The organism is Thalassotalea profundi (genome assembly GCF_014653195.1).
GTDB classification, from domain to species: domain Bacteria; phylum Pseudomonadota; class Gammaproteobacteria; order Enterobacterales; family Alteromonadaceae; genus Thalassotalea_B; species Thalassotalea_B profundi.
Genome location: NZ_BNAH01000018.1, coordinates 1 through 57,671 on the forward strand (window position 1 = coordinate 1; position 57,671 = coordinate 57,671).

The 57,671-nt window shown below is 37.3% G+C and carries 38 protein-coding genes and 7 tRNA genes (1 of these 45 running past the window's edge); 16 read left to right on the forward strand and 29 right to left on the reverse strand.

Features of this window, described 5'->3' with window-relative positions:
- Position 1 precedes the first annotated feature (1 nt).
- The 11 genes from IE155_RS17030 to IE155_RS17080 all read right to left on the reverse strand — a co-directional run bounded on the left by IE155_RS17030 (position 2) and on the right by IE155_RS17080 (position 4,291).
- Positions 2–78: transfer RNA gene (locus IE155_RS17030), tRNA-Asp, on the reverse strand.
- A 93-nt stretch (positions 79–171) separates the two neighbouring features.
- Positions 172–248: transfer RNA gene (locus tag IE155_RS17035), tRNA-Asp, on the reverse strand.
- Between the two features lie 41 nt (positions 249–289).
- Positions 290–366 (reverse strand) — tRNA-Asp (locus IE155_RS17040).
- 41 nt (positions 367–407) lie between these two features.
- Positions 408–484, reverse strand: a tRNA-Asp gene (locus tag IE155_RS17045).
- 26 nt (positions 485–510) lie between these two features.
- Positions 511–587: transfer RNA gene (locus IE155_RS17050), tRNA-Asp, on the reverse strand.
- 26 nt (positions 588–613) lie between these two features.
- Positions 614–690, reverse strand: a tRNA-Asp gene (locus tag IE155_RS17055).
- Positions 691–716: 26 nt separating this feature from the next.
- Positions 717–793 (reverse strand) — tRNA-Asp (locus IE155_RS17060).
- Between the two features lie 163 nt (positions 794–956).
- Complete coding sequence (locus IE155_RS17065; RefSeq protein WP_189379464.1) at positions 957–2,288, reverse strand: TIGR03503 family protein; 1,332 nt, start codon at positions 2,286–2,288, stop codon at positions 957–959.
- Entirely contained in the window at positions 2,276–3,013 is a 738-nt protein-coding gene (dnaQ, locus tag IE155_RS17070; RefSeq protein ID WP_189379465.1) for a DNA polymerase III subunit epsilon, read from the reverse strand. The genes IE155_RS17065 and dnaQ overlap by 13 nt, the downstream gene beginning before the upstream one ends.
- Before the next feature lie 60 nt (positions 3,014–3,073).
- Complete coding sequence (locus IE155_RS17075; RefSeq protein WP_189379466.1) at positions 3,074–3,565, reverse strand: DUF2919 family protein; 492 nt, start codon at positions 3,563–3,565, stop codon at positions 3,074–3,076.
- A complete protein-coding gene (locus IE155_RS17080) occupies positions 3,566–4,291 on the reverse strand; it encodes a DUF599 domain-containing protein (RefSeq protein ID WP_189379467.1) in 726 nt (241 codons plus the stop codon).
- A gap of 486 nt (positions 4,292–4,777) precedes the next feature.
- Here IE155_RS17080 and IE155_RS17085 point away from each other — a divergent pair, with 486 nt between their 5' ends.
- The 3 genes from IE155_RS17085 to IE155_RS17095 are packed head-to-tail and all read left to right on the forward strand — an operon-like array spanning position 4,778 to position 8,173.
- On the forward strand, positions 4,778–7,042 hold the full coding sequence (locus IE155_RS17085; protein ID WP_189379468.1) for a carbohydrate binding family 9 domain-containing protein: 2,265 nt from the start codon (positions 4,778–4,780) through the stop codon (positions 7,040–7,042).
- A gap of 23 nt (positions 7,043–7,065) precedes the next feature.
- Complete coding sequence (locus tag IE155_RS17090; RefSeq protein ID WP_189379509.1) at positions 7,066–7,761, forward strand: aspartate/glutamate racemase family protein; 696 nt, start codon at positions 7,066–7,068, stop codon at positions 7,759–7,761.
- Between the two features lie 37 nt (positions 7,762–7,798).
- Complete coding sequence (locus IE155_RS17095) at positions 7,799–8,173, forward strand: VOC family protein (protein ID WP_189379469.1); 375 nt, start codon at positions 7,799–7,801, stop codon at positions 8,171–8,173.
- A 330-nt stretch (positions 8,174–8,503) separates the two neighbouring features.
- On the opposite strand, the gene IE155_RS17100 is transcribed toward IE155_RS17095, so the two are convergent.
- On the reverse strand, positions 8,504–9,676 hold the full coding sequence (locus IE155_RS17100) for an RDD family protein (RefSeq protein ID WP_189379470.1): 1,173 nt from the start codon (positions 9,674–9,676) through the stop codon (positions 8,504–8,506).
- A gap of 211 nt (positions 9,677–9,887) precedes the next feature.
- On the opposite strand from IE155_RS17100, the gene cysK reads away from it, so the two are divergent.
- Positions 9,888–10,856: a cysteine synthase A gene (gene cysK / locus IE155_RS17105; protein WP_189379471.1), complete on the forward strand. Its 969-nt coding sequence runs from the start codon at positions 9,888–9,890 to the stop codon at positions 10,854–10,856.
- 149 nt (positions 10,857–11,005) lie between these two features.
- Positions 11,006–11,440: a hypothetical protein gene (locus IE155_RS17110; protein WP_189379472.1), complete on the forward strand. Its 435-nt coding sequence runs from the start codon at positions 11,006–11,008 to the stop codon at positions 11,438–11,440.
- A 75-nt stretch (positions 11,441–11,515) separates the two neighbouring features.
- Here IE155_RS17110 and ggt read toward each other — a convergent pair whose 3' ends face one another.
- Together ggt and IE155_RS17120 are read right to left on the reverse strand one after the other, a co-directional pair.
- On the reverse strand, positions 11,516–13,273 hold the full coding sequence (gene ggt, locus IE155_RS17115) for a gamma-glutamyltransferase (protein ID WP_189379473.1): 1,758 nt from the start codon (positions 13,271–13,273) through the stop codon (positions 11,516–11,518).
- A 16-nt stretch (positions 13,274–13,289) separates the two neighbouring features.
- A complete protein-coding gene (locus IE155_RS17120) occupies positions 13,290–13,892 on the reverse strand; it encodes a tRNA-uridine aminocarboxypropyltransferase (protein WP_189379474.1) in 603 nt (200 codons plus the stop codon).
- 110 nt (positions 13,893–14,002) lie between these two features.
- On the opposite strand from IE155_RS17120, the gene rrtA reads away from it, so the two are divergent.
- A complete protein-coding gene (gene rrtA, locus IE155_RS17125) occupies positions 14,003–14,620 on the forward strand; it encodes a rhombosortase (protein WP_189379475.1) in 618 nt (205 codons plus the stop codon).
- 60 nt (positions 14,621–14,680) lie between these two features.
- Here rrtA and IE155_RS17130 read toward each other — a convergent pair whose 3' ends face one another.
- Positions 14,681–15,067, reverse strand: coding sequence for a DUF2306 domain-containing protein (locus IE155_RS17130; RefSeq protein WP_189379476.1), 387 nt, complete (start codon positions 15,065–15,067; stop codon positions 14,681–14,683).
- A 308-nt stretch (positions 15,068–15,375) separates the two neighbouring features.
- On the opposite strand from IE155_RS17130, the gene IE155_RS17135 reads away from it, so the two are divergent.
- Positions 15,376–17,019: an HAD family acid phosphatase gene (locus IE155_RS17135; protein ID WP_189379477.1), complete on the forward strand. Its 1,644-nt coding sequence runs from the start codon at positions 15,376–15,378 to the stop codon at positions 17,017–17,019.
- 163 nt (positions 17,020–17,182) lie between these two features.
- Here IE155_RS17135 and IE155_RS17140 read toward each other — a convergent pair whose 3' ends face one another.
- Together IE155_RS17140 and putA are read right to left on the reverse strand one after the other, a co-directional pair.
- Positions 17,183–19,720, reverse strand: a complete 2,538-nt coding sequence (locus IE155_RS17140) for a S9 family peptidase (RefSeq protein WP_189379478.1) — start codon at positions 19,718–19,720, stop codon at positions 17,183–17,185.
- Positions 19,721–19,901: 181 nt separating this feature from the next.
- Positions 19,902–23,726 carry a bifunctional proline dehydrogenase/L-glutamate gamma-semialdehyde dehydrogenase PutA gene (gene putA, locus IE155_RS17145; RefSeq protein WP_189379479.1) on the reverse strand — a complete coding sequence of 1,275 codons (3,825 nt, stop codon included), beginning with the start codon at positions 23,724–23,726 and terminating at the stop codon, positions 19,902–19,904.
- 553 nt (positions 23,727–24,279) lie between these two features.
- Here putA and IE155_RS17150 point away from each other — a divergent pair.
- The 7 genes from IE155_RS17150 to IE155_RS17180 all read left to right on the forward strand — a co-directional run bounded on the left by IE155_RS17150 (position 24,280) and on the right by IE155_RS17180 (position 33,529).
- Positions 24,280–26,484 (forward strand): YgiQ family radical SAM protein, encoded by a 2,205-nt coding sequence (locus tag IE155_RS17150; protein ID WP_229817433.1) that lies wholly within the window; start codon positions 24,280–24,282, stop codon positions 26,482–26,484.
- Positions 26,485–26,695: 211 nt separating this feature from the next.
- Positions 26,696–28,012: a DUF5666 domain-containing protein gene (locus IE155_RS17155; RefSeq protein WP_189379480.1), complete on the forward strand. Its 1,317-nt coding sequence runs from the start codon at positions 26,696–26,698 to the stop codon at positions 28,010–28,012.
- A gap of 70 nt (positions 28,013–28,082) precedes the next feature.
- On the forward strand, positions 28,083–28,616 hold the full coding sequence (locus IE155_RS17160; protein WP_189379481.1) for a hypothetical protein: 534 nt from the start codon (positions 28,083–28,085) through the stop codon (positions 28,614–28,616).
- A complete protein-coding gene (locus tag IE155_RS17165) occupies positions 28,616–29,308 on the forward strand; it encodes a response regulator transcription factor (protein WP_189379482.1) in 693 nt (230 codons plus the stop codon). Before IE155_RS17160 ends, IE155_RS17165 begins: the two co-directional genes overlap by 1 nt.
- Positions 29,298–30,647, forward strand: a complete 1,350-nt coding sequence (locus IE155_RS17170) for an ATP-binding protein (RefSeq protein ID WP_189379483.1) — start codon at positions 29,298–29,300, stop codon at positions 30,645–30,647. Before IE155_RS17165 ends, IE155_RS17170 begins: the two co-directional genes overlap by 11 nt.
- Positions 30,648–30,982: 335 nt before the next feature.
- Positions 30,983–32,578: an ABC-F family ATPase gene (locus tag IE155_RS17175; protein ID WP_189379484.1), complete on the forward strand. Its 1,596-nt coding sequence runs from the start codon at positions 30,983–30,985 to the stop codon at positions 32,576–32,578.
- Between the two features lie 90 nt (positions 32,579–32,668).
- Positions 32,669–33,529 (forward strand): 23S rRNA (adenine(2030)-N(6))-methyltransferase RlmJ, encoded by an 861-nt coding sequence (locus IE155_RS17180; protein ID WP_189379485.1) that lies wholly within the window; start codon positions 32,669–32,671, stop codon positions 33,527–33,529.
- Positions 33,530–33,569: 40 nt separating this feature from the next.
- Here the strand turns inward: IE155_RS17180 and IE155_RS17185 are convergent, their stop codons facing one another.
- Together IE155_RS17185 and IE155_RS17190 are read right to left on the reverse strand one after the other, a co-directional pair.
- The gene (locus IE155_RS17185) at positions 33,570–33,845 is read right to left on the reverse strand and encodes a hypothetical protein (RefSeq protein WP_189379486.1); all 276 of its coding nucleotides are present in this window, start codon (positions 33,843–33,845) and stop codon (positions 33,570–33,572) included.
- 267 nt (positions 33,846–34,112) lie between these two features.
- On the reverse strand, positions 34,113–35,462 hold the full coding sequence (locus IE155_RS17190) for a DEAD/DEAH box helicase (RefSeq protein ID WP_189379487.1): 1,350 nt from the start codon (positions 35,460–35,462) through the stop codon (positions 34,113–34,115).
- 190 nt (positions 35,463–35,652) lie between these two features.
- Between IE155_RS17190 and IE155_RS17195 the strand changes: the two genes are divergently transcribed.
- Positions 35,653–35,994 (forward strand): hypothetical protein, encoded by a 342-nt coding sequence (locus IE155_RS17195; protein ID WP_189379488.1) that lies wholly within the window; start codon positions 35,653–35,655, stop codon positions 35,992–35,994.
- A gap of 39 nt (positions 35,995–36,033) precedes the next feature.
- On the opposite strand, the gene IE155_RS18090 is transcribed toward IE155_RS17195, so the two are convergent.
- A complete protein-coding gene (locus IE155_RS18090; RefSeq protein WP_268245260.1) occupies positions 36,034–36,165 on the reverse strand; it encodes a hypothetical protein in 132 nt (43 codons plus the stop codon).
- 567 nt (positions 36,166–36,732) lie between these two features.
- Between IE155_RS18090 and IE155_RS17200 the strand changes: the two genes are divergently transcribed.
- Positions 36,733–39,153 carry a c-type cytochrome gene (locus IE155_RS17200; RefSeq protein WP_189379489.1) on the forward strand — a complete coding sequence of 807 codons (2,421 nt, stop codon included), beginning with the start codon at positions 36,733–36,735 and terminating at the stop codon, positions 39,151–39,153.
- Between the two features lie 262 nt (positions 39,154–39,415).
- Here IE155_RS17200 and IE155_RS17205 read toward each other — a convergent pair whose 3' ends face one another.
- From IE155_RS17205 to IE155_RS17245, 9 genes are all read right to left on the reverse strand, one after another.
- Positions 39,416–41,257, reverse strand: a complete 1,842-nt coding sequence (locus IE155_RS17205) for a DUF2357 domain-containing protein (RefSeq protein ID WP_189379491.1) — start codon at positions 41,255–41,257, stop codon at positions 39,416–39,418.
- Positions 41,257–43,677 (reverse strand): AAA family ATPase, encoded by a 2,421-nt coding sequence (locus tag IE155_RS17210; RefSeq protein ID WP_189379492.1) that lies wholly within the window; start codon positions 43,675–43,677, stop codon positions 41,257–41,259. Before IE155_RS17210 ends, IE155_RS17205 begins: the two co-directional genes overlap by 1 nt.
- The gene (locus tag IE155_RS17215; RefSeq protein ID WP_189379494.1) at positions 43,677–45,179 is read right to left on the reverse strand and encodes a hypothetical protein; all 1,503 of its coding nucleotides are present in this window, start codon (positions 45,177–45,179) and stop codon (positions 43,677–43,679) included. The genes IE155_RS17210 and IE155_RS17215 overlap by 1 nt, the downstream gene beginning before the upstream one ends.
- Positions 45,176–48,454 (reverse strand): DEAD/DEAH box helicase, encoded by a 3,279-nt coding sequence (locus IE155_RS17220; RefSeq protein ID WP_189379496.1) that lies wholly within the window; start codon positions 48,452–48,454, stop codon positions 45,176–45,178. Before IE155_RS17220 ends, IE155_RS17215 begins: the two co-directional genes overlap by 4 nt.
- Before the next feature lie 4 nt (positions 48,455–48,458).
- Entirely contained in the window at positions 48,459–49,940 is a 1,482-nt protein-coding gene (locus tag IE155_RS17225; RefSeq protein WP_189379498.1) for a serine/threonine protein kinase, read from the reverse strand.
- Positions 49,941–49,966: 26 nt separating this feature from the next.
- Positions 49,967–50,656: a PP2C family serine/threonine-protein phosphatase gene (locus IE155_RS17230; RefSeq protein WP_189379500.1), complete on the reverse strand. Its 690-nt coding sequence runs from the start codon at positions 50,654–50,656 to the stop codon at positions 49,967–49,969.
- Positions 50,650–51,342 carry a vWA domain-containing protein gene (locus tag IE155_RS17235; protein ID WP_189379501.1) on the reverse strand — a complete coding sequence of 231 codons (693 nt, stop codon included), beginning with the start codon at positions 51,340–51,342 and terminating at the stop codon, positions 50,650–50,652. Before IE155_RS17235 ends, IE155_RS17230 begins: the two co-directional genes overlap by 7 nt.
- A 46-nt stretch (positions 51,343–51,388) precedes the next feature.
- A complete protein-coding gene (locus tag IE155_RS17240) occupies positions 51,389–51,724 on the reverse strand; it encodes a hypothetical protein (protein ID WP_189379503.1) in 336 nt (111 codons plus the stop codon).
- A 186-nt stretch (positions 51,725–51,910) separates the two neighbouring features.
- Positions 51,911–57,671, reverse strand: partial view of a DEAD/DEAH box helicase gene (locus IE155_RS17245; protein WP_189379505.1) — the 3' portion only. It continues 518 nt past the right edge of the window; 5,761 of the gene's 6,279 nt are visible here — the last part of the coding sequence; its start codon lies off the right edge, out of view — the gene reads right to left on this strand; it ends in the stop codon at positions 51,911–51,913.

Here is a 57,671-nt window from a genome sequence, read left to right on the forward strand (position 1 = left end):
TTGGCGGAGTGGACGGGACTCGAACCCGCGACCCCCGGCGTGACAGGCCGGTATTCTAACCAACTGAACTACCACTCCGCACAGTGCTTGTATACAAGCGAGGTTTTGAGTATTTTTAAAGGCTCCCCTTTACTATTAGCTTTACAGAAAACAGTACGCATTTGAAATTAGTGGCGGAGTGGACGGGACTCGAACCCGCGACCCCCGGCGTGACAGGCCGGTATTCTAACCAACTGAACTACCACTCCGCTATAATCTAATCTCATTCATCAACTTGTTCTATATCTATTGGCGGAGTGGACGGGACTCGAACCCGCGACCCCCGGCGTGACAGGCCGGTATTCTAACCAACTGAACTACCACTCCGCTATAATCTAATCTCATTCATCAACTTGTTCTATATCTATTGGCGGAGTGGACGGGACTCGAACCCGCGACCCCCGGCGTGACAGGCCGGTATTCTAACCAACTGAACTACCACTCCGCAGAGATATACGATGTAGAATAAATTGGCGGAGTGGACGGGACTCGAACCCGCGACCCCCGGCGTGACAGGCCGGTATTCTAACCAACTGAACTACCACTCCGCAGAGATATACGATGTAGAATAAATTGGCGGAGTGGACGGGACTCGAACCCGCGACCCCCGGCGTGACAGGCCGGTATTCTAACCAACTGAACTACCACTCCGCAGAGATATACGATGTAGAATAAATTGGCGGAGTGGACGGGACTCGAACCCGCGACCCCCGGCGTGACAGGCCGGTATTCTAACCAACTGAACTACCACTCCACACGTTTTATTCTACTTTCAACAACAAGTCGTTGAATGCGGCGGGAATAATACGGTTAACAGGCGGGTGCGTCAACCACTTTTTTGTATTCTTTTTACTGTATGTGTGTTTGCTGAGCAATACGACGAAAAACACAGCAAAAAATCACAATTATTAACTATTTTATTGCTTTTTTTTACGTCGAATAACAAAAAAAGCGATACCTGCGCCTAAAATAATGACTAAATTAACAATAATGGCGATCATTATATTCATTTCTTTTTTAGCTAATTGCTCTTGTTCATACTTCATTTTTGCTAGTGCCAATTCTTCTTCTAATTTTTTTATTGACGCTTCTTTTATCGCCAATGCAGCTTCTTCAGACGTTTTTACTTGTTCTTGAGCTTCATTTTCACCTTCAGACAAATCATTTACTCTTATCCCGCCTTTACGCTCAACATTAAAAGTAAATTCAGGTACAACCAAACGAAACTCTCTACCGTCAATTGTTTTGCCAAAAGCATTAATATTTAAACGGTGCATTCCTGGCTCAGTATAAGCAATTTTTTTTGTACGTTTAATCCCCTTTCCTTCTGTAATTGACAATGGATCTGCCTGCTTATCAGGAAAGGTAATTTTACCTTGAAAAATCATACTATCGGGATCTACATAAGTATCATCAATAGTGAAATGTATTTTATGAAATTCATTCTTATTCACTGTCTTATCGACTGTTATTTTGACAGGGACCTTATGCAAAATAATAGGCTTTTGTCTTAATTCCCTATTAGCCATCGGCATTTTAACTCGATAAATAGGTATCCACTCACCTGCTGCAAAATTAAGCTCAAATTCAGCAGTAAATATGCCATCTTTTGCATGCTCATCAAGTTCATACCCATCATCTCTAAATGAGCCTATTTCAACGGGTTTAGCGCCAAAATTGTCATAGTTAGAATTATTAGTACTATAAAAATCAATATCTAAGTCAATAACATCATCAAATCTAGGGTCATCAATCGCTTTTTCTCTGTTATATAACTTAGCAAACACTTTTAAAGTTTCGCCAGCGAGAATAGTCTTTGGTAAAGGCTCTACTTCAAGTCTAACCTCAGTGATCACCATTATTTTACTGTCAGGAGAAACCTCACCAACTGCCTGCCAAGGTCCAATCATAGGACTTTTCATTTTAATTAAATCAAAAGTTCTATCATCAAACCATTCCACTTCGTCTTTTGGAAAGTTATTTACTTTTAATTTGCTGCCATCAGGGCGAATAAGAATAACCGGTTGACTACCTGCTTTACGATAAAACAATAAGGTGACTTCATCTAACTGTGCATCAATTCGAAATCGATTATCTAGCAATGGAATTTGATTGGTTACATTGTCATTTTTATAGTATTCAATTTCAGTAATATTATCTTGTGCGTCAACTTGGTTGGATTGAACACATATAAAAAAAATGAATAAATAAAGACTATAGCAAGCTAGTTTTGCCGTTAATGTTGCCATAAAGGCTCGCTCCCTTTTTCTGCCACAATGGCAAGACGTTTTTTATGCTCTTCTAATTCATCGGCAGTAGCGTGAATAATCTTTAATTTAGTTCTATTTTCAGGTAAACGTCTAATCGCGTTTGCATCGGTTCCTTCTTGGTGGCCATCGCCAGCAGATAAGTCTAATGCTGACTGTTTACGCGTCATTTCTACATAAACAAATGCAAGCAACTGTGCATCAATTAACGCTCCATGATAAGTACGGTCAACTAATTTATCTACTTTGTAGAATTTTGCTAAATAATCGAGTGTTTTGGGTGATCCAAACTCATCTTTAGCAACTTGAAGCGTATCTGTTACTGTGCATATATCTTCTGTCATGGGTAAACCATTAATCATGGAAAATTCATGATTCATAAAGCCTATATCAAACTTTGCATTATGAATAACGAGTTCAGCGCCTTTAATAAAGTCAATAAATTCTTGTGCAACCTGATGAAACTGAGGTTTATCTCGAAGGAACTCATCTGTTAAGCCATGAATATTAATAACCTCTTGATCCATGACCATTTGCATACCATTTTGCATAGGTTTTAAATATACATGGTAAGTACGCCCAGTTAATTGGCGATTAACCATTTCGACACAGCCAATTTCAACAATACGATGCCCTTCTCGCGGGTTTATCCCTGTTGTTTCAGTATCAAGAATGATCAAACGTTGTTCTTGTAATTCTTCACTCATTACAAATTTCCTTATTGAATCTATTGAGACACTAACTAAGTTACTATTAAAAATAAAAACTTAATCAGGTAGTTTTTCTGGGAATTCTTCAATGTTAATTTGAATTCGTTTATTTGAATATAAGATTACTATTGCGATCATAACAAATACGCCATGAATAATAATCACAGGTAATTCGTATAAAATACCATAAAAATAAGCACCTAAAATAATTATCCAATCAAAACATAAAGCAACAGCAAGAAACGCTCTAATGTTTTGCCAACATTTTTTGACCCAAGACTGCGCATCAGGTCTTCTTAAACTCATAATAAGCACAACAAAAAGGCCAACAACGCCTGAAAGTAAACTGGTATAAAATAAAATAGGATCTGGATATACCCATTCAATCACTCCGACACGATCATTGAAATTGGTTACAGACATTATCCACACTATATATCCACGTAAAATAAAGACTAGAAATAGATAAAAAAACTTAGAAATTTTCACACAATCAAATTGATCAAAATCATTGGGCATATAACGCGCAAAACGTTGTCTATTATTCATTTATCTATTTTCAGTAACCTTATTGCGCTCATCTTCAAGAATTTTTTGCCCTGCGGTAATTGCTTTTACAGCTTTTGACCGAAACTCTCGATTAAACAAGGTATACACTACAGACAAACTCACGAAAATAAGCAACAACGGATGAAAGAACCATAAAACAACTGCGATCGCAAAATAATAAGCCCTTAAACCATAATTATAAGAATGTGCGGCTTGGTCTTGCACTATCGCCATTTGGTAAGCATATTTTTGGTGATTAACTTGAGGACCATTTTCACTAAAAGGGGCAGCGCCAATCATAACATTTAAAAAACCATATTGACGCATAGACCAAGTAAAGTGAAAAAAAGCCATCACAAAAATTATCACCAAAACACACAACTTTATTTGAATCATGCCGTGCTCAGGATATTCAGTGAAAGGAATTGTTGCTATTACTTGTTCGAGCTTTTCTACTTGGGAAAACAGCGTTAATACCCCTGCTAATACCAGCAAAGTTGTAGAAGCAAAAAAAGCAATGTTACGTTCTAAATTAGCTAATAAAGCCGCTTCAACCATTCTAAAGTCGCGCTCCATAGCTTCATACATCCAGTGAATTCTATGTTGATGTAAACTCCTAGCAATACAGTCATCCGTTTTAGCACGTTTTTTAGCGAACCAAGTGTATCCAGCCCAACAACAAACAAAGACCGTTAAAGCAAATATATCAAGAGAATAATTATACATAGTCCATCAAAAATGAATTTATTATAGGGCAATTATGCATCACGATACCTTAATTTTCGAGAGAAAAATCACGTTAAAATTATTCATCATACAAACTAAAATAATGATTTTATTAGGTTCTGTGATTCTTTGACTTTTGTTTTATGAACATTGGCGGGGTCTGTATTTAAAAAAGGTATATCACAGGTAATGATTTCCCATAAATAGACGACGAGCTAGTATATAGCGCATTACTCTCGAATTGTTTTGAATGTGTTTAAATTGAACAACATTCCAGTTAGAAAATGCAGCATCACGTATACTAGTCAGTGTGTTACTTTTAGCTAAATCAACAATCGGTTGTATTATTTACACTAATTTGACACAATTTAACCAACAAGGAATTGTAATGATACCAATGGATTAAGAATCCTCCATAGCGAACACTCCCATATGTCCTATAGGTGTCAGCATTAGATAATAAAAATAAACAAAAAGTAGAACGTTATGCTCAAAATAAGGAATAGCCTCACACTATGTGTTGCTGCCGTATTCTCGCTCGTAAGCCCGTTAATAATTGCACAAACTATTACTAACAACGACGAAAAAATCACACAATCTCTCACTATTCCCTACAGTCAAAAAAGCGCAATAATTGATGGCGAATTAAATGATCCAATTTGGTTAGAAGCAAATACTTTAGCGCTTAATATAGTTAATGATCCGTGGAATAACGAAGAAAGTCCGGTTCAAACTACCGCTAAAATAATTGAAAATGGTGAGTTTTTATACATTTCATTCATTGCTCAAGATCCTAACCCCGAAAATATACAAGCTTCTTTGGGAGACCGAGATACCAAATGGGGTGATGACTTAGTAGCCGTCAAACTTGACACATTTAATACTCGCCGACTGAATTATCAGTTTATGGTTAATCCATTTGGCGTACAAATTGATGCAATAAATAATGAAATCACTGGTGAAACTAACACCTCTTGGGACGGTATATGGCAGTCTTATGGAAAAATAACTGAACAAGGTTATCAAGTTGAACTAGCTATTCCCTACCGCATTCTAAACTTTGCAGATAATAACGAGAAAAAAACTTGGGCAATTGAACTGCTGCGTCTTTACCCTCGAGATACCCGTTTACGTATTTCGCATATGACATTAGATCGTAATAATAATTGTTGGTTATGCCAAGCACCTGAAATTAAAGGCTTTAAAAATGCAAAAGCCGGCAAAAAAATCATGTTAACCCCTGCAATTGTAGCCCAAAGAGATGAATCTAGAGATATCTATGATAGTAACGATAATTGGCACAGTGAAAATGATATTGATGCGGGCTTGGATTTACGCTGGGGAATAAATGCAAATACGCTATTAAATGTCACACTCAATCCCGACTTTTCAACAGTAGAATCAGATGCTGGCCAATTAAGTATTAATAAAACCTTTTCACTTTATTACGAAGAAAAACGGCAGTTTTTCACTGAAAATTCAGACTACTTCAGCTCAAATTACGATCTTGTTTATAGCCGAAACATTGCCGATCCTGATTATGGAGCCAAGCTTACAGGCAGCCAAGATAAACATAGTTATGGTGTTTTTGTTACTAATGATACTGAAACTAATTTTATTGTACCTGGAAACACCCAATCGTACATTGCTTCACTAAATACAGAAAGCCACTCTGGCGCTATTAAATATCGTTACGATGCTAGTGATGCACTATCTATAGGTGCAATTAGTACATTACGTAGTGCAGACAACTACCATAACTATGTTTTTGGTATTGGTGGTAAATATAAGTTTGATGATTCAAACAGTATATTAGCTCAATGGTTAAGCTCAGACACTAAACATTTAGGAAGTTTTCAAGACCAAGCATTGAAACTTAATTATATTCATGACTCTGAAGATTGGCGTATTGATGTAGAGCACCAAGATATTGGTAAAGATTTTCGTGCTGACTTAGGTTATATGCCATATGCGGACTATCAATCAGAACGAATTTTAGTAGATCGTTATTTTTACGGGGAAACAGATAGTATCTGGCAGGAAGCAACACTATCAGGTCAATGGCAAATAAAACATAATGATGATGGTGAATTATTAGAAAAAAGCTTAGCAAGTAGCTTTGGAATTTACGGTCCGATGCTCTCATATTTCGATATTATGTTTACACATGCTGAAAAAGTTGGCTTGCGTGAAAATGTAAGCTTAAAAGCTATTGATAACAACACTACCCTATTCATTGAAAACCAAGCTGTTTTTCATGCTGATATTCAACCAAGTAATAAACTATATAGTGCTATCGATATTACAATTGGGGATAAAATTGATTATGAAAACAATCGATTAGGTGACTATAAAGAAATAAGTGCCAATATCACTTATAACGCTACTAAGCATTTAGAAATCGATTTTTACCAAACATATGCAGAACTAGAGGCAGATGATGCGAATGTCTATAAAGCATCACTTACCGAGCTTAGATTAAGTTATCAATTTGATGTGCGTAGTTATATTAAACTCAATATGATTTATAGTAACATTAAAATAAATAAAGCTAACAACCCCTTAATTTATGGCGTATCTAAAAAGAATAACGATCTTTCGGCACAATTAATTTATGCATATAAAATTAATCCACAAACCGTATTTTTCTTAGGTTACTCTGACTTTAGCTATCAAGATGACGATTTAATGAATCTTGAACGTGCTGAACGTACTTTTTTTACAAAAATTAGTTACGCATGGCTACCATAGTAAAAACTCATGGAGAAAAACAATTGAAAACTATCGGTTTATTAGGAGGAATGAGTTGGGAATCAACCTTAAGCTATTACCAAACCATAAACCAAGGTATTAATAAAAAACTTGGTGGCTTATCATCGGCTAAAATCTGCTTGTACAGCGTTAATTTTGAAGAAATAGAAAAGCTACAACATCAAGGCAACTGGGAAGCAACTGCACAAATACTTTCAAAAGCGGCTCAATCGATTGAAGCGGGCGGTGCAGACTGTTTACTTATTTGTACGAATACCATGCATAAAGTATCTGACGCTATCAATAAGACAATTAACATTCCTCTACTTCATATTGCAGATGCTACTGCCGAGCAATTACAAAAACACAAAATTACTAAGGTAGGCTTGCTTGGCACAAAATTCACTATGGAGCAAAACTTCTATAAAGCTCGATTAACAGATAAGTTCAATATTGATGTGATCGTTCCTAAACCGAGTGATCGTGAAATTATTCATCAAGTTATTTACCAAGAATTATGTTTAGGGGCGATTAAAAATTCATCTAAAGAACAATACTTGGCTATTATTAATGAACTCCGTCAAAATGGCGCACAAGCCGTTATATTAGGTTGTACAGAAATAGCGTTATTAGTTAATCAACATGATACTGATGTATTATTATTTGACACAACAACTATTCACGCCCAAGCTGCAATTGAGTTTGCGACTCAGCAATAGTATTAACTTCAAGTAATTTAACTATGGAATTTATCAAATGTATTTTGACCATTTTAATATTAGTGCGCCACTAGACTTATTAACAATAGAAAAAGATTTTTGGTGCGACATATTAAACTTTAATGCGGGTTTTCGCCCTGCGTTTAATCATAATGGCTTTTGGCTATATGCTAATGGCACAGATAAAGCCATCATCCACCTCAGTGAAAGTAATATTCATGCACCTTCAGATAATAAACAATGTTTAGATCACGTAGCTTTTAAAGATAATGATATAAACAGCATAATTGCCAAATTAACAAGTAGACACATACCCTTTAAGCAAAAGCATATCGAAGAGCTTAATATGATCCAAATATTTTTTACTTCACCTGCTGGTATCGGTATCGAAATTAATGGCGAAAACGCTTAAGAAGTTTCTGCGTAGTGTTAGAATTCGGTTTTAGTAATTTATAGAAAAGAATACAGATGCCCGTGCCGTCATAGCGACAGTTTATGGGAGTGTTTCGACGGCCGTTCACATGCATTATTAGCACAATGTACTTACATGTTAGTCCTAAAACAAGGAGCATAGGTTGTACGCTCATACGGGTAACCCGTTTTACATGTCATTGACTTGCTCGGCACGAACATCTAAATACAGTATAGTAGCTGATTGAAAAAAACGGTGAATAAATTCCTCTTTATTCACACAATAGTGCTAAAAATTAGCTAAGGTATTGTTAATCTAATTAATGTTTTTTCAATTATTTTTATTTTTTAATTTGTTTAGCTTTTTTAAATCTATAACCACAGTTGATGATATTTTATCATGGATACATTGACGATTTGGATCCCAATAAATTTGCAAAAAGCCTAAAAGCCCGGTGGCAAGTCCCGCACCATAACCACCATACCGGCCAAAGCTATCCCACACAGACAATGGTGTACCATCGAGTTGAATCACCCTTACCTTCATTAAACGCTTACCTAGTGTTTGCCCTTTCCAAATAGAAGTCAGTACTGAAAAATATAATGCTGCCCAACCAAAGCTTAATCCAAGGTCTTTTATCACACCTTTAACCCATTCAATCCCTTTATATGACCAAGATTGCTCTTCTTTTTTGGGGGTAACAGGTTCTTCGATCTCTTCTTTTATGACTTCCACAGCAGGCATATTTACCGTATTTGCATTCGCTTGCTTAAATTCATCTGCCTCTTTAGATTCTGACAGTTCTTTATATATTGCCATTAAAGATATCATTAACGATGTTTGCTCTGTGTCAGTTAAACTCGTTTCTTCAATTACCTCTTTTAAAATAGGCTCCATTTCTTTAACAGGCAGCTTTACATCGGCATAATCAGAAAGCTTTGGCGATATCAATTCAAACCAACATTTCTCAGTTAAACACTCACTATTTTCCACCTCTGTTGTCATTCCAAACGTCATAGCACTTACTGCAAACGCGTTAATTGTGCTTAATTCCTGATTTACATTTTGTGTGGTTACGTCATCAGTAAACCATTGATTCACAGTAGGTGATATGTACGAGAACACGGTAAAAAATAAGATAAATGCGGAAAGTAAACGTAGCAATATTCCGCGTAGTCCTAATTTGGGTCGAGTGACAGTTTTACCATCTGATGTTTTTAGAGGTTTACTACCTAATCGGTAAAAAGTAACAGCGGCTAAAAGCGCTAATAATTCACCTGGGGTTTCGGCTAGTATTGAAATAAAAACAAAGTCTATTAACAACGCAATGGCACGCTTTCTAGGTGCGGCTAGTGGTAAGCCAAATAATGATTTATCAATTTCAAAAGCGAAAGGAGTCAGAACTTGTTTAGTTTCTTCTCTAGTTAAATAAGCCGTGTGATCTGATGTATTAGCTATTTTCTTACTAGTGGGCGTTACTATCTCACTTTGTTCTAAACTCATCACTTAAATCCAAATTATTGTTATTAGCCAAGCAGCTAGTTATTCCATTTTTATATATGAGATATAATAATATCACTTTATTTTATCTCAATTAAAGCTACTCTTAGACGGTATTTACGTAAAGTAATAAAAAATAGCCTGATGTAGGTTAATTAGTATAAAAACAAAAAGACGTCATAAATCTGCATCACAATACCGAAAGGAAAAGAGCATGCCAAATATTTTTCAAGATAATTCAACCTCTATTGGTAACACTCCAATAGTAAAATTAAACCGAGTAACAACGGGTAACATTTTTGCCAAAGTAGAATCAAGAAACCCAAGTTTTAGTGTAAAATGCCGTATTGGCGCAAACATGGTGTGGGATGCTGAAAAGCGTGGTGTTTTAACTGCAGGCAAAGAGATTGTTGAACCAACGAGTGGTAATACGGGCATCGCATTAGCATTCGTTGCTGCAGCTCGTGGCTACGCAATAACGTTAACTATGCCTTCAACAATGAGCTTAGAAAGAAGAAAGTTACTTTCTGCTTTAGGTGCCAAATTAGAACTTACTGAAGGCGCAAAAGGTATGGGTGGAGCCATTGCAAAAGCACAAGAAATTAAAGACTCTGATCCAGACAAGTATGTTTTGTTAGGGCAATTTGATAACCCTGCAAACCCCGAAATTCATGAAAAAACAACAGGACCTGAAATTTGGGAAGCTACGGAAGGTGCTGTAGACATTTTTGTTGCTGGTGTTGGAACTGGTGGAACAATTACAGGTGTTAGTCGCTACCTTAAAAAAGTTGCTGATAAAGAAATTATTTCTGTTGCTGTTGAGCCAACAGATTCACCAGTAATTACTCAAAAAAGAGCTGGCGAAGACCTAACACCTGGTCCACATAAAATACAAGGTATCGGTGCTGGTTTTATTCCTGGTAACTTAGATCTATCAGTTATTGATGACGTTGAATTAGTGTCTAATGAAGAAGCAATGGCAATGACCCACCGCCTAATGAAAGAAGAAGGTATACTTGCAGGAATTTCATCTGGCGCGGCTGTAGTTGCAGCTAAACGCATAGCTGAAAAACCAGAAAATAAAGATAAAAATGTGGTAGTAATTTTACCTAGTTCTGCCGAGCGTTATTTATCTAGCGCATTATTTAGCGATGTGTTTTCTGAAAAAGAATTAGTACAATAAACCTAAATTCTCTACTATTGAGAGTTTAGTTAAATAATTAATGGGCGCTTAAGCGCCCTTTTTTATACTTTCAAAATAACCAAAACCATAGAAATTAATATTATGATTGGGTTATGATGTGCTTATTGCTTTAAAAAGAAAGAAATAATATGCGTCACTATTTAGTTCTATTACTTATTCCGATTATGTTTTTATTATCTGCTTGTACAGATAATGAAGAAGAAATATCTGATATTGAAAACCCTGAAAAAGTTGCTGTTGCCTTTTTTGAAGCATTATATAACGAAAAAAATGCCAAAAAAGCCGCTTCGGTATGTTCACCAAGGCTTGCCAGAATTGTAAATCACTATAAGTCGCCTAACGCAATTGCACGCCATCTTTTTAATATGTCTTATGACAAAGTTGACATAAAACCTGATGACAGCGGAGTAAAAGTTCGTGAGCAATTTAAAGATGCAGCGGTTATCACTGTATATTTTGACGGCACTTATCAAAATGGTCGCTTTAAAAATGTAAAACGCCTTTCACTCATACAAATTGATGATCACTGGGTTATTGATAAAATATTAAAAGATCCTTTTTAATAGCAGCACCCTGTAATCTATAATAAAAAACGGTCAAATGACCGTTTTTTATTTAATGAGAAACTTGAATGATACTTAGTGCCCCAATGCTAAGCCTTCCCTTCTTGGGTCTGCCCCCCCTATCAATTTACCCTTTTTTATTTCAATAGCATGAAGTCCGCTATTTAAATCTCTAAGACTTATTTTATGTCCCATTTTTTCAAGCTTATCAGCGTGTTGCACTAATATAGTCCCTTGTTCAAGAGCTGTGCCGCCATTACGATTAGTAATTTTAGGTAAATTAATCGCTTCTTGTGGGTTAAGTTGCCAATCTAAAACACCAATAATGGTTTCAGCAACATAATCAATTATTCGACTGCCACCAGGCGAACCAACAACAAGCTTTAAGCTATTATCTTTATTAAAAACCATACTAGGAGCCATTGAGCTGCGCGGGCGTTTATTAGCTTCAACACGATTAGCAACCATTTTTCCTTGTCGTTTGGGTGATAAAGCAAAGTCTGTAAGTTGATTATTTAAAATAAACCCTTCAACCATAACAGCCGAACCAAAGGCCATTTCTACACTAGTCGTCATAGAAATTGCATTACCATATTGATCAACAATCGATACATGACTTGTAGAAGGCAATTCAAAACTGTCATTTTCTGCATAGGCAAGCGGAGTTGTTAGTTGCCCTGCTTCTGCTCGCCCCATATCTTTATCTAACGAAATTAACGATGAACGTTCCTTTAAATATGAAGCATCTAATAATTCTTCAGTCGGTACTTGAACAAAGTCACTATCCGCTAAATACATTTCACGATCAGCAAACGCTAAGCGAGAACTTTGAGCAAATAAGTTTAACGTTTGCGGATCAGAAAACTTTCTTTCATTTAACTTAAAAGGTTCCAACATCGACAATATTTGAATCACAGCAATACCACCAGAGCTCGGCGGTCCCATACCACACACTTTATACTCCCGATAAGGCCCACATACCGCAGTACGTTGTTTGGGTTGATAGGATGATAAATCATTTAACGCTAAGAGCCCTGGTGCAACAGGACTGTTATTGACAGCTTTAACAATTTTTTCAGCAATCCAACCTTCATAAAAAGGAGCTGTTCCCTTTTCAGCTAAACTTTTATATACATTAGCTAGTGCGGGGTTTTTTAATACCGTTCCCGCTTTGACGACATTACCTTCTGGGAAAAAATAGTGACGAATGGTGGGTAATAATTGTACCCCAGGGTTCATTTGTAAGGTCAGTAGCTTTTCAAGTCGCGGAGAAACAACAAAACCTTGCTCAGCTAACTTTATTGCATCTTTAAATAGCAATTCCCAAGCAAGCTTACCATGTTGATCATGCGCCATTTTAAGTGCAGCTAAAACACCAGGAACCCCTACTGAGCGACCACCTACAACGGCCTCTCTCCATGAAGCGACTTTACCATTAGCATCTACAAATAATTCACTAGTCGCTTTTGCTGGTGCTGTTTCTCTGCCATCAAATGTGGTCAAATCTTTTTGTTTTTGATCCCAATGTAAAATAAAAGCGCCGCCTCCAATACCTGACGATTGAGGCTCTACCAAGGTTAATACTAACTGCACAGCAATAGCGGCATCTATAGCACTGCCACCTTGTTGTAATATATTAAAGCCAGCTTCACTCGCATAAGGGTTAGCGGCTACCACCATGTATTTGTCAGCTAAAACCGCCTGTTTAGCTGTTATTGCTACAGTAGCTTCGGGCTCTCTAATTTCATGGGTTTGTGCATAACTCACCCCACAAAAAATACTTAAAATAGATAATGCTTTATAAAGTTTTTTCTTTATTAAGACTTTTTTCATTACATTAATTCTCTTTCTAAATAGGAATAAAACGTTGTTGAAATTGATTAAAAGCAACAAAGTTATCAAGCAATGCCGTATAACGGTCACTACAGTTTTCAAGTGCTGAAAGTGCATAGCAACATGCTTCTAATGTTGATAATGCGCCTGTTTTTTTAGTTTTTCTAATATGATACTGGCCAACATAATTATCAGACAAAGCGAAATGTTTCATGTCATGCAAAAATGTGTTCAATTGAAATAGTCGATATGCCTTTTTCCAAGTACCATCAAGTAACACAATACAGCTAATATCTTGTTCTACAATACTATTATCATTTTCAACTAAGGTCCTTTCGGTTATGACCTCAGCTTTATCGCTAGGATATAGCAACGCAATTTTATTTCGATATTGACATAATAAAGACTGTAAATCTTCCTCTTGCTCAAAATTTTCACCAACAAACAGGTGACACTTGTTAAGCGAGCCGAGTAATAAGGGCACCGTTGCTTTACTTTGCTTAACCTCACTAGGGTGCTGTAAAATAATAACATCAACCTGATTAATTGTTGATACCATAAACTGACAAATACAGCTAATTTCTGGTTTTAAACAGTGGCGACAATAATTACGAGACATAATTTAATATTGTTAAAGTACGAATATGAACTTAGCGGTAGTTTACTTAGATAAGTAGATAAAAACACGTTAAAATAAATTTTTCCTTTGCTGGCATTACCATACGTTAAATGATCATACTCAAAAAGTTACCCATCAACAAAAGCCACTTAGTTGCGCCATTACTAATTGTGATCATTGCCTTAACTGCCTTTTTCTTTAATAACGATGTAAGTGGACATTTAAGCTATAACCGAGAGCTAATTTATCAAGGTCAATGGTGGTTATTATTTACTGGGCACTTATTACACACAAACGACATGCATTTAGCGATGAATAGTGCTGCCGTTATACTGTTATGGGCATTGCATGGACAATTTTTTACATTCAAAAGTTATGTAGCTATTTGGCTATTAATCGCTTTAGGTACAAGTTTAGGACTTTACCTTTTTTCGCCATCAATGCTGAGTTATGTAGGTTTATCAGGCGTGTTACATGGATTTTTTGTCATTGGGGCGTGTAAAGATATTCAGCATAAAGAAAAAACCGGCTATCTATTGTTAGTAGCGGTTATTATAAAAGTTGCTTATGAACAAGTATTTGGACCCAGTGAAGAAGTCATACAACTGATAGAAGCCAATGTGGCGATAGATGCCCACCTATACGGATTAATAGGCGGCTTTATCGTATTTTCTGCTTTATATTGTCTTCAACTTAAATCTGATAAGGTTTCAAACTCGATAAAATAAAACCTTATTCAACGAAACATTAAAAATTTTCGGTATCGTTTTCGGCAATTTATAAGAATATTAGCCAAAAAACCAACTATGTAGCAAACGACCGGGCATAAAAGTAAAGCTTCCTGCAATTAATATCCCACCAATATATAAACCTAACATGCTTGATTTATGTTTCGCTATATTCCCATTACGTGCAGAAAAATAAGCACTTGGTACGGAATAGAATACAAGTAAACTAAAAAAATGAATATAACCGAAATGATTAAATAATGCGGGGCCAACTACCGACGACATGAATAAAGTCACAATAGCAGTTAGTAACATTAACGCCATGTAAATTTTACCAAGTAGTTTATGTCTTTTCGTGCCTTTGGGGTTTAAAAGTAAGTATGTGCCAATAAGAAAAGCAGGAAAAACTGTCGCTAAATGAAAATATGTAAGTTGCAAATAAGTCATAGTTATTTTACCTAATGAACGAAATTAACTCCCTGCCCTTAATAACTGAGCTACTATAAAAGTGACACATTACCATATTAAAAAAAGAGTGCTTGATATGTAGCGTACTAGAGATAGTGTTGATTTAGCAAAGAAAGTTTTCAAATTTTATTTATCAAACAAAATAATGTTGTCTAATACCAACATCACACTGGTAAAGTAAATATCTCCCTATTTAGCTAGAATCGGAACAAACCGAGTGAAAGGCCGTGTGCTTTTTGATATAACATATCAAAATCATTTAATTAATAACCTCGTTAGGACTATTCATGACTGTCAACCGTCTACTTGTTGGTTTAACAATTGGAACACTTTCCTTGTTAATCACAGCCTGCTCTACCACTATGAACAAACAAGCAACAATCCCCCCTGTTGTTTCAACAGCGACAACACCTAACAAACCTGAAGGTTTAGTGGTAGCAACATGGAATACAGAGCACTTAGCCTTCCCTATTTCTGACGGGTGCCGTGCTAGAACTGAAACAGAAACCATCCAATTAAAACAATATGCTAAGTCATTAAATGCTGACATTGTCGCTTTACAAGAAGTTGCCTCTACCAAGGCGGTTGAATTACTCTTCCCAAAAAGTGAATGGAACATCATCATGTCAGAAAGAGCTGACAGTCAAACGTATGACTGCCGTAAAACAGGAGCAAAATCAACGCAACAAAAAGTAGCCTTTGCCGTACGTAAAAATATTGAAATTTTAAATACACAAGCCTTTGACGCACTAGGATTACAACGCCCAGGCTTACGTTATGGTTTAGAACTCACGGTTGATTCACCTTTTGGCACAATGACTTTACTTAACGTTCACCTGAAAAGTGGCTGTTTTGTTGACAACTACTCACGAGCCGACTCTGATGCATGTAAAACCTTCGCTCAACAAGCTCCGCTTTTAGATAAATGGGCTGAGAATAAAGAACAAACTGGCATGCCGTATATGATTTTAGGTGACTTTAATCATCGTTTATCTGCATCTTATAATCATTTAACGCGTCAATTATCTGTTAACGCAAACAACAGCATGAGCAGTCTTGAAAATTTAGGGGCTGACATTATTGGTTGCCATCCATACTACCCTGCACCAATTGACCATATTTTAGCGGGCAACATGCCTAAAAAAGGCCTACACAAAACAGTAAAAATGCATTATTTTGACGATATGTCTCCCAAAGCAATGTTAAGCGATCATTGTGCCTTATCTGTTGAATTATCAAATTTCACTTACCCATTATCCAATGCAGTAAAATGGCAAACCACCAGTAAAGAATACCGTTACTTAACCTCAGTTACCTACAAACGTGCAACTCAAGCATTAGAAAATATGACCTTACCTAATACATCTTGGGCTGTAGTAATGGATGTAGATGAAACCGTGCTAGATAATAGTCAATATCAAGTGAATATAGAAAAAAATGGTGAAAATTACTCGCCAAAAACGTGGAGTGAATGGGTTGCCTCAGAAAAAGCAACGCTAGTACCTGGTGTTAAAACGTTTATTCAAGCCGTTTTCAAACAAGGCGGAAAGCTCGCGTTGATCACTAACCGCGATAGAGAGCAAGATAATCATACATGGAATAACCTTCGTGCATTAGGCATTCCAGTTTCAATAGAGAATACCTGTATATTGGGAAGAACGCCTGCAGATAAGGCGGCAATTGATGGTGATAAAATAATTAACGACAAAGATTTAAGACGCCAGCAAATACAAAACGGTACCGCTAACTGCTATACACCTAACAGTGAAAGAACATCATTGTTTCCAGATCTAACAATCATTATGCAAGTGGGTGACAACATAGAAGACTTCTCCGGTGTAACTCAAGAAGAAGCCGATATGGAAGCACTGCTACCACGTGCTAATAGTGAACTTATCTTACTGCCAAACCCAATGTACGGATCATGGTAATATATTTTAATAGTTTAAAAAAATTGCGTGAAAGCGAGAAAAATATCACATTTTAAATTCGATAGATAAAACTCAATTTTCTCTAAATAAAAAAGCAGCGAAAACCGCTGCTTTATTTTTTTAACGTCTAACTAATATACATTGGTATCGATAAATTATTAGCTTATAACGTTGATTCAAATAACTTATATATACGACGATATTCATTTAACCATGAGCTTGGTTGCACAAAACCATGGGGTTCCACAGGATAAATAGCGGTTTCAAAGTCTTGTTTTTCCAGCTCAATTAAACGCTGCACTAATCTTACGGTATCTTGGAAAAACACATTGTCATCAACCATTGGCGCATTAATTAATAACGGTTTTTCTAAACCTTCAGCAAAATAAATAGGCGAACTACGTTCATAGGCAATAGCATCGTCTCCAGGAGTGTTGAGAATATTCGAGGTATAGCCATGATTATAATAAGCCCAGTCTGACACTAAACGTAAAGCAGAGCCCGACGCGAATAAATCAGGTTGAGTGAACATAGACATTAAGGTTAAAAAGCCGCCGTATGAACCACCGTAGGTACCAATACGTTGGCGATCTACATTAGCATTTTCAACTAACCAGTTTACGCCATCTCTCATATCTTCTACTTCTGGTTTACCCATGTGGCGATAAATTGCGGTTCTCCAGTCGCGGCCATAACCCGCAGACGCTCTATAATCCATGTCAATAACCACATAGCCTTGTTGTACTAACATACTATGGAACATGAATTCTCTGAAGTAACCAGACCAACCTAAGTGCGCATTTTGTAAATAACCTGCGCCATGTGTGAACATAACCGCCTTATTCTTAGACGCTTTTTTGTCATAGTTTTTAGGCAAATACACACGAGAGTATATAGGTTCTTTTTGATTGCTTGACGGTATTGCAATTACACTTGGAGCAGCCCAAGGCATTGATAAAAACTTATCTGAAACAGTATACGTAATACGTTTTGCTGAAGTATTACTAGTTAAGTCCTTTACGTATAGCTCTGGCGGCATAGTAACGGTTGAGTGTTGAATAAGTAGCTTACTTTCATCAGGGCTTAACGCATAATCGTTACTTCCGCCCAAGGTAGTTAAGGCAGTAAAGTTGCTCCCGTCAGTATTTACTTGGTAAATATCGTGAACACCTGGATGTACTTTATTCGCTTTAAAAATAAAACGGGCATTATCCTTGGTTAACGTTACATCACTTACTTCAAAGCGTCCTGAAGTTATTTGCTTAGCTTTGCCTTTTAACGATTTAGTATATAAGTGTGAAAACCCTGTTTCTTCTGACAAATAATAAAGTTTATCTTCTAACCAACCAAATTCGTTAAAGCTCCAATTAATCCAAGCGTTGTCATGCAGTCTATGTTGATTTTCAAGTTTATTGCTCAATAAATTTACTGAGGCTAACCAACGGTCTTTGTTATCCCAAGCTTCAAGTAATAGGGCTACTTGCTTACCGTCTTTGTGCCACTTAATGGGTGATGAAGCACGCATTACATGAATATTACGCGGTGACTTCTTCGACTGATAAGTTTTGCCTTCTCGCTGATAATTTTCTTTGCGCACCTCAGCTAAAACATCTTGATCAAAGCCAGGTAAGCTATCAAAGGTTAACGCAAATTTTTGTCCTGATTTTAAGTCTACTAAAAAAAGTTCTTCTTTATACTGGTAGTTATTACCTACGCGAGCACGTACATTTTGCGCATCAATATCACCATTATCGGTAATATAGTTCGGCATGATATCGCTATCTGCTCTCGACGACTTAGCATCAGCAATACTCACAATCATTTTATTACCAAGTGGCGATAAGCTTGCATGAACAATTCGTTTACCTTTTCCAAAGTAAAATTCTGTTTTTGTAATGCTTTGATTTTGCGCTTTTAAACGATCACTTTGTTGTGTTTTTAATGCTTTATTACGTTGCTGAAGGGCAATATACTCAATAAGTTTATTTTGCTCTGTTGCTAAATAGTTTGCTTTATCATCTGCTTTATCTTGGTTATTTGCAGGATCGTTATCACTAAGTAAACTCGCTAATTCAATAATTTGATTATTGCGTAAATCATGTTCGAAGAATTTATTGTTAACACGATAAGCCACATTACCATTGGTTAAAAACATGGCGGAATTTTCATTCGCCGTAGTATGTGTTAATTGGGTTACTTTTCCTGAGCTTAATGTTTTAAGAAAAACATTGCCTTGATAAGTATAAACTTCTTGCGTGCCCGCACTATTTTTTACTGCATTGCGGTCTGATACATGATGAAGTTTATCTAAACTCACTTTTTCTGATTGTGCAGAGTCAGATACTGTTTGACTGAAAAGATCACGTAACGGTGAGCCTTTTTGTTTTTGTGAATAATAAATTGTTTGGCTATCATCTCCCCAATACCAACGTTCTGGAGAGCGCCCCATCCAATCAGGATCAGACATAATTTGTTCTAAAGTAATTTGAATATCAGAAGGATTAACGCTTAATACAGGTTTAACCTCTTTTTCAACAGCAACTGTCGCAACTTCTTGCTTAATAGGCGATATTGCTTCACTTGTACTTTGCTGAGCGTAATTGCTATTTAAAACAGACTCTGGTGTTTGTTCTCCTGTGGAAGTAACAACACATGCAGTAAGCGACAAACTGATAGCTGCAACAATTATTTTAATTTTCATTAGTGTATCTTATTATCAACAATTTTAAGGTGTGGTATTTATACTAAGCCTGTACTGAATAGGCAACAAACAAGTAAAAATCAATGAGTAAAAGCTGTAACAATTTACAAACAGTTACAAGTAAAACAAAAAGGACATCCTAAGATGCCCTTTTATCTTTGTTAACTCATTAAAAGTAAGTTTATTCTTCTTCTACCAAAGTCATTAATGACGTATTACCACCAGAAGCCGTGGTATCGATACTAATGGTTTTTTCAGTTAATAAACGTTGTATTAAATTATCAAAATATTCTGACGTGATCACTGGTAGTATTGCACCTTCACGCTCAGCGAGTTTTTCACTAATATAGTGCTTTCTATCACAAAGACTATCAACCACCACACCTGACAATGCAGGGTGCATTAACATTGCAGATAAATGGCGCAATTTAGCAACCTGGAAGATATTTTTATCTGCCCCCGTTGCTAAAAACTTATCTCTAAACGCAATAGCTTCATCGTAAAATAAATCAGAAACGACTGAAATAACGGTATTACCAGTAGCTAACGCGGTTACAACTGACAAGGTCCAAAAGTGAAAACTTACATTTTTATCCGCAAAACAAATAACATTACCGCGGTTTTCAAGATAAAGTACATTAGACTCACCTGTTGGCCCTGGTAAAATTGTTGGTTTTTTCAGTTGTTTTTCAATACTGATTAATTGCGCTCGTGCGGCTGTTAATGTGCGATTTAAATCCTCTGCTAAATCTTCAACAATATCAACATGCGCAATTTTTGCGAGCAATTGACGTACATAAGAAACCCGGGTGTTTAATTCGGTTAAACGCCAGTCTTTTTCAGCTGCATTCGCTCGATCCATAAATAAAATGGCTTCAGCTTCAGCAACTTCATCACCTTCTAAAGCCTCTGCTTGCGAAGGTAGAACATTAAATTGCTCGGCATCAGGTGTGGCTTTTTCTTTAACCAAACGTGTTAAATAGTTAGGTCCACCGGCTTTAGGGCCCGTACCTGAAAGGCCTCGGCCACCAAACGGTTGAACCCCCACTATAGCACCAATCATATTACGGTTAACATACACATTACCTGCACGAGAAAGCTTAGCTAAATCATAAGCTCTTTGATTAATACGTGTATGAATCCCCATAGTTAAACCAAAGCCAGTGCTATTAATTTTATCTATTACACTTTCAATTTCATCGCCCTTAAAACGTACAACATGCACACATGGACCAAAAACTTCTTTCGTTAATACACTAATGTCGCTAATTTCATATAGTCGTGGAGCAAAAAAGAAATGTTCATTACCAGCAACTTCCTCCCCTATTTCGCATTGATAAAGTAGTTGACCATTAGCTTTCATATAATCGCTATGCGCATTCAAGGCATCAAGAGCTTTTTGATCAATAACAGGACCAATATCAGTGCTTAGTTTTGATGGGTCACCAATGTGAAGTTCAGCTAACGCACCTTTAAGCATAGTGATAATGTCGTCAGCAATATCTTCTTGTAAAAATAACACACGAAGTGCTGAACAACGCTGGCCTGCCGATTGAAAACCTGAAGAAATAATATCATCAACTACCTGCTCAGGTAAGGCAGTAGAGTCAACTACCATGCAGTTTTGACCACCAGTTTCAGCGATCAAAGGCACTTGATCGCCCCCTCGTTCAGCTAAAGTTTGAGAAATTCTTGTACCTGTTTCAGTCGATCCAGTAAACATAACCGTTTGAACACGATTATCAGGAATAATTACACTACCTACTTCGCTACCTCTAGCAATAACGGCCTGAACAACGCCTTCAGGTAAGCCGACAGATTTCATCAGCTCAATCGTATATAAGGCAATTAAGCCAGTTTGCTCTGCGGGTTTGGCTAATACCGTATTACCGGTTGCAATCGCCGCAGCAACTTGGCCTAAAAATATTGCTAATGGGAAGTTCCATGGACTAATACATAAAATAACACCACGCGGCTCTAAGCGTTCATCTTCTGCAAGTTCAACCGCACGTTCAGCGTAATATCGACAAAAATCAACCGCTTCACGCACTTCGTCAATACCGTCTTGTGCAATTTTACCAGCTTCTTTAATGCACATGGCGATAAGCTCATTCATGTGGCGTTCAAGAATATCAGCAATACGACATAATAATTGTGCACGCTCTTCTACGGGTGTTTGTGACCATGTAGTAAAGGCATTTTCTGCAATATCAATCATTTCAAGCATTTCATCTTTACTGTTTAAATGATGAAAACCAATTATTTCACTATGATTTGCAGGGTTTTTAACCGCTAGAGCCCCATCGGGTACGTCATTCTTATTCAGTAAATTATTACAGAACCAGTTATCAAGCGACGTTTTTAATGTTGAAACTTCATCTATATCAGTTAAATCCAAACCTGAAGAATTATCACGGCCTTTACCATTTTTATCATGATACAAAGCGTAAGGCTTAATAATTTGGTTGTTATATCTGTCTTTTAAGCGTTGAGTTTTTTCAACAGGATCTTCAAGTAAAGATTCAACTGGCTGAGATTCATCTACAATGGCATTTACAAAAGAAGAGTTAGCGCCATTTTCTAATAAACGACGTACTAAATAAGCTAATAAATCTTCATGGTGTCCAACAGGTGCGTAAATTCTACATTGAATGCTTTCACCCGAAACGATTTGATCATACAAAGAATCTCCCATGCCATGTAAGCATTGGAACTCAAAGCCTTCTTTGTCATCGCCAGCAAGTTCTACAATAGTCGCCGCAGTATAAGCATTATGCGTAGCGAATTGCGGATAAATGGTATCTCTATAATCTAAAAGTTTATTAGCGCAGGCATGGTACGACACATCAGTAGATGATTTACGAGTAAAAACAGGAAAATGCTTATGGCCATCTTTTTGTGCATTTTTAATTTCAGTATCCCAATATGCACCTTTAACTAATCGCACCATCATTTTGCGATTAACACGTACAGTTAAATCTCGTAGCCATTCTACAACTAAAAGTGCACGTTTTTGATACGCTTGTAATGCAATACCAAAGCCATTCCAACCAGCTAAGTCATTATCACTAAATACCGCTTCGATAATATCAAGGGAAATATCTAAACGCTCAGACTCTTCAGCATCTACCGTTAAACCTATGTTATAGCTTTTTGCTTGTAAACATAACGCTTTAAGTTTTGGTACAATTTCAGCCATTACACGTTCTTTGTGGCTAAATTCATAACGCGGATGAATAGCAGAAAGTTTAACGGAGATCCCCGGTACTCTACGTGGGTCATTCTTACCAGATGCTAATGCGATTGCGCCAATTGTCTCAATTGCATCTTGATACGATTTTAAATATCGCTCGGCGTCGTGCATGGTACGCGCGCCTTCACCAAGCATATCGTATGAATATACATAGCCACTTTGTTCTTTCGTTGCCGCTCGCTCTGTAGCCGCTTCTATGGTTTCCCCCATCACGAATTGTTTGCCCATAATTTTCATGGCAAAGTTCATCGATTTACGAATAACAGGCTCACCTAAACGCCCTACCGTTTTTTTCAATAAGCCAAAACTGTCTTGTTTGCGTTTATCTGCATAATTAACCATCGAGCCCGTAATTAATAATCCCCACGAAGAAGCATTCACAAATAATGATTCACTACTGCCTAGATGAGAACTCCATTTACCTTGCGAAATTTTGTCACGAATTAACGCATCTTGAGTTTTTTTATCGGGTACACGTAATAATGCTTCTGCCAAACACATCAAAACAACCCCTTCCTCACTTGAAAGAGAATATTCGTTTAATAAAGCATCTATAGCGCCATTACCTTCTTGATCTTGGCGAATTTTGAGGACCATTTTACGTGCCCTTTCCCAAGCCCTACTCCTAGCACTCACATTAACTTCTGCCGCAGGTAGAATATAATCTACCGCTGCATTTTCATCGATACGATAAAATTCACGAATTTTCTGACGAATTGGACAGTCAGAGATTAACGAACCATTAAAAAGCATATGCTTGCCCTCAAAATTGCTAGATAGCTACTCAGCGCTATTTTGTTAGATTTACTATCAAATTTAAAGCGTGCATATTAATGTAATACGAACAAAATATGCTACCTTTAATTGCTATTTCTCCGTTTAAAATACCGAATAATTTAACTTTTACCGCAGATTAAACTTTTTGACCCCATTAAACAGAACTAAAATCGACGGTACTTATTCGTTTTTATAACCTTAACTTCCTGTTTTTTCTCGTATTAACAAAGACTAAAAATCGCGTCTATATTCACTGTTAAAAGATACTCAACTTTTCTCGTATAAATACACTATTTTTCACATTATAAATTTTTGCTAACGCTACCATACAAAGCCTTGGTCTTATACCCTTATCGGACTTAAAAATTAGTCTTATACCCGTGTCTCTAATAATGTTATTATACGTCGCCTTAATTTCCATAATGAGTTTAACGTGTCAAAGCCATCACCTTTTATAGAAGCTGACAAAAACCTATTTTCATACCCTTTGTATTGGGCAGAATGTTACGGTACAGCACCTTTTTTACCTATGTCTCGTCAAGAAATGGACGAATTAGGATGGGATAGTTGCGATATTATTTTAGTCACGGGCGATGCCTATGTTGACCACCCCAGCTTTGGTATGGCAATTATTGGACGCATGTTAGAGTCTCAAGGTTTTCGCGTAGGTATTATTGCTCAACCTGATTGGCATTCAAAAGATGCGTTTATGAAGTTAGGACAACCCAATTTATTCTTTGGGGTTACTGCTGGCAATATGGATTCCATGATAAATCGTTATACCGCAGAACGTAGAATGCGACATGACGATGCTTATACACCCAATGATGAAGGTGGAAAGCGTCCTGACCGCGCAGTAACGGTTTATACTCAACGTTGTAAAGAAGCCTATAAAGGTGTGCCTGTTATTATTGGCGGTATTGAAGCAAGTTTACGTCGCATAGCTCATTATGACTATTGGTCAGACAAAGTGCGTCGCTCGGTTTTATTTGATTCTAAAGCCGATCTATTAGTTTATGGTAACGCCGAAAGACCATTAGTAGATATTGCTCACAGAATTGCCAATGGTGATGATGTAAAAGATATTACCGATGTACGTGGAAGTGCATTTATTACCAAACAAGCATTACCTGGTTGGCATGGTATTGATTCTCGCAGTATTGATAAACCGGGGAAAATAGAACCGATTCCAAGCCCATATCAAGAAATAACTAGCAATTGTAGCGATGAAAAAATAGCCGCTGAAAATGAAGCAGACGCAACAGATATAACAAAAGCACCACAGTCAGTTAATATAGTTGACTTTAGCGTGGCTAAACTACAAAACAAATCATGGCAAGATAAGAAAAAACCTTGGTTAACCACGTATATAAATTTACCGACTTTTGAGCAAGTAAGGGACAATAAAGTACTTTATGCTCATGCTTCTCGTATATTTCATCAAGAAGTTAACCCTACATCAGCTAAGCCGCTAGCACAAAAGCATGGCGATAGAATTATTTGGTTAAATCCGCCAGCAAAACCATTATCAGAAAGTGAAATGGATGGTGTTTTTGGTTTACCCTATCAACGCGTACCGCATCCGTCTTACGGTGATGCAAAAATCCCCGCTTACGATATGATCAAAACCTCGATAAATATTATGCGTGGTTGTTTTGGCGGTTGTACCTTCTGCTCAATTACTGAACATGAAGGCAGAATCATTCAAAGTCGAAGTGAAGATTCAATTATTCAAGAAATTGAAGATATTAAAGCTAAAGTTCCCGGTTTTACTGGTGTAATATCTGATTTAGGTGGACCTACTGCCAATATGTATCAGCTTAACTGTAAAAGTGAAAAAGCAGAAGCAACATGCCGTAAGCCTTCATGTGTGTGGCCAACAATTTGTGGACATTTAGATACTGATCACACACCTACAATTAATCTTTATCGACGCGCCAGAAAAGTCAAAGGTATTAAAAAAATACTTATTGCTTCAGGTGTTCGTTATGACCTAGCCATACAAGATCCTGAATATGTTAAAGAATTAGCAAGCCATCATGTAGGCGGCTACTTGAAAATAGCACCTGAGCATACCGAAGAAGGCCCACTCAATAACATGATGAAACCCGGTATGGGAAGCTATAACAAGTTTAAAGAAATGTTTGAGCATTACTCTAAACTTGCCGGTAAAAAGCAGTATTTAATTCCATATTTTATTTCTGCTCACCCAGGCACTACGGATAACGACATGATCAATCTTGCCTTATGGTTAAAAGCTAACGACTTTAAACTTGATCAAGTTCAAAATTTTTACCCTTCCCCCTTGGCAAATGCTACAACGCTTTACCATACGGAAATAAACTCTTTAAAAAATGTGAAAAAAACAAGTGACAGTGTTGTTGTACCTAAAGGTACAATTCAGCGGCGTTTACACAAAGCCATTTTACGTTATCACGATCCTGCAAACTGGCCATTATTACGTGAAGCATTTACCAAAATGGGCCTTGCGCGTAAATTAATAGGCTCAGGGCCAGAGTGTTTAGTACCAAATGAAACGCGCGGCGAAAAGAACCTACAACATTATAAAAAGAATGGTAAAGGTAAAAACAATGCCAGCGGTAACAAAACATCACCAGGACAAAAACGTGGTTATGGTAAAAAGCCGTTAGGCAATGGTAAGCAAGGCTTAACACGCTTTAGTGATAATCAATTTAACGATCGAAAGCCTAAAAGCCAGCGTAAAAGTAAATAACCCTTCTTTTATAACCAAGTAGTACGTTTACTGCTTGGTTATATCTCATCGAAAAGTTACTCAGAGATACTTTGCGTTAGTATTTATTTTTATTCCATCTATACACTCTGGTTAATAACATTAACAAAAGTTAATGTTCTGTCCACCTTGTTGAAATACAGCCTTAAGTATACTTATCCCAAAAGTAATTGTAATTAACTTGGAGTTCTCCATGACCAACCAACCAAAGAAAAGTGCAGCTAAATTAATTTTATCGAGTACTATTATTCTAGCATTAAGCGCATGCGGTAGCAGTGTGTCAAATCACGATAACAGTGGACTAACCGTTTCAGAAAACTTATCAAGTCTTATCATTGGGCAAGTAACTGATGTAACATCAAATTCAATAACGGTAAACGATCATATAATTGCAGCAGATTCAGCAGAAGTTGAAATAGAGGGTAAACTAAGTACTCTTGCTAATATAAAATCAGGAATGATTGTAGAAATAGAAACTAATGGTACATACGCAACTGAAATAGATTATGACCCTGTAATCAAGGGCCCTATTAATATAAAAAACAACCAAGTAAATATCGCAGGTATAACGCTAAGTAACGTAAATAGCAGCGACTATAGTGAAGGGCAATTATTTGAAATAAGTGGCTATAGTGATTCGTTACACTCTTTAACTGTTACCTATCAAGCCCCTATTACAAACAGTCAAGCAGAGCTTGAAGTACAAGGCAGTATTAGTCATTTAAATCAGCAGTTACGAACATTTAATTTGGGTGATTTGATTATTGACTATCAACAAGCTTACATCGAAGGAAGCTTAAACAATGGTCAATCGGTTGAAGTTGAAGGTTTTTATGATAATTCAATATTTACCGCAATCGAAATAGATGCAGCTCAAAGCTTTAGCTTTACCAATAATATGGATACCGAACTTGAAGGTATTATAACCTTTGTTAATAACAATATGAGCTTAATAACACTGAATTCACAATGGCAAATCAGGATTAATGATCACACACAGTTCGAAGACGGCACTATTGCTAATCTTGTTGTTGGACAATTTATTGAGGTTGATGGACTTTGGTTACAAGACGAAAATATATTACTTGCCGAAGAAATAGAGTTTGAATCAACAAAGACAAAGCCCACTTCCACAAGTCACCAGTTTTCGGTTGCTGGTATTATTAGTTACAAACAAGATATAGCAACAATAAATGATATTGAGTTTACATTTAACAGCCAAACTGTATTTGAGGATGGGTTATCAATTAATACCTTAGATGGTCAATGGGTTGAACTTGAAGGTACTTATAATAATGAGCAAAACACCGTAAATGAAGTTGAGCTAGAAGATGATACAAGTGAAATTAGCTTAAGAGGGTTAGTGTCTGAAAATCAAAATCAGCAAGCCACTCTTTGGGGATACATAAGTGAGGATAATTCATTAACGCCATATTTAAATCAAACTGTAAACTTACTATGTCAATGGGTTGCAAGCAACCAAATAAGAGCATGCATTATTGATGACTAAATGACTAAATAAATGTGTTTAGCTTTCTTATTTGGTAAGCTAAACACATTAAAAAAAAGAGCATACTTACATGAAATATATCTTTCTAATCGCCTTATTTTTTTACAATAGCTTATGCTATGCAAGTAGTTCTGCTATCTTTGATAAACTCAATAACGAAAATAAGCCATCACCACAAACTATTTTAAAAAAGATAGAAACCGAGTACCTAAATACAGCGGTTATTGTAGAGTTTGAGCTTGAGTTCGAAAAAGGACAAACCAACTACGAGGTGACACTTTTTGAGCAAAAGTATAATCGGTTTATTGAACTACTAATTGATGTTCAAGGTAAACTAGTTGAGCTTGAATATGCCCCACCAGAACTTGATGAAGACGACGAAGTAGCAGCTGCTAAATTAATGCGTAAAAAAAATTACCGTATGTATCAGCTTGTCCAGTCGATAGACTCATCACAAACTCAATACTTAATTGAAGCTCAACTTGAGCAAGATATGGGCGTAACTTATATGGTTGCCACATTTGTATCGATAAAAGGGCGACATAAAAAAGCTATTGACCTTGCCACAGGTAAAAACTTACCACTACTTCGTTGGGGTAATTAATGAAATTACTTTTGGTTGAGGACGATAAACAAAACCGCGAGTTTTTATACAAAGCCTTTAAGGAACTTGGCTACACAGTAGACACAGCAATAGACGGCCAACAAGCATTATTAATTGCCACATGTGAAGAACATGACGTAATTGTACTAGACAGAATGTTACCAAAATTAGATGGTTTACAGGTTCTGGCCGCGCTTAGAGCAACAGGTAAAACAACACCAGTGCTAATACTATCAGCATTAGACAAAGTAGACGACCGAGTAGCTGGGCTAAAAGCTGGTGGCGATGATTACCTCATAAAACCTTTTGCATTTTCAGAACTAGCCATTCGTGTAGAGAACATAATTAAGCGCCCTTTTCATAATCAACCAGCACAAACCGCATTAAATTTAGCAAACGTAAATCTTGATTTTCGCCTTTATAAAGCCGATGTAGCAGGAAAAGCACTTAACTTACAACCGAAAGAATTTAAACTTTTGCACTTTTTACTCGAGCATAAAAACAAACTCGTCACCCGCACCTTATTGTTTGAGTCGGTATGGGATTATAATTTCGACCCCGGCACAAACGTCATCGATGTGCATATAGCAAGGTTACGTAAAAAGCTATCGCAGATTGGTGCGAAAATACAAATAGAAACAATACGTGGCGTTGGCTATCGCTTACAAGTTGCGAAAAATAATGACTGTTAACGCTCACCTTTGGCAACAATTCAACCCGCGTTTTAGTTCTGTTTGGCGGCTTACACTCGCGTTTGCCACTATTACATCAGTTGTCTTAGTTTTATGCGTTGTCTTTATATATCAACTTCTACTAGGTGAGCAAACACGCCAAGTAGAAAGGCGATTAAACGCTGAGCAAATACGCATTGAAGGGCTTGCTAATAAATTTGATAAAACGTCTTTTTTTCAACAATTAGCAGTATTTCGAGACGAAGGAGATATTTTAATATTTTGGCAAAGTGAGGATGAGCAATTTCAACAATTAAGCTTTTTACCTAATGACATTCCAAAGCTACCAAATACCCTTGAATTCCCTGTGCTCGACACTCAACGCAAACAAATAAGATTACTTACCACAGGTATTGTAAACACCCAACATGGCGATATTGTGATTGCTACAGCTACCGAGTATTTAAGTCATTTAATTTCTGAATTTAAAACGATTGCTACTTGGGCTTGTTTGGTCAGTTTGTTACTTACCTGTGTATTCGGCTATATTTTTGCTCGCAGGCATTTAAGACGCGTTAATTACTTTAATAACGTTGTAGAACAAGTTCAAAAAGGTGATTTATCGGCCCGTATAGCTCACAAAAAACAAGGTGATGAATTTGTAAAACTGGCCAAAAATATTAATACCATGCTCGACACCGTCGAAGAAAACTTTGCCTTAGTACAAGGTATTACCGATAACATAGCGCATGATCTAAAAACGCCCCTCACTCGATTGCGTTTAAAATTAGAGCACCAGGCAGAACAACAACCAGAGCTTGGTCTTGAAATAGAACAACTTGATACCGTATTGCATACTTTTGATGCCATGCTTAAATTAACTCGCCTAGAGCACGGGCAATTTCCCTTAACGCTAGAGCTAATTAATTGCCAAACACTGGTTAATGACTTAATAGACATATTAGAACCAAGTGCACAACAAAATAATCAGCAAATAAAAGTAATCAACCAAAACGATTTTACCCTTCAAAGCGACAAAAACCTACTTTTTCAGGCTTTGTTTAACCTAATCGAGAACGCAATAAAATATGCTGGCAACGGAGCAACTATACAAATAGAACTTACTGGCCATTCTATAAATATTCGAGATAACGGCAAAGGTGTAGCACCTGCCCAATTATCACAACTAACGAAACGTTTTTATAGAGGCGACCCAGCAAGACAAAAAGAAGGGTTTGGTTTAGGCTTAGCAATTGTAAAAGCAATATGTGATCGCCATCAATTTATACTGACACTAACCAGTGACGAATATGGCTTTATTAGTACTATTTCTATAAATGAACACTCTCATCGAGTTTGAAGTATTACATCAAAATGATTTAACATTTAGCTTCTAAATTTCAATGAAGTTTTTAGGCTTAGCAAGCTATCGAATATATCTTCTTTTTAAGGCTTCTTCCGACCGATTATTGACAATTAGCTTACTGATTTCCATTATCACGCTCCTACAAGTAATCTATTTCAACACTAAGCATTTAACAAATTGAGGCTTACTCGCAATTAATAGGTTATAGGGCTAAATGCAACACACAGAGGAATATACCAATCATTTATCTATTTGTTATTAAAGTCATACATATTCAGGTATAATCGCGCGCATTATTTCTAGGTCAGTTTCATAGGTAGGCTTTATTCATGCTAAGTGCTAACAACATCACTCAACAATTTGGTGCAAAACCATTGTTTGAAAATATCTCTCAAAAATTTGGTGGTGGTAATCGCTACGGTCTTATTGGCGCAAATGGTTGCGGCAAATCTACTTTCATGAAAATTCTAGGTGGTGACTTAGAACAAACAAGCGGCAATGTTAGTTTAGATCCTAACGAACGCATTGGTAAATTACGTCAAGACCAATTCGCTTTTGAAGAATATTCAGTGGTTGATACCGTAATTATGGGTCATACCGAATTATGGGCGGTTAAAGAAGAACGTGATCGTATTTATGCATTACCTGAAATGACAGAAGAAGATGGAATGCGCGCGGGCGATTTAGAATCTGAATATGCAGAAATGGACGGTTATACCGCCGAAAGTCGCGCGGGTGAATTATTAATGGGTGTCGGCATTCCTGTTGAACAACACTTTGGATTAATGAGTGATGTAGCCCCAGGTTGGAAACTACGTGTATTACTTGCACAAGCGCTATTTTCAGATCCAGATATTTTATTACTAGACGAGCCAACCAACAACTTAGATATTCATACGATTCAATGGCTAGAAGAAATATTAAACGAACGTGATTCCACTATGATCATTATTTCGCATGATCGCCATTTTTTAAATAGTGTTTGCACACATATGGCCGATTTAGATTACGGCGAATTACGTGTATTCCCAGGTAATTACGATGAGTATATGCTGGCATCTACGCAAGCAAGAGCACAACTACTTGCAGATAACGCCAAGAAAAAAGCACAAATAGGTGAATTACAAGCCTTTGTTGCGCGTTTCTCGGCTAATGCATCAAAAGCTAAGCAAGCAACCTCACGCGCCAAGCAAATTGATAAAATTCAATTAGCAGAAGTTAAAGCTTCAAGTCGTGTTAATCCTTTTATTCGTTTTGAACAAGAGAAAAAGCTATTTCGCAACGCGCTAGTATTAGACAATATTAATAAAAGCTTTGATGATAATCATGTACTTAAAGATATGTCATTAATGGTTGAAGTGGGTGAACGTGTTGCTGTTATTGGTGAAAATGGTATTGGTAAAACAACCTTTTTACGTATGTTAATGAATGAAGCAGAGTACCAACCAACCTCAGGTGAATTTACATGGTCTGAAAATGTGAATATTGGTTACTACGCGCAAGATCATGCACATGAATTTGAAAATGACATGACATTATTTGAATGGATGAGCCAGTGGCGCCAACCAACCGATGATGAACAAACCATTCGTGGCTATTTAGGCCGTTTATTATTTTCAGCTGACGATATTAAAAAATCAGTTAAGGTGCTTTCAGGTGGTGAACAAGGTCGTATGCTATTTGGTAAAATAATGATGCAACGCCCTAATATTCTAGTAATGGATGAACCAACAAACCACATGGATATGGAATCAATTGAATCATTAAATATGGCGATGGAGCAATTTGAAGGTACCATTATTTTTGTCAGTCATGATCGTGAATTTGTGTCTAGTTTAGCAACCCGCATTATCGAATTAGAAAAAAATGGTTATCAAGACTTTGCTGGTAACTACGATGAGTATCTAGCATCTCAAGCTAAGTAACCTAATCAATTTCTAAGCCCGTTCAAAATAGCGTTTGCATATTTAATTAATACCAAACGCTATTATTATTAAATTTAAGGTAGATATTTCATGTTAAGTTATCGTCATGCTTTTCACGCTGGAAACTTCGCCGATGTTTTAAAGCATAGTGTATTAACACTTATACTTGAATATATCACAAGAAAAGATAAAGGCTTTACTTACATAGATACTCATTCTGGTGCTGGCATGTATCAACTTGCAGATGAATATGCACAAAAAACAGGTGAGTATAAAGGTGGAATAGCTAAGTTGCTTGATAATAATAACACGCCTGAAGCGCTTGCCCCGTACCTTGATATTATTGCTTCAATAAATGCATCAATGCCTACTGATGAAAATAAAAATAAGCTTTCGTTATACCCAGGCTCTCCAGGCATTGCTCGAGAGTTCACTCGTAGACAAGATAGTGCTCACATGTTTGAGCTACACCCAACAGATATTCAACACTTAACACAATACTGCCAACGTTGGAATAAATCACATATAAAGCAAGTAGATGGCTATCAAGGTTTACTCGGGTTATTACCACCTCCAAGCAGACGTGCAGTCGTATTAATGGATCCGCCTTACGAACTTAAAGAAGATTATAGTAAAGCGGTTAAAACACTTATCAAAGCATACCGAAAGTTTGCTACCGGCACGTATATTTTATGGTATCCCGTGGTAAAACGAGAATTAGTTAACCAAATGCAGCAAGCGTTTATCGAAAGTGATGTGAAAAACATTCTTCAAGTAGAGTTATGTTTAACTCCTGATACCGATGAATTTGGAATGACAGGTACAGGCTTATTTGTTATTAATCCACCATGGCAATTACATACGCAATTAACGGAGATAATGCCATTTCTGAAAAGTAAGCTAGGCAATGCTGACTCAAGCTTTAATTTAATGCAACTTGTTGATGAATAACCGCCTTAGCGAGTAATAAAAAATAATTAGATGAATAACGTTACCCCGTTTGTTCATCCGATTGATAGTTTTCCTGTGCTTCTTTGAAAACCTTTACAACAACCTCCATGCCATCAACTATCCACTGGTTATTAAATTCATTAAATAACACTCTAGCAATAAGTGCTTTAGTTGAACCATCACTATAACTAACGACCATATTACAAATATGATTATGAATCTCTTGATAATCGGGAATGGCGACGTGAACGGGGGAAATATCTTCGCCTGATGGGCTCCGGCGTTTGTACCAGTCTTTTTCTATTATCTTAAACATCCTTGCTTCTCCTAATCCATTAATCAGATTGCTACTAACTAAAATATAGCACTAATATCCAATTTTTGATTAATAATAACCAGTTAATCCAATTTAAATGGCTAAAATTCCATATTCCACTGATTATTAATAATTTTTTTAATATACTTAGTTACTCAGCTTTATTAACCTCTATTTCATCTAAAATTTCATCTATTAATGCCTTAACACTATATTTATCTAAAAATTTTGAGAATATACCAAATAAGAAAAGTACAACTTAGTCTACTACTCAGTTTCTTCAACCGTATCGTTATCAATAGCTTTAGGATCTAACTTTTGCTTACGTCGTATAACCGGTAAATCGCCAGCGTCTTGCGTGAATACCACTTTACGCGTTTTTCTTTTAGCTTGAGGCTTAGCTTTAGCCTTCACATTTTTGTTTGATTTTGCTTTGGCTTTATTTGATTTATTTTGTTTGTCTTTAACTCCAGAGAATGTAGCCTTTAGCCCATCAACGCTACTAAAATCAAAGTTCATTTGTAAAAAGCTTTCAATACTCTTAAAACTGTTCCAATCTTTAGGTCCCACTAAAGAGATTGCATCACCTTTATTACCTGCGCGCCCTGTTCGACCAATACGATGCACAAATTCCTCACAATGTTTGGGCAAGTCAAAATTAATCACATGAGAGACATTCACTAAATCTAAGCCTCTTGATGCAAGATCTGTCGTGATCAATATCTTCTGCTGACCTTTACTAAAGCCATCCATTATTTGGTTACGCTGACTTTGGTTTAAGTCTCCACTTAACGCAACGGTACTTAAGCCCTGCTGTGCTAATTCATTGGATAAACGTTCAGTATCAGAGCGCGTGGCAGTAAAAATAATTAACTGTTGATAATTTTCATGTGATAAAAAATGATGAAGTAATTTTTCTTTATGCGTCAGGTCATCAGCAAAATAAAAACGCTTAGTAATATCTTTATGCTCAGTATGGGCAGCACCAATAGCAATACGCTTTGGTTTAGTTAATAGCTGCAAAGCAAAATCATTCACTTGCGCATGATCTAACGTTGCTGAAAATAATAGGGTTTGTCGCTTGCGATGATCAGCGGCTTTGTTTATTAAACTCAACTCTTTCGCAAAACCTAAATCTAACATGCGGTCTGCTTCATCAAGTATTAATAACTCAAGGCCATGTAAATAAAAGTGACCTTGTTTTAAATGGTCAGCCAAGCGCCCTGGTGTTGCAACAATAAAATGAGGATCTTTCTCTAAGGTTTTTACCTGATCATTAAAGTTCTCGCCCCCTAAAATTAATACAGGTTTAAACTGAGTACCGGTAGTAAACAAACGTAATTGGAGGAACACTTGTTTAGCAAGCTCTCTTGTAGGCGTTAAAATAACTACACGGGGATCTCGTTTGGTCAAGGCTCTATTTTTAATTAACCTTTGCATAGCAGGTAAAATAAAAGCGAGTGTTTTGCCAGATCCCGTTTTAGAAGACGCGATTAAGTCTTGCCCTGTCATAGCAACAGGAATAGCTTGATGTTGTATATCGGTAGGGGTTTGAAACCCTAAATGTTCTACGGTTGATAATAAACGTTTATCTAAACCAAAATCGCTAAACTGCAAAGCGTTCTCCACATTGAGTAATCATAAATTTTAAAATTAACACGCATATTATAACCGCTTAGAAAATTAATTGGTCAAACTATTTACCTGATCGATAAATAAAGTGAAAAACGTTACCCCCTGATGTAGCGAAACATAAGATTAATCGTTAGAATCATTCATACCCAAAAGGAAACGGCGAAAAATTATTATGTTAAAGACGACTATAATTAAAAGCACTGTAATTGCCCTTATAACCATTTCAGTGTTTGTTTTTAAAGCTTATGCACAAGAACCTATAAAAGTAGAATTACTGGATGATGCCAAGGTATTCGCACAATATGATGATGAAAAGCCACTAGTTGCCAATTATTTTACTTCACACAACGAGCAAGAAATCATCGCATTTTATGAAGAAAAGTATGGTGAAATTGTAAGCCAAGAACGTAAGAAAGAATTACTCACCCTAAGGTTTTCAGAAAGTGATAGTAATATTCGAATTATCGTTTCAAAGCAAAATAACAAACATCAAGTAGATATATTGATTAATTAATTTGTGTGATTCATAGAGGCCGTTTCAATTTTGCGATCTCTAAACCTCTCCAGCAATTGATAATTGCATGCGTCCATTATGCGCTTGATAAAACTCCTCAGCCTCGTCTGCACATGGTATTTGTTCACTCACTTCAAAGTACCTTTCTATACGGCGGGCCATTATAAGCATTATGTGGCCATCTTCATTTATAATAGTGTTAATATTCAACAAATTACGTGTGTACGTTGTAATAATTTTGCAACAAATCTAGGCTAGCGAGCATAGAACAAACTATCGCTTGATCAACACTCAGCGTTCATATATTTTAGAAGGGTGGATTGTACTTACTGCTTCTAGAAAGCAGGAGCTATCTTCTGGTAACACAAAAACTTCGTTAAAGCAGAAAGCTCTTAATCGCCTAAACTTAACTTAGAAATGGAATGAATTATGCTAGTGAATGGCCTGCAAAAACTAACAACTTTCAACTCTAAAATCCAATCACTTAAATCTTGTACTCATCTATTATTGCGAATATTTATTTTAGTCATCCCAACCATATACAATGGCAACTTGTACGCTAAAGAGATGACAAGCTTTGGAACTTGGACCGGATATGATCGATCTAACTTTCGGGGAGAATTGCGCCATATTTCACTTAACCTAAGTCCCGCAGCGTCCAGCGATTCGACAACACAGCCCTTGAACCTTGGCCCATTTAAAGATCTGAAACAGTCCTCTGTTGCAATACAAGGTAAGATGGAGACTAGCCGACCAGTACAGCGTATCCGCTCGGGTCGTACGGCGATAGTTGAGCAATACGATATTGCGGGTAAATATTATCCTCAAACTCAATTTTTTATCTTATCTTTTCAAGCTAAAGGCTTATATGGCTCGCCGGCACCACAAACAGCAGTTTTATCTGCTGACGGCAACATCATGGCCTTCTTCCCCGCCCGAGAGCAGCCTTGGCTATTAACCAAAACTCCTAATCAGCTTCAAAAAATACATTTGCTGGCAAAAATACAACATGCCGCCTCATATACAGCAGACATAAGTCAATTTAAAAACCAATTGCTCTCAACCAATACCTTGCCGGAGCAGCAAGTTGTTAGTCTGTTAAACCGAGCTAACACACTGATAGAGCAATACGCACAAGCGATTTATGCAGGAGAAATAGCGAACTTAAACAATCTAAGACAAAAAAGTGTTGCCCTGCGAACCGAGCTAAACCAAGCAAGGGTTTCAGCAATGACGCAACAAAGAAACACAGACACACCCCACACACCAGCGTCACAACAGCAATGCCCCAAAAATATATTGGCATGGGCAGATGAAGTGCCAACACAAGGGTCTACACATCAGCAATACAACGGCCCTGCTGAAATCGCCAACTTGTTTAGAGATAAAGTCTTTTCTACACATTTTGGTGCGCCATTTTTAGCCTTAGAAGCGCAAGACATCGGTCGCTATGCTTTACAAATTTCTAAAGCATGTACGCGCAACGAGAAACTCCGTCGTTCACGTCTTTTTCCCAGTATGGCGACAGCTTTTAAAGATCCTAGTTCTATTGCCTTAGCTGGTTTTAGCCGCTTTGATGCTGCGTCTGGCGCTTTGGCTCTAGACATCCTAGACCAGTGGCTAGAAAAACAAAGAGCGCAAGAATATACAGGTGACAACGATCAAGCCAGTGATATGGAAATCATCCTCACTGAATTAGGTAAAAAACTCTGGCCTGCAAAGGCTGAAGCACTTAAAGCAAGCGATAAACACACAATCGCTGAACAAACTAGCAGTACTCAAGAAACGGCTCAACAAACAACCGCAACCAATCCGCTCCCCTCAACGAATGGACTTAAGCAAAACGACAAATATCAGATCTGTATAAGTTGTCACGAAACGGGGATTAAAAATGCACCACAAATCGGTAATGTTGAGAATTGGAAAGCCCCTTTATCCTCAGGCATCGATCAACTGGTTAAAAGCGTTAAACAAGGCAAGGGGCACATGCCGCCGATGGGCGACTGTACAAATTGTAGTGATGAGGAAATTCTGCAATTTATTGCCAAAATGCTAGCGAGCACCATTCAACCAAGCGACACCAGCGAAGACATAAAAAAGGTGAGTACAGAACAAAAAGAGGCATTCCTTAAACGGTATGGCTTATACACCATGACATTGGGAGAGGTTTGGATAAAAAACCTAAAAAACCAATGTGGCGATCTACAGCCCGGCTCTAGTTTGTTAGGTAAATTTACCAATCCCAACCATCCTTCTTTCACCCCTTTCACTGAAGAAGAAATAACCGTTATGCGCGCACTCAACTCTGGTCGAGCCGCCATTGGGGTAAAGATCCAAGGGGAGAATTTTTTTGATTTACCCAGCCAAAAACTACTTGGGACAAATGGCTGGAGTAGAGTGGGTATTGAACTCGAAAACGGCAAAGTGGTTAAAGAGGACCACGATTTTGTATTTCTTTGCCTAGGCAGCGGTACCCAAGCCGATAAACTGCAAATAGCTGAAAACAAAGCGCAAGAAATGCGAGAACGATGCCCACTTTGTGAGCTACCAGGCGCCACCTATCTCGACGCTATCTATCGTGCAGATTACCAAAAGCAACTATATGAAGGCCGAAGTGCATTAATGGCTTTCACCCGCGATAATCGGTCACTCGGCTTAAGTACAATAATGAGAACGCTAACCAGTCGCAGGGAACTGACATTATTAGAAGAAGTGATCGGCTTTTACATGTTGAAATATAGTCAGGAAAAAGACGATTGCTTTACAGAGGGTAAGTTTCAAAAAACATTTACAAAACACTTTCCAGGCTATCGCATAATCGACGGTTATGGCACCGAACAACAGCGCGTTGATCCGTCGACCGTAAAAGATGTTTATCAAGTTCCCCTCGCATTCGAACAAGCCTGTAACGCAATATGCAACCAACAAGGTGGTATCAGCATGATCAGTCAACACTTAGAGAACAATCATTTCACCAGAGAAGTGGGCGATATTTTCTTAGGCGTAAACCAACTCATGCAAAAACATACTTGTCAGAGCCCCATTCGAAAACAATTTGAAAACAACCTATTAAAACTGTGGCGACAAGAAAAACAACAACCGACTAACTCCAAGCCAACGATTAAAAATGCCTTTAAACGGGTTCAGGAACTCAGATAACTATTAGCCGCCTCCTCTCGCGAGGAGGATGGCCTTGGAGGATTTTTTAACATAAGAGTTTTGATGAAATTAGGTTTGCAAAAATTACTGTTTGTAGAGATTGTTAGTTCATTAAAGGCACTCCGAAGTTAATAACTCCTAAATTAGTGCTAAAATCAAACCAAAAACAAAATATCTATACAATTCTAAAAGATAAAAACAAACAAGCAATAACGCAGCAATGAAATAGTAATAATAATTATTGAATGGTAATTAATATTACCTAAATATTTACTAAAATGCTAAACCTACCAGTACGCTCAAAGTCGTCTAACATATCACTATCTAAAACCTTATTTGGTGATACTTTCAATACTTTATTGCCATTCGTTTGTCGATTAACCTCCCATAAGTGATTACAGCTAGAGTTTCGAATTGCAAAGCAATTGTCTTCCCTAGAAATCCATTGGCCTTCATCAGCTTTTGCGCCACAACAAGGGCAATACAACAACTCTTCAAATCTTTCTGCGGCTTCAGTGACTGCGTCAACTGCCTGAGCGATAGAGACATCCTGCTTATGCTCTTTCTTAAACTCCAGTAGCTTGGGTTTAGCAACTAGACATGGCTTTATTATGGTGATGCTATTATTCTCAAGCTTCCAATAGCCATTTGCATTCATTCGGTTTAACATTTTTAAAAGCAGTGATGGAGCTTTAGATACTGTAATTCCAATAGTTTGCAATGTTTGACTGATTAACCACTTCGAAATCAAAACAGCTAGCTGTTCTAATGAATAAAAATTGGTTGGAGCAGTACAAAGATGTTTTTCATTCATTTCTATAGCAGAAACTAAAGAAAGCAATATCCTTTGACTGTTTACCATCAACTCTGTGTCTGATAGGTCAATACTATTAGTGAAACACGGAATAAAGAATAAACTATGTTCAGGTGCTTTTAATACGATTTCAGAGCCAGCTGTTACCTCAAGGTAAATGGCCTGGTTTCCGTTTCTTTTAAAGCAGTTTGGTGGCAATTCATTAAAACCTAGTTCATGCAACGTTCGTTTCACCAAGTCACAACAATACTGAGAATACGCATCTGCAAGCTTCTTATTTCGTTGATAAATTTGTTCAGGATCATAGTTATTAGCTTGCTGGGTATCCAACCAACTATTCCATAACCTTGCTACATGACGATAATGCTGGTCATGTGACAAAACGTTGGTCATATTTAACTTAAGCGGAACTTGAATCTTGTGAGTTAAAGAAAGATACAAGGCGGAATGCTGTAATGTTCTTACTTTTTTCAACATCTTCCTTAGCAGTTCAAGTGTTGCTATTCCGTGTACTGCGGCATCATCCGTCTGTTCATCATCGGAAAAACCTTCTCCCCATAAGGTAAAGATACTGTCCCGCAACTCAAAATAAATACCTTCCGCATTTTGAAAGCTCACTGCTTGCTTGAATATTTCTTCTAATTTTTTAACTTCTAAAATGCGCTTAACTAAATATTGCTCAATATTACCAAGTAATTTCACATAGACTCGATTTTCATAAATATTGAGCTGGTCTTCACTTTCTAAAGCGAGGATTTGTTTAGGGATCACACCTGTTAATGTTCTGGTTTGCCAACATTCAGAATGAGAAGCTAGGTGAGCATTGGCAGAACTTGCTATTTTTTTAGCTCTAGATACAGGAACTAAATTCTCCTCATAAATTAACTCCATTCTAGGCCGTCTGGCAATTTCTTGGAGATGCCCTTTTGTTAGAATATCAGCTAATAATTCCTCAAATTTGGTTAATTCAAAGCGAGCAAGTAATTTATCTGGTATAAGAAAAGAACTATTTCTCCCCAAGTCAATCGCTTCTTGATATGCGAGTATTGCACTTTCGATAATTTCTAATTCGGCCTCAAGTAGTTCCGACTTTTCATTATGAATAAATGAGCCTACTTGAGATCCAATGTGAAATTTTTCAGTTCCATCACTAACAAGAAAATCATCTGGTTGGATATTCGAATGTCCATTTAAAATGCACGATTCTTGAGGCGTATATCTTCCAGAAGCAATATTTTCAGGAAGCTGTTTTACTAACTTCCCGTTAAATCTGTCATACCAAGTAATCATTAAACGTTACTCGCGGTCTTTTTTGCAATATCAAGCAACTTTTTACTTGCTTCGGGCTTAGACTTAAAGCCTTGAGACTCCCAAAAACCATTTAATGCATCAACAAGGTTTGAAATGTTTTCTTTATTAATGTCATAACGGCCAACCACTTTTCCTGCTCTGAACACCTTAGTTGCTAACATATGATCTAGGGCAAACCCCAAATCACTGCCACACTCAAGCATCACGGGTATAAACTTAAAGAGGTGCCTGTCTAGTCGATTGCCCCACCTAACATTGAATTCTTCCTCTAAAATTATTGAAAGGTCAGAATCATCTAATGCTTTAATAAGCTTAGTAACTTGAGAGTTATGTTTGTTAGCTGCCGCTTCAAAGGCTGCCTCAAGTGACTCAAAACTGTATGTCACTGGCTCAAGATCTTTGTTGATTTCAAATTTATCAGGTTGCCTTGGAAGCTCCATTACATGGGCACGATCATAAGTTTTATCAGCGAACTCAAACGTTGTTTCATCATGGTTAGCAGTACCAATAAACCAAACATTTTCGGGTATTTTAATTCTTCTCCCATCAATTAACTTTTCTGGCCCATTAGGTTGTCCTGTTGTCATCAATGTGAGAGTTCGTTTTTTGGGGTCTAACTCTAAAGCTGATAAAAACTCTGCAAAATATTGTTCTGGTCTGGAAAGGTTCATTTCATCCAGTAATACGATGTATGGCCGATCACTGTATGCCGGAGTTTGTGCTTTATATAATGCTTGTAAAGTATCTTGCTCGTAAAACTTTTTCTCGAACGCATTAAAATGACCAATTAAATCTCCTTTGTCGCGCCAGCCGGCTTGAACGGATATAGTTTCCACTCCGCCGCCAACAGCTCTTGCAAAAGCTAGTGCTAAGCTTGTTTTACCTGTGCCGCTGATCCCTTGCAGGATATGTAAACGACTCATAGCAAGACCTGCAATAAACAGCCAAATATCTTCAAGACGATAGTATAATTCTTTCTGTTCATCGGAGTCCCAAGCAATACGGTGTTGAAGTTCTTGAGCAAAGTCTCTTAATGAGGGGACTGACTCTGTGTTCCCTCTGGCTCTTAGATCTTCATCAAGTTTTAAAAGTGCAGGAAATGCTGAATCAGCTTGTTGCATACTGACCAACTGTGTCACTCTCTTTTCTAAGTCAGTTTGGGCAGCCTCTAAAAGTTTATTATGAGTTTCAATACAACGTCTTCTTTTTTCCAGTTCTTCTAGGTCAATAACCGACTTTCTACTTTTATTTAATTGTCTATCTTTTTCTTTCAGCTCTACCTGCATATTCCTATTGTGGCTTTCAAGTTCTGTATAAGCGTTTTTAAGCTCTGAGTAATCTTGGGCTAACAACTCACTAGGCTTTGAGTTAAGCTGAAACTTTAAGTCCGCTACTTGTTCTTTATAATTAGCCAAATCCCCTAAAAGCTGTTGTGGAGTAGTGTCCCCAAATTGTCTCTCTATGTCCTTAAATGAACTCAACTTTTCAAGTAACTGCTTTTCACCTTGGTCATACTGAGCAATTTGCTTTTCAAGGTTAGACTTCTGATTTTCAAGTGAAGATATCTGATAGGTGAATTCTTTTTCAATTTCATCTTTTAGTGAAATTTTATAACTACTCGCTTCTTCATTGGTTAATTGTGCTTGCTTACGTTTTCTCTCAATTAGTATTTTCTCTTGGTTTAATTGGAACTCTTTTTCGTCTAATTCTGCTTCTTTAGAAGATAACTCATGTAGCTTTGCTTCAAGCAAGGCTTTTTCCGCTTCATTCAACGATTGTTTAGCTTTAGTTAGCTCATCTACTTCTTTTTCAAGATTTATTTTTTTCTGCACCAATGACTCTTGAAGCTTATTTTGTTTTTCTTCAAACGACTCCAGCATTTCCATGTGTTTTGCGGCAAACCCATTTTCAGCATCAAGTTCTAGCTCCTTAAGCTCTTCCATTTTATTGGCAATTTCAGCCCTATCTTCTGCATTCTTCTTTTTGTTCGCTAACAGCTCTTTCGATTGCTGATCTAATTCTTTTTTCTCTAACTCTATTTTCTTTTTAAGTTCTTCTACCGACTCTTCTAATTGTTTTGTTCTAGATAAACTCTGTTTATTATCCGCTTCAATTTTCTTGTTTTTCTCTACTAGCTTTTTAAGTTCCCCAACCAAAGTTTGAATGTCGTTGCCATAAGATTCTGATGCTTCTTTTTTTTGCTCTTCACTTGCAGCATCATGTGACGTTTTTGCTAGCTTTAACTTTTCAGCCATAGCGCCAAAAATCGAACCGTTATCACTTTCTGCTAGGTTGTCCACAGCAGCTAAAGCACTACCTATTTTATCCGTTGCTGAATTTGATGGATTTGTTGCATTTGCAGCTACAGGTTGTTTCTTTGTTTTGTTTCGTTTTGCCATTATTTACTCCCTAAAATTCTTTCTAAAACTTTTAATAATTCATCTACTGAATTGAGGTGATTTATAACCTCTTCTTTTGTTAAAACCTCTCCGCTGGCATGGCTAGCTTTATTGTTTCTGTCATCAGCAAGCCGTATTGCATCGTCTAACCAGTTAGGCAGTTGCATTGATAATTTCTCTACAACCTTTGGAAACGTTAGTAACATCGCGGCTAGCATTGGCTTTAATGATTGATTGCCTCTTGTCATTGCTGACTGAACATTACCCCCTCTGACAGTTGCTAACCTTTTCGCGGCATATGCACTAACGCTGGTTACTCGTAGATAAATTTGTTCAATAAGTCTTTTATCATGCTGAAAAACAGGTCTATCTCCATTCCACCGCATGACTAAAACTTCCCAGTCGTTGTTGTATTCATTAGGCTTTATAAAGGTTTTTAACCAAGCTTCGATTATTTTTTGCAACTCACTCAACAACCCTTCTAAGATCTCTGGTCTAGGTGTTTGAAATTGTTCAACCTGATTCTTAAGTCGCAATGTTGCTAAGACATGCTTTTTTATCAGTGAATATTCTTGAACCCAGGGATAGTTTGAAAACAATTCTACTTTTGCCTGCTCCTCAAATAGCTGTTCTTGTTGCTTATAATTGAGCGTATGTTCATCTTCAGCGATCCCCATTACTTCATTAACCCTAGAAGCAAAGTGCTTATTTGAATCCAACAACTGTTCAGCAACATCATTTAGCTCAGGAAGTGTTTCCGTTAGTCCCGTTGGGTCAGATAAATACCACGAGCGCTCCCCAGAAATTGTTGAAAATAGCTTAGTGTGGATAAACGCTGCTATAGGTTCAAACTCAATAAACTCAATTGAGTAGGTAACTTCTAGCGCATCCTCAGATATATAAAAGTCAGCTTGTTTTAACTGGTTCAATACTCTGCGATAAGCTCTTAAGCTGGTGTTCATTTGCTCTGGCGTTGGCGCTTCTTGCATAACGGTATTATTTATTAATAAAGGCTTTACTAACTTCCCTGAGCCTTTACTTCGAACAAATTGAGGGAAGCGCTCAGTGAAATTCATGCCTTCAATATGCGGTAATGTCGAAAGTACCCTCGGCATCAACTTTCCCGTTGTTGCATCTTGAAGTATGTAATAACTTGTTTTCTCGTTTGTAGACTCTTCTACACCTAAAAGTAACTGCTTGGCTTTGTCTGTATGGTTCCAACCGTCAAGGTATCCATCATTAGTTAACTGCGCTAATATGTACCTGATAAGCTCTTTATCTAAATTGCTATATCGGCATAATTTTTCGTTGTCATGGCACCCTGCCAAAATAAGCCTTAACACCAACATCTGAAAAATATTTAAGCTTGGTTTACTTTTAGGTGCTGCAACACGCCATAAATAAAACGGCCAAAAAATATCTTTGTGATTTTCGTAATACTGTTTTCTAGTTTGCTTACTTCTTAAATAGCAAACATCCTGAATATCTCTGTGTGTAATCATGACTTAACCTCACAGAGTTCATGAATAAATGCCCATACTTGAGGGATGGCTTTTTTGGCTGAATCACTAGAAAACATTGCTTTATCACCAACGACTTTAATTAAACTCTTAGCTCGACTAAACGCCACATTTAAACGGTTTGGTGTGCGAATGAAGCCATATTTTTTTCGGTATGCATTCTCATCTGATGCAGAAAAGGCATTAGAGCGAACCGTTGATAGAATCACTACATCAAACTCTTTCCCCTGAAAAGCATCAACAGAGCCAACTCGAATTTTTTCTTCTCCTTCTTCAGTTGTTTTAAAGCCAGGTAGATACTCCCAACCATCTTTTGATTTTTGGCAAATGCCTACTTGCGCAAGCTTATTTAAAATTAGCTCTCGCTGGGCTGCAAAGAAGGTAATCACACCCACACTTAAATTAGGATTTTCTGCAAACAACTCTTGCACTTGACTAACAACTTTTTGTGCTTCACAATCGCGTTGCCAACTAGTCCCTGAGCGTTGCTCTTTACCAGACGGTAGTGGTAAGTCAATCCACTCGGCTACTTTACCTTTATACTTAGCAATACCGAGATCGAAATGATCTTTGCTCAAGCCTGCTTTAAGTTTTGGCTCTCCTTCAGCTTCATAAAACGAACGGCTAACAAATCCGCCGATATCTGGGTGCATCCTAAACTGGGTATCTAGCATCACAGTTCGCTGAATCCCATCTTTGGCTTGGCGAGCTTTTAATTGCGTATATAATCGCTCGAAAAGACTCATTTTGATGGCTTTAGCAGTCTCTTGTTGCAAGTCACCTGCTTCAATCATTTCTTTTTCAATATCGGGTTCTAACATTTGCGGAAGCTGGAAGTGATCTCCAACCAATACGATTCGCTTCGCTGCCAGTGCCATTGGAATAAACAAATCAAGCGGGTTTGCTCTGGCAGCTTCATCCACAATGACCGTATCGAAGGTAAAGTCTCCGCCGACTTCATCCAAAGAAGCATTAATTTGCTCTTTATACTTTACAACCTGTTGACCCGCAGAGCGTTGACACGATGCACCAATTGACGTGGTGTAGTCTCTAACACTTTTGGCAAGGTAATCCGGTTGATACTTGATTGAGTCTAAATATTCCTCAATAACATCAGGTATTTCCGCTGCACAATTCTTTGCATGCTTAGCGATAACTTCATTCAATTGATGGAGCGTTGATATTTCTTCCTTTGAAAGCTCAACTTGTAACGACTTAGGCCGGTAATCGGGGATTAAATCATCGAGTAACTTATTTTTGATTTCTCTAATTTTTTCAAAGTCTTCAGCACTGAGAGTCTGCTTTTCGATAATTTCATCAAGAACTTCTACTTCTTGTTCATATCGCCCCGTTCTGCGTAAAGCGGATAGACACTTGAAAGACTGTTCATAGCCATCATCGTCATACGCTCGTTCAGAGGTTCGTAAACCTCTAACTTGTCTCAGTAACAAAGGGGTGGAAGTTGGTTTATTTTCATTGACTTGAGTTTCAAACTGTTGCTCAAGTTTTGCTTTCAGGGACTGTGGTATATCAAAACCGTGATTGATTCTAAGATTATCAATATCCTCAAGAAGGCTTTTTACCCGCTCGTATTTTTGTTTTCGATTTACACGAGAATCAAGAATCGTGGCGATATCCTTTCGGATCTTTTTAATAATATTATAACTACCGTCATTTTGAGTTAATTCATTAGCAACCTCAGTTAAGTTACTTGTCTGTTTCTGACTCCATTGCTCCAATAAATATGGGGCGCGGGTATTGTCATCAGCTCTAATAGCTGGAATGCCAAATGCTTCTGATCGTGCAATAACATTATCAACTGCATCATTTTGATAACTAGTAAGTAGTATTTGCCCCGTTAAGTTACTTTTATGCTTTTCTGCCAACCTATTTTGCAACGCACTAATAACTTGGGTTTTACCTGTACCAGGAGGGCCTAGAATTAACGCAATATCAGGTGTATTTAAAGCAACATCTAAAGCTTCTATTTGTTTTTCCGTTGGCTCATCTTTAAATGATTTTCTGGCAGCGGCCGTTAACGGGTTCAATTTTTTTTTGGTTTGTTTTTGCCTAGAAATACTGAAATCTTGATCTTCAATTAACAGACGTAGGTCTTTCATTGGATTCAAAAAGTTGGTAATTGAATCTCTTGCTTGCTCACGTCGTTGCATTTGCACAATTGAGCCACTAATCGATAAATAAATAACACCTTTTTCTTCAGGCTTTCCGTAAGAGTTTAAATTAAGCGTTATATACTGATTAGTATGCCCCGAAAATTGAGCAGTAATACTCTCTACCTTTTCATCCATTTCAAGCCCAATATCACCAATATTATTCTCCAACCAACTAGGTAAACGTTTGTTGATCTCTAACGTATGGTTAGGCTCTTCTCTTAAAATTGCGGCAAGCTGTTTAACTTTCTCAATATCTTTTTCTTGGAAGTAAAACTTCCATTTCACACCATCAACTGAATCTTCTTTAACAATTTTGATATAACGAACAAAGCCAGCTTTATTAGCAAGTTCCACTGCTTTTTCTTTAACTTTTTGGTTGTATTGGTTCCATAAGTTTATGTATGTTGAATTATTTCGATTTAACTCCTCAAGCTTTTGCTTCACTAAAGGGTCTTGAATTCGAGCTGCAACCGTATTGTCAACAAAGGATAATTCACAATCTATAGAACTCAAATCGAACTTAACCTTACGGCGTAATTTCTTAACCGATTTCGCCCAGATTCTTTGGTCTGGAGTATATTGCACTTCTAACAAACTCGTTTTACCTACAATCGTTAGCCCTCTACTTTCAGCAACGTTTGCTTTACTGATTGCTGTTAGCACTTTCGACTGGTTATTTACATCAAGTACAAACTCGCTTTTTAGCCAATCTGTTACACTATCAATATCTTTGTTTTTTAGCTTTGCGAGTTTAGCAACTTGCTCAGTAATGTTTTCATCTACAGAAACTTGCAGATCGTGAAAATCCAAATTATTTGGTAAACATGGGATTGTTTGAATAAGCACCTTATTTTCTTGTTTAGAAATCGGTATCCAAATAAAGTGCTCAATGTCGCCATAGCTATCAAATACTTCAGCGTTAGTAACCTGTGCTAAAAGATCATTTTGCTTAATAAACAGCTCGTCGTGGATTATATGAAAAGATATATCTTGTTCACAATCAAGCGCCAAAATAGCATCCTCTTCAAGAACAACTTCAATGATCTTTTCTTGAGTTAAATGTTTTAGATCTTGTGTATTCATCAGCTTACCACCTCAACCTAAACAGGTTAGTCATTTGCGGCTCAGAAGTCTCATAGATTGGCTTAATGATTAACCATTTATTAGCTCTCGTCGAAGCCGATACTGGTGTTTTTGAGTTAAACGTTTGAAGTTTGTGCTTGTCGAGTTCTAACTTAAAGTCTGCAAATCCCATCTCAAAAGATTTAGCACCTATTGGAGTGATCTCTAACCCCTCATTGGAAAAGCTTATGGAGAGTAGCTCTTGTGACTCAGGCCAGTACATAGAACCAGGGCAAGAGTTTTTGATTACGATTGTTTCGCCAATATTAAGCGTTTGGTGATAACCAGTATCAAAGTAAGCATCACTAGGTTGAGTATTAGGAAGCTCCAGAATAGATGGGTCATGCAGGTTGTTTCGAATAAGCAGTACCTGTGTATTATTCATTACAGAACCACAAAATGGGCATTCTAGCTGGCCGTCATTCACTGAGAAATTGAAGGATGCATTACATTCATGGTTTTGACACTTCACCAGCATATGCGCAAGCTGCTCAAAGACTTCCGCCCATTCACTTAAACTTGGTCTGGCTAGCGGTTCATTTTTACCTGCGTTAAAGCATTGCTCAAATAAATTATAAAGGGGCTTTAGCGCTACCAGCTCTAATGGAATGCCTTTGGGGTAATCTTCATCTAGCGCATTTGCATGATCAGTTGGGTGGTATATCCAAGGTAACTCACCAGCAAACGCTCGCTCCTCATCTTCAGGAGTACCATTTTCAACCGCTTCACCAATAAATGGGTGATTAGTTGTTAATAGCTTCATCGCGACGATTGCGAAGCTCCATGCATCCGTTAGCGAGGAAACAAAGCTATCGCCATTAACAACTTCTGGTGCACCAAAACCTGGGCTAAAAATGCGACCTGGCTTGCCTTCATCTACTAAAGAATCAAAACTTTCACGTTGATTGACACAAATATTGTCACAGTCAATCAACCACACTTCTGAGTAATCTGGGTTTTCTGAAACAAAGATATTAGCAGGAGATAAGTCACCATATGCTAAACCTCTTGCATGAAGGTCTGACAATGTTCTGGCGAGCTTTGCCAAAATAGTCATTCGGCGTTTTAAGCCACCCGTTGATAAGTAATGCTCTGGTGAACCTTCCGCAGCAATTAACTCCTCAGTTTCATTCATTAACGATTCTAGAGGAATTAATCCATCCATCAGCTCCATTGCATAACCAATACTTTTTTTGTTCATCGCTATCCGCGAGAAGGGTTTTGCAATATTTAACTGCTCTAAAGGTTGTCTCATTAACCAACGAATATGCTCTAACCAGTTCCTTCTTTTATTTACATGTTGCTGTGTGTTCATTTTTACCAACACATTGTCAACCTGAGTTGTATAAACCTCTCCCTGCCCACCATGTCCAATTTTTTTAACTAACTCAAAATCTTGACCAAATGTGTCAGTAACAATGCGTTTTTTTGTTTGTTCACTTGTCATTTGTTTATAACCTTTATTTTGCACAATCAGCTCAAAACCAATAGTGCGAGGGTTTTATCATCCGTGTGATTCGGTGTACCCCAGTTCCTAAATTCGTTTTTTAACCAAGCCTTAGCTTGTCTAATACTCTTGCCCTTAGTGCTTTCAACAATCGAATTTACAAAGTCCAGCTCCATGCCTTGGTGCAGATCTTCACTAATGCCGTCGGTCATAAGCGCAATCACATCACCTACAGTCAATTGCTGCTGCGTTACCTGCCAGTCTGAAAACTGTTTAGATTTACCTAAGCCTGTAGTGAAGTTGCCAAAATCATTTGTATCCAACTTCTCAGTTGTCTGTTGCGACGTTAGAATTAAACCGTCACCTAACTGAAATGTTCTAAGTTCTCCACTATCAGAAAGCCAAGCTATCAAACACGTTGTCACTGCATCCCTGGCTTTAATATCACCAAGCGAGTTCAACCACTTTTGGTAAACCCGTTTGATAAGCGCTTTACTTTCAATGCTGAAATCAACCGCCTTAATCACATCAAATGTTGATCGACATGCTTGACTAGATCCCACATCCGCATGAGGCTTAGACCCCATGCCATCACAAACAACTGCGAGCCAACCACTTGGCACCCTTTTTACTAGCACTGAATCTTGATTGGGCTGACCATTTAGTAAATGACCAGGCCCAATGACAGAAACACTTAGTTGACGAATACTTACCATTTGCCTTCTAAATCTAAACCTAAATCGTCGTCATCGTTATCTAACTCATCAAAGTTAATCGGTGCGAGTTCGTTAGGGGTTCTACTCTGAGAGCGTGCTGTTACGCTCATGGTTACTGCTCTAAAGAAGCGGTGAATATCTCTAGCTTCATTAGCTTTAAATACTGGCGCTTCTAAGTCATTGTTAAATGCTTCAAGTACATCGATATTAGCTTCAGCCCCTATCGCCATAGCAAAACGACTCGCTTTTTGACCGCGTTCACTCGTAGTTAAACGTTCTAAACCTGCTTGCCAACTGTCGGTTGGAATACCGTCAGAAAGTAAAATTAATACAGGACGATAATCACGAGATGTGATCAATTCTTTATTTTCAAGCACCTCAGTTGCTAATTCAAAAGCATGACCCATTGGCGTTCGGCCTTTTGCATCTAAAGGTTGCATCGCTTCTATTTCTAATGCTTTAGCAAGCGGCAAATGCATTTCTGCCTTATCACCACCAAAAGTGATTAAGCCCACTTGAATTTCAGCTTGTCGTGCTGATTCTTGTCTAAATGTAGATACCATGCTCTGAACAGCTTCATTAAGCGCTGCGATCTTACCACCCACTGACATACTGCCACTGGTGTCTGCTAAAATTAATACAGGTAGTGCTCTTGCTTTTGCTACCGCGAATTTTTTTAAACTCATTTTCTTCCCTTTTAACTCTGATTGATTCTGTGCTATCAATCTCCGATTAATGTAAATGCTTATGATTATGTTTGAATGGTCGAACTTTTCTTAAATCTTTGTTACGAAAAGCAGTTAAAACCGTCCCGTTTGCCGACATAACAAGCTGAATCCCATTCATATTTTTTAGTTCTGGTTCTATCGAACCAAACTTTTCTATCTCTTTATTTCCAATCACATGATAAACAGCGCGTCTAGAATGAATCACTCGACCATATTGGTAAGCAAGTACCATCTGCTTATGTGATATTCCCCTTTGTGTTTTTCTTATCTTTGCATGCTGACTGTTAGTCAATTCAGGTAATACATAAAGTCGATCATTTTCTTTTAAAATAAAAGCCATAGCGTTTTCCTCATATGATTATGATAACCATATAATTAATGCGAAAAACAGACCAAAAAAGTAAAACAAACAATAACAATGACTTAACAACTTAACTAGCAAAAACAAACAACCCAATATGTAATATAAAATGCAAATAAGTAATTTTTATTACCACGTTACACTTTGTGTAAATGAATGAACTGATTATGACTTGTTTATATATATGACTGTTTTCCAATCAAAACCATTTTTTATGCTTCCATTTTCCCAAGCTTCACACATCTGAACTAATTGCTTACTGACATCTTCAAAATCGAAATAATGTTTATTTCTTGGCAGGTCATGATTCCAGTAGCCAACCCCCTGATCAAAACCAATGCAGTATTCATTGCCATTTTTGAATTTTAGAATCAGCTCTCTTCGGTGAGATATATCAGCTCTATTCTCATGTAAATCAATAAAGCAAGGTAACTTAATGCCTTCTTGAAACCACAAACTAAGAACTTCGACCATATCTGATGAAACAGCCCAATCATGATTTATAAAACGACCAGATCCCGGCTTAGATGAGAATAATGTCTGTAGTTCAAATGAAGTTTTAGAATTAAAAGGCAACCCTCTAATAATTTCTCCTAACATAATCATGTACCAAGGCGATTGAAGGTACCTGTCTGTATATGCAACCTCTATTAACTCACCATCTTTAAATTCATTTGATAACGGCTCATATTCTCTACAAATAAATGCCCAAAACCTGTCACCAAACGACTTTATTTCACCATTAAGCTCAGTGCTGAACTCGACTCTTGCACCGTCAGATAGGTTAACAATCCACTGGGATGTATCTATTTCACTAAATTTAAAGTCTTGCGATAAGGTAGATTTAACTAACATATCTTCACTATTACTTTCTAACCAAAGTCCATTAGGTGACAACATCTCTGCGCCTTGGCTAGCAATTGAAACTGATTTATTCGCCGACTCAACAAGGGCGACCATATTGCCATTAGTTAATTCTTTATTTGGTTTTAGTAATTTTATACCTAGTTCTTTATATCTAAGTAAACTACGTTTCTCATTTTCTCCAAATGGAATGTTTGGTAGAACAAAAGACAACTCAACTCCATTAATTTGTATCATCTGGTAAACAAACATGTGTACTTGTCTAGCATCCAAATCCCATTCATTAATTTCTTTTGATAACCAAACTTTAATAGAGTTAGCCCCTTTGTTTATTTGGTGAGAAATACACTCTTTTATCGATTCATGACAGTATTTAGATCCCGTTAAATACTCAAATTCAGAAGGGAGTGAAATAAACTTTGTAAAATCATCACCTAACCATTCAATAGCAGATTTTCTGTCTAAATGATTAGCATCATGTCTTGTATTTGAATCTAACAAACATGAAGAACAAGCTTCCTCACAGCTTGATGAACAGGCTAGGTTTGAGTACATATCAACCAGTAGCTCACCGATGAAACGAGCGCTACTAGTAGCAAACCCAGCACCACCACTTATTGCATCATATAGTTGTATAACCATTGCAGGTAAATTGGAATTCAGGTTTCTAGAAGGTCTTACAGAATAACCAATTTCAGAAGTAGAGATACCTAATTTATGAGATAGTGCATTTCTTAATGAAACAGCTAAAGTTAACGCTACTGTTTCTCCTTCATCAGATACATCGATATATTGTCCAGTAATCGGGTGTTTTAATGTCAACTCAAATGCATCTGTCAGGCTTGTACATCCAATGTGAATATCAGAATGCACAGTGGCACTACCATCACATGGTGGCTGATAGCCATCAGAATCTTTAGATTTAGGAGTCGATGTTATTGGTCTATGTTCTGAAGTTGGTGATAATCCTACAGGGAACTCACTGTTTATAGTCATCGACTCTGCTTTTCCGCATGACAAACAAACTGCGAAGCCTGTTCCATATTCTCCTGATGAGTGTTGAAACAAAGTCGCATTATTACCATAACTCATAAATCCAGTAGCTGGGTTTGGAAGCGGGAAATCTTCGCCATTTAGTGATAACCAGCCTGGTTGTACTGGGATATAGTTCTGCCTAGTAATATCATTACCGGGAGAATCAAAAAAGTCCGTAACAAAACCTGTCGGTTCAATTGTCTTTTTGATCAAAGATGAAGGTATATTACGACTACAACTAGAACACTTAAGTTCATCTGATGTAGAACTAGATCTATCGATGCCTGTTTGGCCACAGTAACTACACTGCCATGCAACATCAAACTTTTGCGCTTCTTTAACGCTACTACCTAACTTTTGCCAATTAAGTGAAATACCAGCAGAACGAAATACTCGACCATCAATAACTAATTGTGCTCCAGGCGCATATTCTCTAATCGCTACCGCTAAGTTACGACTAGGCATATCTCTTAATTGAGATATATTATCTTCACGAAATTTTGCTTTAGACTTTTTCCCCTCTTTGTCACGACGAAAATCAACTATGTTTGAGTTGTTTAAAGTAACAACATCTGTCGGAAACCCGTAGCCAGGTAAGAAGGCTTTTGCTGCTAATTCTTTTAAAAGATACTCTTTTCTATGTCTAGCCAACTCAAGAGTTATTCTATACTCAAATGGGGAATCTTTAGACGCACTTTTTAATGCTGAGCTTAAATTATTCAACTGAGATAACCATGAAGCCTGTAGCTTTTCTATTGCTTTTTTAGATGAATTAATGATGCTACGAACTTCATTGCCAGCTAACGCCGTACCTCTCACTAAGCTTTTTAATGCTTCTTCAATAGGAACTGAAGCAGAGTCCATCCATGCTTTGAATTTGTCACAGGTAGAAATGACGCCATCTTCAGATTCGAAGAACCATTGTAAATTTAATGATGTCTTCTCTTTATCAGTAGTACCAATAACATCTCTTAAATATATTGATAGCAATAATGAGTTTACATGGCGTGCAACCAATCTAGATGAGTCTAATGAGATTTGAGGTGCGGGTATTTTCGTTACAAATGGCCATGCAGTATCATTGAATACCTCACTATCATGAGGGTTACTTTTACAAAGTGTATACGCTATTGCTCTAGATTCATTACTACGCCCTGCACGCCCTGCTCTTTGCAAATAATTAGCCGGGTGAGGGGGCACATTATTCATTACAACGGCAGAAATACCGCCAATATCAACCCCCATCTCCATTGTAGTTGAACAGTTTAAAACGTTTACTTTTCCTTGTTTAAACATGTCCTCATAAGTTTTCAGACGGTCGGCTGATTGTTGTGCTGAGTGCTCAGCTGTTCTGTAATAAAAGCCACCTTCAATTGTTCTATCATTTATATCAGTCCATAGGTTCTCTGAACGTAATACTTCAAGCTCCTTGTCATCATTAACCATTCCTCTGATTTTATCTAATCCTACTTTATAATCTTCTTGGGAAACATCAAAAGACCATATAGGTGGCATTTCAACAGCCTTACAAATAAAGTTACTTTGAGTTAAATCATTTGGCAGGTATGGAGTCAGTCCTTTAAAGGTAGTATCTATTAGTTTGTTAGTAATGGGACAAATAAAAAACTTTTCACTAAAAGAAAAAGTGATTTTTTCTCTACTCAAATAAAACTGATTGCCTTCATTATCAAGAACTCTGTGGGTAGTGAGTGCTGTCCAAGCGGCTCTCAACCACTCATTCATTTGGTCTATATCCCTAGAGTTTTTGTGATCAAGGTTAGCGCCTAGAGTTAGTAGTTTGCCAAGTCTATTCAAACTCCCCTTTTTAATTTGAGGCCACCTTTTAACTCTGTTCTCATCTTCTTCAGCTGAATCAGGCTTACGAAATGTTTTAGGAGCAAACCTAAAACCAATCCATACCCTCCAGTCATCTTCCAGCTTTATGTATGTATTTTCACGAACATAAAAATCCAAAGTAACTTTTAAGAAATCTAACCAGTCATCCAAGGTTAAGTTATAACCCTCCCAGTTTGGTGGGCTATTTGTAATTTTATCTAAACCTACATAACCAAGCTTTACAATTCCTTGTGTTTCTAGGTTGTTTTGTCTTTTTGGTCTTCTTGCAAACTCTCTAATCAACAACATTTCTGCAAGCTTTTGTGGTCCAGTAGCGTTATCAAAAACTTCAGGGTTAGCATACTTATTGTATTCCAACATTGCGTTTTTAATATCATTTGATAGCTGTAATGATTTAACTAATTCTGACCAATTAACAATGACGGGGATAAATGCAGAAGTGCCTGCATTTGCATTATCAATCTTAGCTTGAAGATTTTTCGCCATATCTTTCATTCCAGCTTTTAGGAGGGCTTCAACTGAAGACTTTAACTCTTCAATATCAACATCTTCTGAAATTGTTTCTTCAATAGGAGCTTCAAGTTGATTCTTTTTCAAAATATCAAATACTAACCCTCTAAGCTTGCTACGCTCAGCTTCCTGTTGCATTCTCACTGCCATTCTAGCAGTGCCTTGACGGCTATCAGTAAAGGTTATGAGTTTGCGTCCTCTTCCAGGTAAACTTTGAGGACCGAGTTTAGTATCTTTGTCCACAGCAGGATCAGGGCAGAACTCTAATAATGTTGGTACAACGTTAGCTACATAGAATGGAGAGCCAAGCATTGCTCTTCTTATTGGTTTATTTCCTGAATAGCCTTTATATGAGCAATTTCCACATTCATTTTCATAGTCTTGATATAAATATAACGTAATATCTTCGTCTAAGCCTCCAATAAGCCCAGATGTTTTATTAATACCAACACGTATAAAATTCCCTTCTCTATCTGGAGAAGCTAATAATGTAATTGGTGAAACATAATGCTTTTTATTTGAGGCTCTAGAAGTCGATTCTTCAGAATCTTCATCTACATCTACTAACAATGAAAATTCATCAGATACATTTGTTTCTCGTTGAGCAATAGCATGATTTTTCTCAACGGCAAGTAAATGAGGTTCATTGCAGTCATTACAGAAACCAACTTCACAAACTGGAGCTTCGCAGTCACACCTGCTCCTCTGTGCAATATACACATTGCCAAAAGGCCAGTTGTCTTTTAATACAGTACTTTCTTTTGTTGGACAGTTTGGATCTATACAACTCCATAGGCCATTTAGCATTCGTTGAAAGAAATGCGCTCTTACTTTCAAAAATGCTTGAGAGCTTTTGTCTGGCTTAGTCCCTGTTAATAAGTCTACCCATTTAAGAGCTAAAGCTTGATCAAAGTCATCATGTGGGAATCGCCCCTGAAGAAACTCGACTAAATCCGTTAACTTAATAGGCTTATCACTTTGAACAAATTTATCTCGAATTGTCTTTGCAACTTCTGATTGGCATAAAGCTTCAAACCTTTTAGTTGAAACATCAGGATCAAAGTCCTTTGCTTCATCTGGTTTATTCGCTTCAATAGCTGATATTTGCGCTAAGGAAAGAGTATTCGTAATATTAAACCTTACCTGTGGTATGGCTCTCTTACCACCAATGACCACAACTTGATTTGGTGAGACTCCTGCAAGCTCAGCTAAAAAGTTTTGTAGCTGTGCTTCAGCATCTTCATCAGCAATAGTTGCCGACGTTGCCACAAACCTTACATTTTTAGCCTCTACACCAAAAGCTTGCAGCACTCGTCTTAATTGCATTGATAGTTCTGCTGCTTGTGAACCAACATAAGTATGTGCTTCATCAAGAATAATCCAGCGCAACGACTGCTCTGCTTTAGATTTATTAATAATTGGTGCATCAACATTACGCACCAACATATATTCCAACATCGTCCCATTTGTAACGAGTATTGGCGCAGGCTCTCTACGCATTAACTCTCGCGAAAGTATTTCATTTGGTACTTGAGATTGCTTTGCTCGTACCTTGTTCTCGCTATTTTCAGTGTTTCCGTTATACAAACAAAAACGTATATCACTACCAAAATCTTCTGTCCAAGCATGTAAACGTTCTCGTTGTGAGTTTATTAATGCA

Bases quoted from the DNA above. Each gene is read 5' to 3' on its own strand.
- IE155_RS17155 (WP_189379480.1), top strand. From the start codon at position 26,696: ATGACCAACCAACCAAAGAAAAGTGCAGCTAAATTAATTTTATCGAGT.
- IE155_RS17165 (WP_189379482.1), top strand. From the start codon at position 28,616: ATGAAATTACTTTTGGTTGAGGACGATAAACAAAACCGCGAGTTTTTA.
- IE155_RS17170 (WP_189379483.1), top strand. From the start codon at position 29,298: ATGACTGTTAACGCTCACCTTTGGCAACAATTCAACCCGCGTTTTAGT.
- cysK (WP_189379471.1), top strand. From the start codon at position 9,888: ATGCCAAATATTTTTCAAGATAATTCAACCTCTATTGGTAACACTCCA.
- IE155_RS17130 (WP_189379476.1), bottom strand. From the start codon at position 15,067: ATGACTTATTTGCAACTTACATATTTTCATTTAGCGACAGTTTTTCCT.
- IE155_RS17230 (WP_189379500.1), bottom strand. From the start codon at position 50,656: ATGGTAAGTATTCGTCAACTAAGTGTTTCTGTCATTGGGCCTGGTCAT.
- IE155_RS17160 (WP_189379481.1), top strand. From the start codon at position 28,083: ATGAAATATATCTTTCTAATCGCCTTATTTTTTTACAATAGCTTATGC.
- IE155_RS17215 (WP_189379494.1), bottom strand. From the start codon at position 45,179: ATGATTACACACAGAGATATTCAGGATGTTTGCTATTTAAGAAGTAAG.
- dnaQ (WP_189379465.1), bottom strand. From the start codon at position 3,013: ATGAGTGAAGAATTACAAGAACAACGTTTGATCATTCTTGATACTGAA.
- IE155_RS18090 (WP_268245260.1), bottom strand. From the start codon at position 36,165: ATGCTTATAATGGCCCGCCGTATAGAAAGGTACTTTGAAGTGAGTGAA.
- IE155_RS17120 (WP_189379474.1), bottom strand. From the start codon at position 13,892: ATGTCTCGTAATTATTGTCGCCACTGTTTAAAACCAGAAATTAGCTGT.
- IE155_RS17100 (WP_189379470.1), bottom strand. From the start codon at position 9,676: ATGAGTTTAGAACAAAGTGAGATAGTAACGCCCACTAGTAAGAAAATA.
- IE155_RS17140 (WP_189379478.1), bottom strand. From the start codon at position 19,720: ATGAAAATTAAAATAATTGTTGCAGCTATCAGTTTGTCGCTTACTGCA.
- IE155_RS17240 (WP_189379503.1), bottom strand. From the start codon at position 51,724: ATGGCTTTTATTTTAAAAGAAAATGATCGACTTTATGTATTACCTGAA.
- IE155_RS17180 (WP_189379485.1), top strand. From the start codon at position 32,669: ATGTTAAGTTATCGTCATGCTTTTCACGCTGGAAACTTCGCCGATGTT.
- putA (WP_189379479.1), bottom strand. From the start codon at position 23,726: ATGCTTTTTAATGGTTCGTTAATCTCTGACTGTCCAATTCGTCAGAAA.
- IE155_RS17135 (WP_189379477.1), top strand. From the start codon at position 15,376: ATGACTGTCAACCGTCTACTTGTTGGTTTAACAATTGGAACACTTTCC.
- IE155_RS17175 (WP_189379484.1), top strand. From the start codon at position 30,983: ATGCTAAGTGCTAACAACATCACTCAACAATTTGGTGCAAAACCATTG.
- IE155_RS17110 (WP_189379472.1), top strand. From the start codon at position 11,006: ATGCGTCACTATTTAGTTCTATTACTTATTCCGATTATGTTTTTATTA.
- IE155_RS17075 (WP_189379466.1), bottom strand. From the start codon at position 3,565: ATGAATAATAGACAACGTTTTGCGCGTTATATGCCCAATGATTTTGAT.
- IE155_RS17200 (WP_189379489.1), top strand. From the start codon at position 36,733: ATGGAGACTAGCCGACCAGTACAGCGTATCCGCTCGGGTCGTACGGCG.
- IE155_RS17205 (WP_189379491.1), bottom strand. From the start codon at position 41,257: ATGATTACTTGGTATGACAGATTTAACGGGAAGTTAGTAAAACAGCTT.
- IE155_RS17080 (WP_189379467.1), bottom strand. From the start codon at position 4,291: ATGTATAATTATTCTCTTGATATATTTGCTTTAACGGTCTTTGTTTGT.
- IE155_RS17150 (WP_229817433.1), top strand. From the start codon at position 24,280: ATGTCTCGTCAAGAAATGGACGAATTAGGATGGGATAGTTGCGATATT.
- IE155_RS17235 (WP_189379501.1), bottom strand. From the start codon at position 51,342: ATGAGTTTAAAAAAATTCGCGGTAGCAAAAGCAAGAGCACTACCTGTA.
- IE155_RS17225 (WP_189379498.1), bottom strand. From the start codon at position 49,940: ATGACAAGTGAACAAACAAAAAAACGCATTGTTACTGACACATTTGGT.
- IE155_RS17210 (WP_189379492.1), bottom strand. From the start codon at position 43,677: ATGGCAAAACGAAACAAAACAAAGAAACAACCTGTAGCTGCAAATGCA.
- IE155_RS17195 (WP_189379488.1), top strand. From the start codon at position 35,653: ATGTTAAAGACGACTATAATTAAAAGCACTGTAATTGCCCTTATAACC.
- IE155_RS17185 (WP_189379486.1), bottom strand. From the start codon at position 33,845: ATGTTTAAGATAATAGAAAAAGACTGGTACAAACGCCGGAGCCCATCA.
- ggt (WP_189379473.1), bottom strand. From the start codon at position 13,273: ATGAAAAAAGTCTTAATAAAGAAAAAACTTTATAAAGCATTATCTATT.
- rrtA (WP_189379475.1), top strand. From the start codon at position 14,003: ATGATCATACTCAAAAAGTTACCCATCAACAAAAGCCACTTAGTTGCG.
- IE155_RS17085 (WP_189379468.1), top strand. From the start codon at position 4,778: ATGCTCAAAATAAGGAATAGCCTCACACTATGTGTTGCTGCCGTATTC.
- IE155_RS17220 (WP_189379496.1), bottom strand. From the start codon at position 48,454: ATGAATACACAAGATCTAAAACATTTAACTCAAGAAAAGATCATTGAA.
- IE155_RS17065 (WP_189379464.1), bottom strand. From the start codon at position 2,288: ATGGCAACATTAACGGCAAAACTAGCTTGCTATAGTCTTTATTTATTC.
- IE155_RS17095 (WP_189379469.1), top strand. From the start codon at position 7,799: ATGTATTTTGACCATTTTAATATTAGTGCGCCACTAGACTTATTAACA.